Consider the following 41,276-nt stretch of genomic DNA (forward strand, 5'->3'; position numbering starts at 1 on the left):
GGGGGGGGGGGTTGACAGCCGCTGTGAGGCACGTCATGCTCGTGACCATGAACCTGTCAGACAGCCGGACAGCAGGACAGCCCATTGCCCGCGTCAGTGCCGCCGAGGCCGTCTTCAAGGAGCTCCTCGCGGAGATCCAGGAGGGCCGCCTCGCGGTGGGGGACAAGCTTCCGTCCGAGGCCACCCTGGCGCAGCGGTACGGCGTGAGCCGGTCCGTCGTGCGGGAGGCGCTGCGCTCCTGCGCGGCCCTGGGGCTGACCGTCAGCCGCACCGGCAAGGGGACCTTCGTCGTCTCCCGGCGGGTGGCGAAGGACCTCACCCTGGGCGAGTACTCGGCCCGGGACCTGCACGAGGCCCGGCCGCACATCGAGATCCCCGCGGCCGGTCTCGCCGCCCGCCGCCGCTCGGACGAGGACGTGCGGTTCCTGCGCGACGTCGTGGCGGAGATGGCGGCCGAGGACGATCCGCAGGCCTGGGTCGAGCTGGACATCAGCTTCCACGCCGCCATCGCCCGGATCAGCCGCAACCGGGTGTTCGAGAAGGTCATCGCCGACATCCGCCAGGCCCTCTCCCACCAGTCCGAGACCCTCAACGTGGTGGCGGACCGCCAGCCGCGCTCGGACGAGGAGCACCTGCGCATCTTCCGCGCGATCGAGAAGGGCTCGGCCGACGAGGCCGAGGCCGCCATGCAGGACCACCTCGCGGCCGTCCGCGACGCCCTCGGCGCCATCACGGGCGGGTAGCCCGCCGCTCCCGCACCCTCCCGCGCCGCGCACCCGCGGCGCCGTTCCCGCACGCCGTCCACCGCCGGCGCCGCCCGCCTCTCCACCCGCCCACCCACAGCAAGGATCAGCATGACCACCGTCGCCCCCGACGTCCCCCTGCCCGTCGCCCGTCCCCGGCACGCACCCGTCGCCGAACTGGTGCGGGACGGCCTCGTCGAGAGCGTCCACCACGGCTCGGCCGTCGCCACGGACGCGTCCGGCCGGGTCCTCCTGTCGGTGGGCGACCCGCTGGCGTCCTTCTACCCCCGCTCCGCGCTCAAGCCGCTGCAGGCCGTGGCCATGCTGCGGGCCGGCCTCGACCTGCCCCCGGAGCTGCTCGCCCTGGCGGCGGCCAGCCACTCGGGCGGCCCCGCGCACCGGAGGGGCGCCCGCCGGATCCTGGAGCTGCACGGCGCGGACGAGGGAGCCCTGGAGAACGTCCCCGACCTGCCGTACGGCGCCGCGGAGCGGGACGCGGCCCTGCGCGCCGGCGAGGAGCCCTCGCGCCTGGCCCAGAACTGCTCGGGCAAGCACGCCGCCATGGTCGCCACCTGCCGGATCAACGGCTGGCCCGTCGCCGGCTACACCGACCCCGGGCACCCGCTGCAGCTGCTGGTCGCCGAGACCGTCGCCGAGCTCACGGGCGAGCGGGCGCACGGCAGGAGCACGGACGGGTGCGGCACGCCCCTGTTCGCCGTCTCCCTGCGCGGGATGGCCGTCGCCTTCGGGAGGCTGGTCTCGGCCGCCCCGCACACCCCCGAGGGCCGGGTGGCGGAGGCCATGACCGGTCATCCCGAGCAGGTGGCCGGCGCGGACCGCGACGTGACGGCGCTGATGCGGGCCGTCCCCGGCCTGCTGGCCAAGGACGGCTTCGAGGGGCTCCAGCTGGTGGGCCTGCCGGACGGCCGGGCCGTGGCCGTGAAGATCGCCGACGGGTCCGACCGGGCCAGGATGCCCGTGACCGTCCACCTCCTGGAGCGCCTGGGCGTCGACCCGCAGGCGCTCGCGGGCCTGGCCGCCGTGCCCGTGCTCGGCGGGGGCCGCCCCGTCGGGTCCCTGCACGCGGTCGACACCGCCCCCTGCCGCTGACCACCCCGACCGTTCCCGACCGTTCCCGATCACTCACGACCGAACACCCGATGCCACGGAGGACACCATGACCACCCCTGAGTTCCGCGTCGAGCACGACCTGCTCGGCGACCGCCACGTCCCCGCCGAGGCCTACTGGGGCGTGCAGACCCTGCGGGCCGTGGAGAACTTCCCGATCACCGGCCAGCCGCTCGGCGGGCACTCGCACCTGGTCCGGGGGCTCGCGGCGGTCAAGCTCGCCGCCGCCCGCGCGAACCACGACCTCGGTCTGCTCGACGGCCCGCGCGCCGAGGCCATCGTCGCCGCCTGCCAGGAGCTCCTGGACGGCCGGCTGCACGACCAGTTCCGCGTCGACGTCATCCAGGGCGGGGCCGGCACCTCCTCCAACATGAACGCCAACGAGGTGATCGCCAACCGGGCCCTCGAGCTGCTCGGCCACGCCCGGGGCGAGTACTCCCGGCTGCACCCCAACGACCACGTCAACCTCAGCCAGTCGACCAACGACGTGTACCCCACGGCGGTGAAGATCGCGACGGTCCTCGGCGTCCAGGAGCTGCTCGAGGCCCTCGGGGTCCTGGAGCAGGCCTTCGCCGAGAAGGCCGCCGAGTTCCGCGTCGTCGTGAAGATGGGCCGCACCCAGCTGCAGGACGCCGTGCCGATGACCCTGGGCCAGGAGTTCGGCACCTACGCCGTCATGATCCGGGAGGACCGCCAGCGCCTCGCGGAGGCGAGCCTCCTGATCCACGAGATCAACCTCGGGGCGACCGCCATCGGCACCGGCCTGAACGCCCCCGAGGGCTACGCCGAGGCGGCCTGCCGCCACCTGGCCGCCGTGACGGGCCTGCCCCTCGTCACGGCGGTGGACCTCGTCGAGGCCACGCAGGACGTGGGGGCGTTCGTGCACCTCTCGGGCGTGCTGAAGCGGGTCGCGGTGAAGCTGTCCAAGATCTGCAACGACCTGCGCCTGCTCTCCTCCGGGCCCCGCGCCGGTCTGGGCGAGATCAACCTCCCCGCCGTCCAGTCCGGGTCGTCCATCATGCCCGGGAAGATCAACCCGGTCATCCCGGAGATGGTCAGCCAGGTGGCCTACGAGGTGATCGGCAACGACGTGACGATCACCATGGCCGCCGAGGGCGGGCAGCTTCAGCTCAACGCGTTCGAGCCGATCATCGTGCACAGCCTGCACAAGAGCGTCTCCCACCTGCGCGCGGCCTGCGACACCCTCACGGAGCGGTGCGTGCGGGGCATCACCGCCAACGAGGAACGGCTGCGCCTCGGCGTGGAGCACTCCATCGGGCTGGTCACCGCGCTGAACCCGCACCTGGGCTACGCGACCGCGACGGCCATCGCGCAGGAGGCGCTGGCCACCGGCCGCGGGGTCGCCGACCTGGTGCGCGACCGCGGCCTGCTGACCACCGAGGAGCTGGCCCGCATCCTGCGCCCGGAACGCCTCGCCAACCTCACGAAGTGACCCGTCCACGAGCTCTTCCCTCCTCCGCACCCACTTAGGACACCCATGACCGTCAACCATCCGGACCGGCGCCACGCCACGCCCGCCCAGCCGCCGACCGCCGCCCTCGACCTCCTCCACGCGGAGGACCAGGGCTACCACAAGAGCCTGACGCCCCGGCAGATCCAGATGATCGCCATCGGCGGCGCCATCGGCACCGGGCTCTTCATGGGCGCCGGCGGGCGGCTGGCCGCCGCCGGCCCCGCCCTCGTCATCACCTACGCCGTCTGCGGCTTCTTCGCCTTCCTCATCCTGCGGGCGCTGGGGGAGCTCGTGGTGCGGCGCCCGTCGTCGGGCTCCTTCGTCTCCTACGCCCGCGAGTTCTACGGTGAGAAGGCGGCGTTCTTCACCGGCTGGCTGTACTGGCTGAACTGGGCCATGACCGCGATCGTGGACATCACCGCGGTGGCCCTCTACATGAGGTTCTTCGCCCGGTACTGGGCGCCGATCGGCGACGTCCCGCAGTGGCTGTTCGCCCTGGCGGCGCTGCTGCTGGTCCTCGGCCTGAACCTCGTCTCGGTCAAGGTCTTCGGCGAGCTCGAGTTCTGGTTCGCGCTCGTCAAGGTCACCGCGCTCGTCGTCTTCCTGCTGGTGGGCATCTACCTGGTCCTCTTCGGCGCACCGGCCGCGGGCCACGAGGTCGGTCTCACCCTGATCGCCCAGAACGGCGGGCTCCTGCCGAACGGCCTGCTGCCGGCGGTCGTGGTGGTCCAGGGCGTCGTGTTCGCCTACGCCTCCATCGAGCTGATCGGCACGGCGGCCGGCGAGACGGAGCACCCCGAGAAGGTCATGCCCCGGGCGGTGAACACGGTCATCCTGCGGATCGCCGTCTTCTACGTCGGATCCCTGACCCTGCTGTCCCTGCTGCTGCCCTACACCGCCTACAAGGCGGGGGAGAGCCCCTTCGTGACGTTCTTCGGCTCCATCGGCGTGGCCGGCATGGACACCGTGATGAACCTCGTGGTGCTCACCGCGGCGCTGTCCTCGCTCAACGCCGGGCTCTACTCGACGGGGCGGATCCTGCGCTCCATGGCCCTCGCCGGATCCGCTCCGCGCTTCGCGGGCCGGATGAACCGCGCCGGCGTGCCCTACGGCGGCATCGTCCTGACCGCGGCCGTCGCCGTGCTGGGCGTGGTGCTCAACGCCCTGGTGCCCGCCCAGGCCTTCGAGATCGTGCTGAACATCGCCTCCGTCGGCATCATCAGCGCCTGGGCCATGATCATCCTCTGCCAGCTCAGGCTCGTCTCCTGGGCGCGGCAGGGGCGGGCCGAGCGCCCGGCCTTCCGCCTCCCGGGCGCCCCCTTCACCGGGTACCTCACGCTGGCGTTCCTCGTGGCCGTGGTCGTGCTGATGGCCTTCGACTCCCCGGTGGGCACGTGGACGGTGGCCTCGCTGCTGCTCCTGGTCCCCCTGCTCGTCCTGGGCTGGTACCGGTGCCGGGACCGGGTGCACGAGATCGCGGCGCTGCGCGCCGTCCCGGGCGGAGCGGCCCCGCAGGCCTCGCCCGCGCGGGCCGAGCTGGTCGAGGAGACCGCGCGGTAGCCCGCCGCGGCGGACCGTGACGAGGCCGGTGCCCGGAGGACGGGCGCCGGCCTCGGCGCGCGGCGGTCCGGGACCCGGCCCGCCGCGGGCTCAGGACCGGCCGGCGTAGTAGCGGCCCAGGAACTCGTCCCGGTACTCGAAGTACGTCCCGTCGGCCATCGCCTCCCGGGCGCCGTCGACCATCCGCACGACGAACCGCTCGTTGTGGATCGACGCGAGCGTCGCGGACAGCCGCTCCTTCGCCTTGAACAGGTGGTGCAGGTACGCCCGGGTGTAGTGCGTGCACGTGTAGCAGTCGCAGCCGTCGTGGACGGGGGAGAAGTCGGTGCGGAAGCGGGCGTTGTTGACGTTGAACCGCCCGTCGGGCGTGTAGACCGCGGACGTGCGGGCCACCCTGGTCGGCGAGACGCAGTCGAAGGTGTCCGCGCCGTTCTCGAGGGCCGTGAAGATGTCGTCCGGCTCGGAGATCCCCAGCAGGTGGCGGGGCCGGTCCTCCGGCAGTTCCTCGTTGCACCAGCGCACGATCGCGCCCAGGTTCTCCTTCTCCAGCGCCCCGCCGATCCCGTAGCCGTCGAAGTCCATGGCCCCGAGGTCCCGGCAGGCCGTGCGGCGCAGGTCCTCGTACTGGGCGCCCTGGATCACGCCGAACAGCGCCTGGTAGGGCCGGTGCGCGCGCTCCTCGGTGAGCCGGGCGTGCTCGGCGACGCAGCGCTGCGCCCAGCGCCGGGTCCGCTCGAGCGACGCCTCCTGGTAGCCGCGGGAGTTGTGCAGGGTGGTCAGCTCGTCGAAGGCGAACATGACGTCCGCGCCCAGCTGGTGCTGCACCCGCATCGAGATCTCGGGGGTGAAGCGGTGGACGTCCCCGTTGATGTGGGACTTGAACGTGACCCCGTCGTCGTCGACGTGGGCCATGCGCTCCCGGCCGGCCGCGACGTCGTCGTCGCCCGCCGCGGAGGCCTCGACCGTGGACATGTCGATGACCTTCTTGAAGCCCGAGCCCAGGGACATCACCTGGAACCCGCCCGAGTCCGTGAAGGTGGGCCCGTCCCAGTTCATGAACGCGCCGAGCCCGCCGGCGGCGTCGAGGACGTCCGCGCCGGGCTGGAGGTAGAGGTGGTAGGCGTTGGCGAGCAGGGCCTGGGCGCCGAGCTCGCGCATCGACTCGGGCAGCACCGCCTTCACGGTCGCCTTCGTGCCCACGGGGACGAAGGCGGGGGTGCGGATCGTCCCGTGGGGGGTGGTGACGGTGCCGGTCCGCCCCAGGAACCGCCCGCCGTTGGCCTCGACGCGCGCGCCGGGGATCCGGGCCGTCTCCTCGAGCCGGTGCTCGACCTCGAAGCCGAAGGCGGCACGGGCGGCGGGGAACGGGGAGGCCTCGGCGGGTGCGGTCATCCGACCATTGTGCGTCACCTCCCGGCCCGCGCCGGGCGGGCGGGCAGGCCCCTGTGAGTGATCTCATGGCCCCTGCCCGGAAGACGGGCTGGTACCGGGGCGTTGCGAGGTCGTGGGACCGCACCCCGGGTGCGGCGCCCCCAGCGCCCTCCGGCGCCCGACGACGGGCGGACGCCCGCGCCGCCCGCCGCGGCCGCCCACGACAGAGAGGTGGTCCCCGACCGCGTGAGCACGCTCCGGAACTTCTTCGCCCTGCACCCCGCGCAGCGGGACCACCTCCCCGCCGCCCGCATCGCGCTGTCGGTGGCCGTCCCGCTGGTCGCCGTCATGGCCGCCGGCCGCGCCGACCTGGCCATCTACGTGGCGTTCGGGGCGTTCACCTCCATCTACGCCCGGCTCGAGCCCACCCGGGCCCGGGCCCGGCACCAGTCGCAGGCAGGCGTGCTGCTGACCCTGTGCGTGGCGCTGGGCGCGCTGCTCAGCGGCGCCCCGGAGGCCGTGGTGCTGGCGGTCACGGCGGTCCTGGCCGGGCTCGGCGCGATGGCCGCGGCGTACTGGACGCTCAGGCCGGCCGGGTCGGTCTTCTTCATCTTCGCGGTGGGCGCCATCGGCTCCCTCGAGGACGCCGCGCCGGTGTGGCAGGCCGCGGCGCTCGCCGCCGCCTCCGCGGGGTTCTCCGTGGCGCTGGGGCTCGCGTCCCGGTGGGCGGGGGAGGGCGTCACCGGGCCGGTGGCCCCCGTGCCGGAGCACCACGGGCTGAGCACCGGGCAGCTGTGGGCGCACGGCGGCCGGTTCCTCGCGGCGACGTCCGTGGCGGGTGCGCTCGGCATGGCCAGCGGCCTCTCGCACAGCTACTGGGCCATGGGCGCGGCGGCGGCGCCGATCGCGGCCCCCGACCTCGAGGCGCGGATGCAGCGCGGTGCCCACCGCATGGTGGGCACCCTGGGCGGCGTGGGGGTCACCGCGGCGGTGCTGTCCGTGCCCCTGCAGCAGTGGCACATGGTGGCGCTGGTGATCCTCTTCCAGTTCCTCGCGGAGATGTTCGTGGGCCGCAACTACTCCCTGGCCCTGCTGTTCATCACCCCGCTGGCCCTGCTGATGACCCAGCTGGCGGCCCCGAGCGCTCCCGGCGAGCTGCTGCAGGCCCGGGCGGTGGAGACGGTGACCGGCGCCGTGTGCGGGCTGGCGGTCGTCCACCTCACCCGGAGCGCGGCGGAGCGGGGGCTCAGCGGCCCCAGCCGGCGTGGGCGACGGCCTGGCGCACCAGATCCCCGCGGCCCCCGGCGAACTCCGCCTGCACCTCGGGGCTGAGCGCCTCCTCCGGGCTCATCCAGGACAGCTGCAGGGCGTCCTGGCGGGGGTTGCACTCGCCGCGCACCGGCACGATGTAGCTGAGCGCCACGGCGTGCTGGCGGTCGTCGGTCAGGCCGGTCTCGGAGGGCGACGGGAAGAACTCGGCCACCGCGAAGGGCGTCGTGGACACCGGCAGCTGCGGGAAGGCCATGGTGCCCAGGTCCTTCTCGAGGTGGCGCAGCAGCGCCGCCCGGATGGTCTCGCGGTACATCACGCGGCCGGAGACGAACGTGTACATCATCTCGCCCTGGGGGGTGGCCTGCACGAGCAGGCCGAGCTCCGAGAGGTAGCCCAGCGGGTCGAGCCGCACCGGGATGGCCTGCACGTAGACCATGGGCAGGTGGCGCCGGGCCTCGCTCAGGTCCTCCTCGCTGAGCCAGCCGGGGTTCGGATCGGGGGTGCGCAGGAAACTCATAGTGCTGTTCTATCCCACGGGCCCCGCTCCGGCCACGGTTCCGGGCGCCTGCGGCGGCCGGTTCAGCGCACAGCGGAGAACCCGGTCAGGACGTGCCCAGGCGGGCCGCGGCCTCCAGCACGGTCCACGCCTGCACCTGGGTGGAGAGCTCCACCTGCACCCCGGGCCGCTGCGCCTCGTTGGCGTGCCGGGCGGGCTCCGGGGAGAAGATCGCGACCGTCTCGCCCGCGACCGTCGACGCGGTGGTCCCCGGCACGCCGAAGTCCACCGCCGGGTCGAACTCGCGCCGGCCCGCCCACAGGGCGTCGGCGGTCGCCTCCACGAGCTCCGCGGCCGTGCGCCGCGCGGGCGCGGGCAGGAGCGGGTGCCGCGCCGCCTCGGCGAGGTAGCGGGCCAGGATCCCGGTGAACAGCCCGCCGTCCCCGCCGCCGTGGGCGGCCAGGACGGGACGCCCGTCGAGCTCGCGGGTGAACGCCTCCGCGGCGCCCCCGACCACCTCGGCCGCCGCGCGCGCCAGGCGCTCGCTCTCCTCCGGCCCGGTGGAGGGGTCCTCGGCCAGCTCGAGCAGCGCCGCGAGCACCGGCCCCGAGCTGTAGCTGAAGACGGCCTCCTCGAGCCGGGTCACCTCGGAGCCGGAGCCCGCCGCCACCAGGCGCACCCCGTCCCGGTAGACCCGCCGCCCGGGCTCCCACAGCACGTCCTCCATCCACCGCAGCACCGCCGCGGCCCGGTCGGGCCGGTTCGTGCGCACGAAGGCGAGCGCCGCCGGGGCGGAGGACGCCGCGTTCTTGAAGTCGTGGGCGGTGTTCCAGAAGACCCCGCCGCCCATGTCCCCGGTGTGGCCCTGCTCGAGCCGGGCGAGCAGCGCGCTGCCCGCGTCGAGGCACGCCACGTCCGCCCGGCCCGTCAGCTCCCGGTCCAGGGCGCTGAGCCGCCCCACGGCGAGCAGCAGCCAGGCCATGTCGTCGTAGAAGGGGTTGGCGGCCACGCGGCCGGCGCTGCGCAGGGTGATGCCGCGCAGCAGCCGGTGCCCGTCCAGGCGCGCCGCCCGCGCCCGGTCGAGGTCCCCGGCGGCCAGGTGCCGACGGCCGGCGTCGACGACCGCGTCGAGCAGGTGCGCCTGCCACCAGTAGTGCCACGGGGCCCGGCGCGACCGGGGGCGCGGGTGCGCCGGGGCGCCGAGCAGGGCGCCGGGCACGCCCAGGGGCCGGTGCACGAACAGCTCGCGGACCGAGTGGGCGGCCTTGTCGGCGCGCGCGGGGGCGGGGGCGGTGGGCATGGCGGCTCCTGTGCTCGTGGGGCGCTGCGCGGGTGGACGGGAGGTGCCCTACGAGCCTAAGGGCTGGCCGAGGTGCAGCCGCCGGTGCACGGCCTCGGCCGGGCCCGGCAGGGAGCGGCGCTCCAGCAGGACCGCGCCGAGCAGCGTGACGAGCCACACGGCCGTCCCGATCAGCAGCGCGCCCGTCGGGGTGAGGGCGCGGCCGAGGCCCAGGGCGAACGGCGGGAGCAGCACCGTGCAGAGCACCGACTGCGCGAGGTAGCCGCTCATCGACCGCCGGCCCAGCGCCTGCAGCGCCAACAGTACCGGGTGCTCGCGGGCGCCCACCGGGCCGGCGCCGCGCCCCGCGCGCTCGCAGGCCAGGGCGATGACGAAGGCGTAGCCGATGCCCTGGGCGGCGCCCGCCACGGCGTCCGCGCCCGTGAGCGCGGCGTGCACCGGTGGCGGCGGGTCGATCATGCCCGTGGTGAGCAGGCCCGTCCCGGTGCCGGTGAGCAGGCCCAGGCCGATCCCGCCCGCGGCGGCGAGCAGGAGCGACCGCCGCCGCGGGGCGGGGTCCTCCAGGACGCGGTACCGGCTGAGCGCGAGCCCGGCCAGCATCATGGGCAGCAGGCCGAGGAGCTGGAACGGGGCGAAGAGGACCACCACGAGCCCCTCGAGCAGTCCGCTCGCGAACCGCTGCTCGACGGTCTCGGCATGCAGGCTGGGGAAGGCCGCGGAGGCGTCGGCGACCGCCCCGTCCGCGGCGCCGTAGAGGAAGACCAGGACGGCGCCGACGGCGGCGACGCCGACGAGGAGGCGGGTGGAGTCGGCCACGAGCAGCGCCAGGACGAGCCCGCCCACGGCGTAGGCCGTGATGATGTCCCCGGGGAACAGCAGGCAGGCATGCAGGGCGCCGATGGGCACCAGCCACCCGTAGCGGCGCAGCAGCAGCCCGCGGACCACGGGCGGGGGCGCGCCGCGGGCGGTCTCCCGGAGGGCGATCTGGCCCACCCCGTAGCCCACGAGGAACGAGAACAGCGGGAAGCCGCGGCCGTCCACCAGCGCGGACATGGCCGTGTTGACGACGTCGTCCGCGGTCCAGCCCGTGCTCGTCGCACCCTCTCCCAGGGGGCGCTCCCGGGGCCCGCCCACGGGCCCGGGGAGCCAGATCCACACGGTGATGTTGGCGACCGCGATCACCCACAGCATGAGTCCCCGGGCCACGTCGGGGCCCAGGGCCCGGGTGCGGGTGGGGGCGGGCCGCCACGGCGGCGGGACGCTCACGCGGCCGTTCCGTCGAGCAGGCGGCGCCGGCTCTCGAGCACGAGGGGCTCGCCGGTGAGGGGGTGGACCAGGGACACCCGCCGGGCCAGCAGCTGCAGCGGCCGGCCCGGGTCCCAGGCCGCGGCCGGGAGGACCTCGGGATAGAGCGGGTCGTGCCGGATCGGGGCGCCGAGCGAGGCCAGGTGCACCCGGAGCTGGTGCGTCCGGCCCGTCTCCGGGCGCAGCGCGTAGCGCGCCCACGTCCCGTCGGCGCGCGTGAAGGGCGCCCCGGCGCGCTCGACGAGCGTCCGCGCGTTCACGGGCCCGGGCACCTCCCGGGCCTGCAGGGACGTGCGGTCCTTGACGATCCGGGACGCCACCGTCCGCGGGAGCGCGAGACCGGGGCGGTGCCGGGCCACGGCCTCGTACTCCTTGGCCACGGCCCGCTCCTGGAACAGCGTCTGGAACCTCCCGCGGGTGGCGGGGTCGCGGGAGAGCAGCAGCACCCCGGCCGTGCCGCGGTCGAGCCGGTGCAGCGGCGAGAGCCGGTCCTCCCCGCGCGCCCGGCGCAGCTTCACGAGCGCGGTCTGCGCCACGAAGCCGCCGCGCGGGGTGGTGGGCAGCCCGTGCGGCTTGTCCACGGCCAGCAGCCACTCGTCCTCGAACAGCACGGGCAGGTCGCCGGGCAGGGCGGGCTCGTCCGGCAGCGCCCGGTGGTACCAGACGGAGCCGCCGGGCACGAGGGGGGCGTCGTGGGGGAGGGGCCGTCCGGCGTCGTCGACGATCCCGCCGGACGCGAAGAGCCCCTCGAGCTCCGCCGCCGAGGCGGGGAAGCGGGCCAGGAGCCAGTCGCGGACGGTGCCCGCGCCGTCCTCCGGCAGACGCACCCGCACCGGGTCCACGCCGTCCCGGAGGGGCAGGGGGGAGGCCGCGGGCCGTCGTCGTCGCATGGGTGTGATCGTGCTCCGCGCCCGCCCCGTTGTCCACCCGGGCGCCGCGGGGCCCGCCGCGTTCCGTTCTCCCGGACCGCCTGCGAGAATGAGGGTCACCCGCCCGCCCCCGCCCACCGGAACGAGGCCCATGGCACCCGAAGAAGTCGTCCTCCTCGACGAGGCGCACCGCCCCGTCGGCACCGCGCTGAAGGCCGAGGTGCACACCACGGACACGCCCCTGCACCTCGCGTTCTCGTGCTACGTCCTCGACGACGACGGGCGCCTGCTGCTGACCCGCCGCGCCCTCGCCAAGAAGACCTGGCCCGGGGTGTGGACGAACAGCTTCTGCGGCCACCCGGGGCCGGGCGAGCCCTTCGCGGAGACCATCGCGCGACGGGCGAGCGAGGAGCTGGGCTTCGCGGTCACCGGCGTCGTCGAGGTGCTGCCGGAGTTCCGCTACCGGGCCGTGGACGCCTCCGGGATCGTGGAGAACGAGTTCTGCCCCGTCTACGTGGCCCGGGCCACCGGGCAGCCCGCGCCCCTGGCCTCCGAGGTCGCCGAGACGGCGTGGATCACCCCGGAGCAGCTGTTCACGGCCGCCGAGGCCGCGCCGTTCCTGCTGAGCCCCTGGCTGCTCGAGCAGATCGCCGACGCCCGGCTGCGCCGCGCCCTGCTCGAGCCGGTCCCCGCGCGGGGCTGACGCGGCCCCTCCGCTCAGCCCGCGGTCGCGGACGGCACCCAGCTGCGCGAGGAGGCCACCTCCTCCAGGACCTCGCGCACGGCCAGGATGGCCGGCCGGTGCGCGCTCGCCTCGCGCACGGACGTGAAGACGGTCCGGTGCGGCGCACCGGGCAGGTCGAGCAGCCGGCACGGGGCGCTGCCGGCGGTCCAGATCAGATCCGGCATGAAGCCCACGGCGTTGCCCGAGGCGATCAGGCGGGTCTGGGCCTGCAGGTCGGCCGTCTCGAAGCGGACGTCCGGCTCGAAGCCCGCCAGCCGGCACGCCTGCTCCGCCCAGTGCCGGGACGCCGCGCCCCGGGGCTCCATGACCCAGGGGAGGTCCCGCGCCATCTCCAGGGTGAAGCTCGGCCACCGGTCCGAGCTCGGGGGCACCGCCAGCCGGATCGCGTCGGCCGTCAGCCTCCGGCGGTCCAGCTCGGGGTGGTGGGCCGCCGCGTGGCCGGGGTACTGCTCCGCGACCACGAGGTCGAAGTCCCGCGTCCAGGTCTCCCGCAGGGCGCCCTCGGGCTCGCGCTGGTACATCTCGATGCGCACCTCGGGGTGGCGCCGGGCCATGGCCGTCAGCGCCTCCGGCATCAGGGCCAGCGCCGCGGACTGGAAGACGGCGACCCGCACGGTGCCCGCCACCGTCGTCAAGGACGCGGCGAGGTCTGACTCGGCCCGCTCCAGGGTCCTCAGCAGCTCCGCGGTGTGCTCCACCAGGATCTCCGCCTGGGGGGTGAGCTGCACCCTGCGGCCGGAGCGGCGCAGCAGCTCCACCCCGGCCTCCTTCTCCAGCTGGGCGAGTTGCTGGGAGACGGCCGAGGGGCTGAAGCTCAGCGCCTCGGCCACCTCCGCCAGCGTTCCCCGGAGCTTCAGCTCGCGCAGCAGGCGCAGCCGTCTGACATCCAGCACGGGGCCCCTCCATTCATCAGTTCTACTGATGATTGATCCTTGGAAAACATCACTTTATCTAACACAAGGGGCGGCGCATAGTGAGGGAGTACCAGGGCATCCCACACCACCTTCTTGGAGAACCGCTCATGACCACCATTTCCGCTTCGCAGGCCGCGCCCACCCCCGCCGAGCCCGAGGCCGGCGGCACCGCCCCGCACTCGCCCCTCCCCGGGTCCCTCTCCCAGGCTCTCTCCGAGGCCCTCCCCGAGCAGGTCGTCGCGACGGTGCGCCGCTGGCTCACCGAGGCCGGGCAGTTCCCCAAGGACGCCTCGGGGGAGCAGCTGGCCGGCGTGCTGAAGGACCCCAGCGGACTGGACTTCACCGTCGGCTTCGTCGACGGCGTCGTCCGCCCCGAGGACCTCCGGGTCGCCGCCCGCAACCTCGCCCGGCTCGCGCCCGGGGTCCCGGCCTTCCTGCCCTGGTACCTGCGCTCCGCCGTGCGCGCCGGCGGGGCCCTGGCGCCCGTCGCCCCGCAGGTCGTCATCCCCGCCGCCCGCAGGGCGCTGCGCCGGATGGTCGGCCACCTGATCGTCGACGCCACCCCGGACCGGCTCGGGAAGTCGATCGCGAAGATCCGCACGGACGGCGTCCGGCTCAACGTCAATCTCCTGGGCGAGGCCGTGCTCGGGGACCGGGAGGCGGCCCGCCGCCTGGAGGGGACCCACGACCTGCTCGCCCGGCCCGACGTGGACTACGTCTCCATCAAGGTCTCCTCCACGGTGGCCCCGCACTCCGCCTGGGCCTTCGACGAGGCCGTGGCCGAGGTCGTCGAGACGCTCACCCCGCTCTACGACCGGGCCGCCTCCTTCGACACCCCCAAGTTCATCAACCTGGACATGGAGGAGTACAAGGACCTGGACATGACCCTGGAGGTCTTCACCCGGATCCTGGACCAGCCCCGCTTCAAGCACCTGCAGGCCGGGATCGTGCTGCAGGCCTACCTCCCGGACGCCATGTCCGCGATGATCCGCCTCCAGGAGTGGGCCGGCGCCCGCCGGGCCGGCGGGGGCGCGGCGGTCAAGGTGCGCGTGGTCAAGGGCGCCAACCTGCCCATGGAGCAGGTCGAGGCCTCCCTGCACGACTGGCCGCTGGCGACCTGGGGGACCAAGCAGGACTCGGACACCAACTACAAGCGCGTGATCGACTACGCCCTGACCCCGGAGCGCATCGACGCGGTGCGGATCGGGGTGGCCGGGCACAACCTCTTCGACATCGCCTTCGCCTGGCTGCTGGCCCAGGAGCGGGGCGTCGCCCACGGCATCGACTTCGAGATGCTGCTGGGCATGGCCACCGGCCAGGCCGAGGCCGTCAAGCGCGACGTCGGGTCCCTGCTGCTCTACACCCCCGTGGTGCACCCGGCCGAGTTCGACGTGGCCATCGCCTACCTGATCCGCCGCCTGGAGGAGGGGGCGTCCCAGGAGAACTTCATGTCCGCGGTCTTCGAGCTCGCGGCCGACGAGGAGCTCTTCGAGCGCGAGAAGCAGCGCTTCCTCGCCTCCCTGGCCGCCCTCGACGGCACCGTCCCGGCTCCCCACCGCGTCCAGGACCGGAACCTGCCCGAGCCGCCGGCCCCGCGCGAGGGCTTCTCCAGCACCCCGGACACCGACCCGGCGGTGGCCGCCAACCGCGCCTGGGGCCGGGCCGTCCTCGAGCAGGTGCCCGCCTCCCGGGCCGGGGTGGAGACGGTCGCCGCCGCCGCGGTGCGGACCGAGGAGCAGCTCGACCGCGTCATCGACGCCGCCCTGGAGCAGGGCCGCGGCTGGGCCGCCCTGAGCGGCGCCCAGCGCGCCGAGGTCCTCCACCGCGCCGGCGACGCGCTGGCCGCCCGCCGCGCGGAGCTGCTGGAGGTCGCCGCCGCCGAGGCGGGCAAGACCCTCGACCAGGCCGACCCGGAGATCAGCGAGGCCGTCGACTTCGCCCACTACTACGCCGAGCGCGCCCGCGAGCTCGACGACGTGGACGGCGCCGTCTTCGTGCCCTCCCGGCTCACCGTGGTGACCCCGCCGTGGAACTTCCCCGTCGCCATCCCCGCCGGCTCCGCGCTGGCGGCCCTGGCGGCGGGCTCCCCGGTGGTGTTCAAGCCCGCCGGCCCGACCAGGCGCTGCGGCGCCGTGGTGGCCGAGGCCCTCTGGGAGGCCCTCGACGCCTCCGGGATCTCCCGCGACGTCCTCGCCCTCGTGGACCTCGAGGAGCGGGCCCTGGGCCGGCAGCTGATCAGCCACCCCGCCGTGGACCGGCTGATCCTCACCGGCGCCTACGAGACGGCGGAGCTGTTCCGCTCCTTCCGCCCCGACCTGCCCCTGCTGGCGGAGACCTCGGGGAAGAACGCCCTGATCGTCACCCCGAGCGCGGACTTCGACCTCGCCGCCAAGGACGTCGCCTACTCGGCCTTCGGCCACGCCGGCCAGAAGTGCTCGGCCGCGTCCCTGGTGATCCTCGTCGGCTCCGTGGCCGAGTCCCGGCGCTTCCGCAACCAGCTCGTGGACGCCGTCACCTCCCTCACGGTCGATTACCCCACCAACCCCGCCGCGCAGATGGGCCCCCTCACCGAGCCCGCCGAGGGCAAGCTGCTCAAGGCCCTGACCACGCTCGACGACGGCGAGTCCTGGCTGGTCGAGCCGGAGCAGCTCGACGGGAGCGGGCGGCTGTGGAGCCCGGGCGTGCGCACCGGCGTGAAGCGGGGCTCGGAGTTCCACCACGTCGAGTACTTCGGCCCGGTCCTCGGCGTGATGACCGCCGAGACGATCGAGGAGGCCGTGGCCATCCAGAACGAGGTCGAGTACGGCCTCACGGCGGGGCTGCACTCCCTCGACCCGCAGGAGATCGGCTACTGGCTGGACACCGTCCAGGCCGGCAACCTCTACGTCAACCGCCACATCACCGGGGCCATCGTCCAGCGCCAGCCCTTCGGCGGCTGGAAGAAGTCGGCGGTCGGTCCCGGCACCAAGGCCGGCGGCCCGAACTACCTGATGGGCCTGGGCGAGTGGGAGCCGGCCGCGCTGCGCGGTGCGGGACGGCCCGTGGCCCACGCGGCCGTCACCGAGCTGCTGGAGGCCGCCCGCTCCGGGACGGCCGGCCTCACCGCGGACGAGGCGCAGGCCCTCGAGCAGGCGCTGCGCAGCGACGAAGCCGCCTGGGCCGCGGAGTTCGGGGTCGCCCAGGACGTCTGCGCCCTCTACGCCGAGCGCAACGTCTTCCGCTACCTGCCCCTGCCCGTGACCGTGCGCCTGTCCGAGGGCGAGCGCCCCGCCGACCTGCTGCGCGTCGTCGCGGCCGGTCTGCGGGCCGGCTCCGACCTGACCGTCTCCTCGGCGGTCGAGCTGCCCGCCGCGGTGGGCGCCGTCCTCGCCGCGCGCGGCGTGCCGGTCCGGACCGAGGACGACGCCGCCTGGCTGGCCGGCGCCGCTGCGCTGCGCTGCGACCGCGTCCGCCTGATCGGCGGGGACCGCGCGGCCTTCATCGCCGCCACGGGCGCCCGCCCGGACCTGGCCGTCTACGCCCACCCCGTCACCGGGGCCGGCCGGGTCGAGCTGCTGCCCTTCCTGCACGAGCAGGCCGTCAGCATCACCGCCCACCGGTTCGGGACCCCGAACCACCTCACGGACGGGCTGATCTGACGCTCCTCTCCCAGGGCTCACCGGCAGCTCTCCCGCGGCGGCCCCGGACCGTGGCCCCCCTCCGGTGGGCCGCGCCCGGGGCCGCCGGGCTGTGGGGGCCGGATGCCGGATCGGATCGGCGGGTCCGCGGACGCCGGGCCCGTGTCCTGATACCAGGGGGTAACACGGCCGGTATAGGCTCGCTCCCACCGAGGCCCGGGCGGGCGGTGACCCGCCCACGCCGGCCTCGCCCGGGCCCCCCGGCACGCCGGGCTCTCCCGGTCGCCCTGCGGCCGGGCGCCGGGGCCCACGACGTGAAGGAGGCAGCATGGACGGCGTCCGAGTGACGGTCAACGGCCGGGTCCGCGACCTGGCCGCGGCCGGTCCCCACACGCGGCTGCTCGACTGGCTCCGGAGCGAGGGCCTGACCGGCGCGAAGGAGGGCTGCGCCGAGGGGGAGTGCGGCGCCTGCGCGGTCCTGGTGGTCCGTCCCGACGGCGCCGACCGCAGCCGCTGGACCTCCGTCAACGCGTGCCTGCCCCCCGCCGCGGCCTTCGACGGCCAGGAGGTCGTCACCGCCGAGGGCCTCGGCACCGCGCCGGGGGCCTGCGCCGTGGAGGCGCTGCACCCCGTCCAGCGCGAGCTGGCGCAGCGCGGCGGCTCCCAGTGCGGATACTGCACCCCCGGGTTCGTCTGCTCCATGGCCGCCGAGTACTACCGCCCCGGCCGGGCCGCCCCCGCCGCCGCTCCCTCCGCCGCTCCCTCCGCCGCCCCCGACGATCCGGCCGGCCCCATGGATCCCGCTCTCCCCGCCGATCCTGCCGGCCCCGCCGGCGAGCCGCGGACCGGGACCGCCGTGACCGGCGAGGAGCACGCCGCCGGCCACGAGCACGGTCCCAACGGCTTCGACCTGCACGCCCTCAGCGGCAACCTCTGCCGGTGCACCGGCTACCGGCCCATCCGCGACGCCGCCTGGGCCCTGGGCGCCCCCGGGGACGCCGACCCCCTGCTCCGCCGCCAGGACCGGCCCGCGCCGCCCGCCGGGGCCACCCGGACCGGGACGGACGGCGCCCGGTTCGTGCGCCCGGGGTCCCTCGAGGAGGTGTTCGAGCTGCTCGCGCAGCACCCGGAGGCGCAGCTCGTCGCCGGGGCCACCGACGCCGGCGTGGAGGTGAACATCCGGCACTCCCGGCCGCCGCTGGTCCTCGCCGTCGACCGGCTCGGGCCGCTGCGCACCCTCGAGCTCCGCGACGACCGGATCGAGCTCGGGGCCGCGCTGAGCCTGTCGGAGCTCGAGCGCGGGCTCGCCGGACGCGTGCCCCTCCTGGACCAGCTCTTCCCCCAGTTCGCCTCCCGGCTGATCCGCAACGCGGCCACCCTCGGCGGCAACCTCGGCACCGGCTCGCCGATCGGGGACTCCGCCCCGGCGCTGCTGGCCCTGGACGCGTCCGTGGTGCTGGCCTCCGCGGAGGGCGAGCGCGAGGTCCCGCTCGCCGAGTACTACACGGGCTACCGGCAGAGCGTCCGCCGGCCGGGGGAGCTCCTCCGGGCCGTGCGGATCCCGCTGCCGCTGGCCGAGCTCGCGGGGTTCCACAAGATCGCCAAGCGGCGCTTCGACGACATCTCCAGCGTGGCCGCGGGCATCGCCGTGCGGCTCGACGGGGGAGCGGTCGCCGCCGCGCGGATCGGCCTCGGCGGAGTGGCCGCCACGCCGATCCGCGCCCGGGCCGCGGAGGACGCGCTGACCGGCCGGCCCTGGACCCGCGAGACGGTCGCCGCCGCCGCGGCCGTGCTGGCGGGCGAGGGCACCCCGATCGACGACCTGCGGGCCAGCGCCCGCTACCGCTCGGCCGTGCTCGAGCAGGTCCTGCTGAAGTTCTGGGCGCAGCCCCGCTCCGCCCCCGTCCCGGAGGCGATCCGATGAGGTCCCTGGCAGAGCGGCCCGTCGACCCCGTCGTGGGCGTGCCGGTCCCGCACGAGAGCGCCGCCCTGCACGTCACGGGCACCGCGCTGTACACCGACGACCTCGTGGCGCGCGCCCGGGACGTCCTCCACGCCTGGCCCGTCCAGGCCCCCCACGCGCACGCCCGCGTGCTGGCGCTGTGCACCGGAGCAGCACTGGACGTGCCCGGGGTGGTCCGCGTCCTGACCGCGGCGGACGTGCCGGGCGTCAACGACAGCGGCACCAAGCACGACGAGCCGCTGTTCCCCGAGGAGGTCATGTTCCACGGCCAGGCCGTGTGCTGGGTCCTGGGGGAGACCCAGGAGGCCGCGCGCCTGGGCGCGGAGGCGGTCGAGGCCGGCTACGAGCCGCTCCCGTCCGTGCTGACCCTCACGGAGGCGATCCAGGCGGGCAGCTTCCAGGGGATGCGGCCCACCGTCAGCCGCGGTGACGCCGACGCAGGCCTCGCCGCCTCGGCCCACCGGTTCAGCGGTGAGCTGGAGCTCGGCGGGCAGGAGCACTTCTACCTCGAGACGCACGCCTCCCTCGCCCACGTCGACGAGGCCGGCCAGGTCTTCGTCCAGTCCAGCACCCAGCACCCCACGGAGACCCAGGAGATCGTCGCGCACGTCCTGGGCCTGCGCAGCCACGAGGTCACCGTCCAGTGCCTGCGCATGGGCGGGGCGTTCGGCGGCAAGGAGATGCAGCCCCACGGCTTCGCCGCGGTGGCGGCCCTCGGCGCCGTGCTCACCGGCCGGCCCGTCCGGCTGCGCCTGAACCGCACCCAGGACATCACCCTCACCGGCAAGCGCCACCCCTTCCACGCGCGCTGGGAGGCCGGCTTCGACGACGACGGGCGGCTGCGGGCGCTCCGGGCCACGCTGACCAGCGACGGCGGGTGGAGCCTCGACCTCTCCGAGCCGGTGCTGGCCCGGGCGCTGTGCCACGTCGACAACGCCTACTGGCTGCCGGACGTGCAGGTCCACGGGCGGATCGCGCGGACGAACAAGACGTCCCAGACCGCGTTCCGCGGCTTCGGCGGGCCCCAGGGGATGCTGGTGATCGAGGAGGTCCTCGGCCGGTGCGCGCCGCTGCTCGGGCTGGACCCGGCCGAGCTGCGGCGGCGCAACTTCTACGCGCCGGGCCAGAGCACCCCCTACGGCCAGCCGGTCCGGCACGCCGAGCGGCTGCACGCGGTCTGGCACCAGCTGCTGGAGCGCGCCGACGTCGAGCGCCGCCGCGGGCGGATCGCCGCGTTCAACGCCGCGCACCCGGACGTGCGCCGCGCGCTCGCGGTGACCCCGGTGAAGTTCGGCATCTCCTTCAACTTCACGGCGTTCAACCAGGCCGGCGCCCTCGTGCACGTCTACAAGGACGGCTCCGTGCTCATCAACCACGGCGGCACGGAGATGGGCCAGGGCCTGCACACCAAGATGCGGCAGGTGGCGGCCACGGCGCTGGGGGTGCCCCTGGCGTCCGTCCGGCTGGCCCCCACCCGCACGGACAAGGTGCCCAACACCTCCGCGACGGCCGCCAGCTCCGGCTCCGACCTCAACGGCGGGGCGGTCAAGAACGCCTGCGAGCAGATCCGCGACCGGCTGGCCGAGGTCGCGGCCCGGCAGCTCAACATCCACCCGGACGACGTCCGCTTCGTGGCCGGCCGGGTCACGGGGATCGGCTTCCACGACCGGGACATCGCCTTCGAGGACCTGGTGCGGGACGCCTACTTCCAGCGGGTCTCCCTCTGGGCCGCCGGGTACTACCGCACCGAGGGCCTGCACTGGGACAGCTCCCGGATGCAGGGCGAGCCCTTCAAGTACTTCTCCTACGGCGCGGCGGTGTCCGAGGTGGAGGTCGACGGGTTCACCGGCGCCTACCGGCTGCTGCGCACCGACATCGTCCACGACGTGGGCGACAGCCTCTCCCCGCTGATCGACGTGGGGCAGATCGAGGGCGGGTTCGTGCAGGGCGCGGGGTGGCTGACCCTCGAGGAGCTGCGCTGGGACGTCTCCGACGGGCCGCAGCGGGGCCGGCTCGCCACGCAGGCGGCCAGCACCTACAAGCTGCCCAGCTTCTCGGAGATGCCCGAGGAGTTCAACGTCCACCTGTTCGAGCAGGCCACCGAGAGCGGCGTGGTCTACGGCTCCAAGGCCGTGGGCGAGCCGCCGCTCATGCTCGCCCTCAGCGTCCGGGAGGCGCTGCGGGAGGCTGTGGCCGCGTTCGGTCCCGGCGGCCGGAGCGTCGAGCTCGCCAGCCCGGCCACCCCGGAGGCCGTGTTCTGGGCGGTCCGGGAGGCGCGCCGCGCCGAGCCGGCGGAGCAGGAGCCCGCCGGGGCCCGGGCCGCGCCGGGGCCGGCGCGGCCCGGCAGCTGACGTGGACTGGCTGGACGCGCTGCAGCACCTGCGCTCGACCGGCGCCCCCGGGGTGCTCGCCACGGTGACCGAGGTCCGCGGGCACGCCCCCCGGGAGGCCGGGGCGAAGATGGTGGTCGGCGCGGACGGGACCTGGGACAGCATCGGCGGCGGCAACCTCGAGGCGACGGTCGTGGCGCGCGCCCGCGCCCTGCTCGCGGCCGGTGCCGCCGAGCCCGAGTCCATGACCTTCTCGCTCAGCGAGCACGCCGCCGTCGAGCACGGGCGGCAGTGCTGCGGGGGCGTCGTCGGGGTCCTCCTCGAACCCCTGCGGCCGCGCCCCGTGGTCGCGGTGTTCGGCGTGGGCCACGTGGGCCACGAGCTGGCCCGGATCCTCTCGCGGCTGCCCCTGGAGCTGCACCTGGTGGACAGCCGGGCGGGCCGGCTCGACCCGCCGGTCCTCGCCGATGTCACCGGTGGGCCGGCGCGGGTCCACCTGCACCACAGTCCCGTCCCGGAGGCCGTGCTCGGCGGGCTCCCGCCCGGGGCGCGCGTGCTGATCATGAGCCACGACCACGCCGAGGACTTCGTGCTGTGCGACGCCGCGCTGCGCCGGGAGGACCTCGGCGGCGTGGGGCTGATCGGCTCCCGGGCCAAGTGGGCCCGCTTCCGGCAGCGGCTCCTGGCCGAGGGGCACGCGGAAGCCGTCGTCGACCGGATCCGGTGCCCCATCGGGCTCCCGGACCTGCCCGGCAAGGCCCCCGCCGTGATCGCCGTCGGCGTCGCCGCGGAGCTCCTGCGGGACCTCGCGGTGCCGGAGCGCACCCGGCAGGGGCCCCAGGACCTGTCGGCCGGTGTCTGCTGAGGCCGTGCCGGGCTCTGCCGGCCCTGGCCACCCGCCGCCCGGGACCGGGCAGGTCCTCGGGCGGCGGGTGGCCAGGCGGTGGCGGGTCAGGCGTCGATGACGACGACGGTGACCAGCGGAGCCCTCCGGTAGGAGCGCTCGAGGTGGCGGGTCACGGTGTCGGCGATGATCGCCTCGAGCTTGTCGAGGTCGGCGACCTTGGCCGTGGCCGGCTTCGCCAGGGCGTCCTTCACCTTGGTGGCGACCCCGTCGAAGATGTGCTCGTCGTGGACGAAGCCCTTCGCGATGAACTCCAGCGGTTCCGCCAGGGCGTTGGTGTCGGCGTCGACGATCGCTACGACCGTGACCACACCGCCCTCCTGCAGCATCCGCCGCTCGACGAGGGTCTCCTCGGTGACCTTGCCGACGGTGTGGCCGTCGACGTAGACCAGCCCCGCCTCGACCTGGCCCGAGATCCGCGCCCGGCCGTCGACGAGGTCGATGGTGGTGCCGTCGCGGGCGATGAGGATGTTCTCAGGGTCCACTCCGGTGCGGGCGGCCAGCTCTGCGTTGGCGTGCAGGTGCTTGGACTCCCCGTGCACGGGCATCACGTGGGTGGGCCGCACGATGTTGTAGCAGTAGACCAGCTCCCCGGCGGAGGCGTGGCCCGAGACGTGGACCTTGGCGTTGCCCTTGTGCACGACCTTGACCCCGAGATCGGTGAGCTTGTTGATGATCCCGTAGATCGCGTTCTCGTTGCCCGGGATCAGCGAGCTGGCCAGGAGGACGGTGTCGCCCTCGTTCAGCTGGATCTGGTGGGTCTGGGTGGCCATCCGCGAGAGCGCGGCCAGGGGCTCGCCCTGGGAACCGGTGCACACCAGTGCCACCTTGGCGTCGGGCATGGACCGGAGCTTCTTGAAGTCCACGACCAGCCCGCGGGGGATCTTCAGGTAGCCCAGGTCGCGGGCGATGCCCATGTTCTTCACCATGGAGCGTCCCACGAAGGCGACCTTGCGCCCGTGGGCGTGGGCGGCGTCGAGGACCTGCTGGATGCGGTGGACGTGGCTGGCGAAGCTGGAGACGATGATCCGCTTCGGCGCGGTGGCGAAGACCTGGTCGATCGCCGGGGTCAGCTCGCGCTCGGAGGTGGTGAACCCGGGGACCTCGGCGTTGGTGGAGTCCGTCAGGAACAGGTCCACCCCTTCCTCGCCCAGGCGCGCGAAGTGGCGCAGATCGGTGATGCGCTCGTCCAGCGGGAACTGGTCCATCTTGAAGTCCCCGGTGTGCAGGACGAGCCCGGCGTCGGTGCGGATGGCCACGGCCAGCCCGTCGGGGATCGAGTGGTTGACCGCGACGAACTCGCACTCGAAGGGTCCGGCCCGGTGGCGGTCCCCGGCCTCGACGTGGACCGTCCTGGGGGTGATCCGGTGCTCGGTGAGCTTGGCCGTGATGAACGCCAGGGTCAGCTCGGAGCCGATCACCGGGATGTCCGGGCGTTCCTTGAGCAGGTACGGGACGCCGCCGATGTGGTCCTCGTGCCCGTGGGTGAGCACGATCCCGACGATGTCGGCCAGCCGGTCCCGGAGGGAGGTGAAGTCGGGCAGGATCACGTCGATGCCCGGCTGGTGCTCCTCGGGGAAGAGCACCCCGCAGTCGACGATCAGCAGTTTTCCGGCGTGCTCGAAGACGGTCATGTTCCGCCCGATCTCCCCCAGGCCTCCCAGCGCGGTGATGCGCAGACCCGACCTGGGCAGGGGCGGCGGGGAGGTGAGTGGGCGTGCAGCAGTGGGCAATGGGTCTCGCTTCCGTCGTCGGTCAAGGGTGGCCGGCCCACCTTCTCGGCGCCGACCGCGGGGCGGGGTGTCCGCCGGGGATCTGATCAAACTCTAACGTCCCCCGAAGGACGGGGGACGGGGGTGCGGGGCATGGAAGGGGGCGGAAACAGGAATCGCCACCCGGGAGACCGGGTGGCGATTCTCTGGACGACGTCGCAGCTCAGCGGCCTGACGTCGGGGATCTCAGGTGAGGATCAGCGCGATCTCACGCAAGAACGGTGATGTTCGCGGCCTGGGGGCCCTTGGGGCCGTCCTGGGTCTCGAACTCCACGCGCTGGTTCTCCTCGAGGGAGCGGAAGCCGCCCGAGTTGATGGCGGAGAAGTGCGCGAACACGTCCTTGGAGCCGTCCTCGGGGGTGATGAAGCCGAAGCCCTTGTCGGCGTTGAACCACTTCACGGTGCCAGTAGTCATGGGTGACCTGCCTTTTCTGGAGAAACGGAGCGTCCCCGGCGATCGGGGTGCTCGGGCGTTGCGATGCCTGCCATAAACGTCTTCTCAGAAAAAGTGCTGCACCCGGGAATCGGGCGAACTGCTCCAAATGCAAAAACGAAACTTCAACAACTGGTACTGACTGTACACGCAACCACGGGATGTCGCAGTGGTGCCGCTCACAGTGCGGTCCTGCCCGCCGGCGGGGAGCGGGCCGGCGGCACGTCGTGCGCAGCGCGGTCACCGTTCCGGCCGCGTCAGAGGGGCGCCTCCTGGAGTGGGAGAATTGTCGGCATGAGTCCAGCCGTCGCGTACCAGGGTGAACCGGGGTCGAACTCCCACATCGCCTGCACAGAGGTCTTCCCGGACTGGAGCGCTGTTCCCTGCGCGAGCTTCGAGGACGCTTTCGCCCAGGTGGTCTCCGGGCGGGCCGAGCGCGCCATGATCCCCATCGACAACTCCATCGCAGGACGGGTGGCGGACATCCACGCGCTGCTGCCCGACACCGAGCTGAAGATCGTCGGTGAGCACTTCCTCCGCATCCGCTTCGACCTGCTGGGCATCCCCGGCACGGCCCTGAGCCAGGTGCGGGAGGTGCACAGCCACATCCACGCCCTGGGCCAGTGCCGTCGACTCATCCGGGACCACGGGCTGGTCCCGGTCATCGCCGGTGACACCGCCGGATCGGCGCGGGAGGTCGCCGAGTGGAACGACCCGACCAAGGCGTCCCTCGCACCGCCCGCGGCCGCGGAGCTCTACGGGCTGGAGGTGCTGGCCACCGAGGTGGAGGACGACCCCACGAACACCACACGGTTCGTGATCCTGGCCGACGAGGACACGTTCCCGGCCCGTGACCAGCTGCCGGAGCAGGTCGTGACCAGTTTCGTGTTCCAGGTGCGGAACGTCCCCGCGGCGCTGTACAAGGCCCTGGGCGGGTTCGCCACCAACGGGGTCAACATGACCAGGCTGGAGAGCTACATGGTCGGCGGGCAGTTCGCCGCGACGAAGTTCATGGTCGATGTGGAGGGTCATCCCGAGGACACGGCGCTGCGCCACGCCTTCGACGAGCTCGCGTTCTTCACCGAGGACGTCAGGATGCTGGGCGTCTACGCCGCCCACCCCTTCAGGGCGCACGTCCCCGCCGGGCACGGCCGGCGCTGATCGCGCCCCCTGCTGAGGGGCTTCCCGAGGCGGCACGGACAGGTTCCGCGGTCCGGGCCCACGGCGCCGGTCGCCCGTGGTGAGCACGGCAGTCCGACGGGCCTCCCGCTTCGACTCGGGCATGCGCACGGCGCGGAGTGTTCCACAACGGAACATTCTGTGATGGTCGTCACACCCTACGGTGGCGAAGGTCAGCGGCCGTTCCGTCAGTAGGACGGCCGAGTCAGCGTGCGGACGGTGCCATGCATCCCGGCTCCGCTCCCCGTAGGAAAGGTCGCCATGAAGGTTCTCGACACCGCTCCACAACGAGTGAGCACGGTGGTCACCCAGCGTGTGAGCACCGCCGTCCAGCGGTACCTGCCCGAACCGTTCGTCATCGCCATCGGCCTGACCGTCGCCGTCTTCGCCATGGCCATGCTGATCGAGGGCACCGGCCCGATCGAGACCGTCCGTCTGTGGGGCGACGGCCTCTGGGCGCTGCTGTCCTTCTCCATGCAGGTGACGGTGCTCCTGCTCACCGGTTACATGCTGGCGAACACCCCGATCGTGCAGCGACTGCTGGACGGCATGGCCGGCAGGGTCACCGACCCGCGCGTGGCGGTGGCGCTGGCGTCCCTCATCGGTCTCCTCGGGGCGTGGTTCAACGCCGGGCTGGGCATGGTGCTCGGCACGATCATCGCCCAGCGCCTGGCCTGCCACGTGAGGGGAATGCACTATCCGCTGGCCGTCGCCGGCGGCTACGCGGGCTTCTGCATCTATGGCATCGGCGTCTCGGGCACCGTCCCGCTGTCCATCGCCACACCGGGGCATCCCCTGGAACCGCTCATGGGCGTCGCCCCGCTCTCGGCGACCGTCTTCCACCCGGTCATGCTGGGCACGTCGCTCCTGGTGGCCGTCGCGCTGCCTCTCTTCGTGGCGCTGCTCCATCCCCGTACGCTCGACGGCGTGATCGAGGCCGATCCGGCGACCCTGCCCGCCCCGGCGGGGGCCGTCACGGACGCCGGTCCGCGCCCCGAGTCGCTCTCGGACAGGCTGAGCCACAGCCGGGTGCCGGGCTGGGTCATGGGCATGATCGGCCTGACCTACTCGGTCGTGTACGTGATGGACGGCGGTGCCATCAACTTCGACAGCATCAATGCCCTCTTCCTCTTCCTCTGCATGCTTCTGTACGGTCGCCCGTTCGCCTTCCTGAAGTCCCTGCGGGAGAGCACCCCCATGATCAGTGCCGTCCTGGTGCAGTACCCCATGTATGCCGGCATCATGGGCGTCCTGGCCGGGTCCGGCCTCATGGCGACTCTCGCCGGTGTCTTCGTGGCCACCTCGAGCGCTGAGACCCTGCCCTTCTTCAGCTTCGTCTCCGGCGGCTTCATCAACATCCTCGCCCCCTCGACCGGTGCCCAGTGGGCCATCCAGGGCCCGGTCATGGTGGAGGCGGCCCAGCGGATGGGCGCGGACATCGCGGCCACGAGCATGGGTGTTGCGATGGGCGACCAGTGGACCAACGCGATCCAGCCGCTCTGGATCCTCCCTGCCCTCGCGATCTCCGGGATCAAACTGCGGGACGCCATGATCTACCTGCTGTACATCACGGTGTTCCTGGGGGTCATCTACGGCGCCGCCATGCTGCTGTGGGGGTTCACGGCCTGATCGGCCGGCAGGAGATGGTGGCGGCCGGCGGGCGGCAGCTTCCGGGACTTCCCCGAGCTCCATCGACAGGCCCCGTAAGAAAACGCGGCCTGTTCCCACGCCTGAGCCGTGCGGATAGGGTGAGCGCGGGCGGTGTCGATGATGGACTGCCCCGCCCGGTTCGGCGGTCAGGTGCCGGTATCGGAGCCTGATCCTGGTCATCCAATTCTCGGGAGGAACCATGACTGATCCGCAGCAGGATCCGAGCCAGCAGGAGGGCCCGGCGGACGGTGGCGCGGCCGGGGTCCCGGGCGTCCACGACGGCGGCGCCGACGGCGGTGCTGACGGGGGAGCCGAAGGTCCCGCGGACGGCGGTGCGGCCGGGGTCTCGGGTGTCCACGACGGCGGTGCTGACGGGGGAGCCGAGGGTCCCGCGGACGGCGGTGCGGCCGGCACCCCGGGCGTCCACGACGGCGGCGCCGACGGCGGTGCTGACGGGGGAGCCGAAGAACGAGGCAGCTGAGTGTGAGCACCACCCGCACCGACTCCCAGGACCCCGGCGCCCCGGAAGGCGCCGGGGTCCTGGAGACACGCCTGATCGACATCGGTCGCGAGGAGTTCGCCCGTGACGTCTGGGGGCGCACGGCGCTGCTCACGCGCGGTACCGGTGACTTCTCCGATCTGTTCTCCGCCGAGGCCGTCGACGAACTGATCTCACGCCGTGGGCTGCGCACACCCTTCCTCCGCGTCGCCAAGGACGGCTCCACGTTTCCCGACTCGTCGTTCACCTCCCCGGCCGGGGTCGGCGCCACCATCTCCGACCAGCTCGACGACACCGCGCTGTGGCGCCGGTTCGCCGACGGCGCCACCCTCGTCCTGCAGGCTCTGCACCGCACGTGGGCGCCGGTCTCGGACTTCAGCACCAGGCTGAGCACCGAGCTCGGGCATCCGGTGCAGGCCAATGCCTACATCACCCCGCCCCAGAACCGCGGGTTCGACGACCACTACGACGTCCACGACGTCTTCGTGCTGCAGATAGCAGGGACCAAGCGCTGGATCATCCACGAGCCCGTCCATCCGGACCCGCTGCGTGATCAGCCCTGGACCGATCGCAGCTCCGCCGTCGCCGAGGCCGCGAAGGGCAAGGCCTGTCTCGACACCGTGCTCGAACCCGGCGATGCCCTATACCTGCCGCGTGGCTGGTTGCACGCCGCCCAGGCGCAGGGCGAGGTCTCCATCCACCTCACGCTCGGGGTCCACAGCTGGACCCGCTACGCCCTGGCCGAGCAGCTCGCCCAGGCCGCGCTCGCACTGCTGGGCGACGATCCCGAGATGCGCAGGACGCTGCCCCTGGGCGTCGACGGGCCGAGCGGGGAGATCGACACCGTCCGTGAGCGCCTGGCCGCCGCCGTCGCCGAGGCTGATTCCACCTCCCTGTTCCACCGCACCCGGCGAGCACAGGGGCGCCCGGCGCCGCTGGGACCGCTGGCCCAGATCGCGGCCGTCGAGGGCCTGGGCCCCGGGTCCGGGGTGCGGCTCCGCGGGGCACTGGAAGCACGGCTGGAGGACTCGCGCCTGACCACGCGCGTGGGCTGGCTCGACTTCCCGGAGACCGATCTGCCCTCCGTCACGCGCCTGCTCGACGGTGCGGTTTACACCGCGGACGACCTCGGCGTCGAACTCGTCGGACGACTGCTGCGCGCAGGGGTCCTCGTTCCCGTGGAACAGTGACGTCTCCGCAGTGACTGCCAGGGAGCGCTTCTTCTGCGCCGAGGACGCCCGGATGCGCGGCGACCCCATGGCAGGTACAGCGCCGCGCGGCTTCGCGTGGGTGCTCATCGAGTACCGGGGCGGGTGGCCGGTCAACGGGTTCGACGGCCTCGATCTCGAGGCCGAGACCAAAGCACTCGTGTTCTCCGCCGCGCAGGCGGTGCGGGCGCGAGTGCTCCTGGTCAGGCGGCACGGCCGCCGCAGTCGTGAGGGCCCCGGTCGTTGGGCCGTCCTGCGCCACGAGGACTCAGGCGCCTGCCGTCAGCACTGGGGGACGTGGAGCCGCGACGAGGATCTGGCGGGGATTGCCGCAGCCCTCAGCGTCCCCGGGGAGCTCGGCCATCCGCCCGTCATCCTGGTCTGCACCCACGGTCAGCACGACCCCTGCTGCGCCGTGCGCGGACGGCCCGTGGGACGTGCACTGAGCGAGCGCTGGCCGGAGCTGGTCTGGGAGTGCGCGCACGTGGGCGGTGACAGGTTCGCCGCCAACGTCGTCGTCGCCCCCGACGGCGTCTACTACGGAAGACTCGACGCCGAGTCCTCCGTCGCCACGATCGAGGAGCACCTCGCCGGCCGCGTCCACGCAGAGCATCTGCGCGGATACACGGATCTCACCCCGCCGCAGCAGGCCGCTGTCTCGGCCGCGCTCAGGCGTTTCGGCCCGGCCGGCCGGACCGACTACACGGTCGCCGAGACCTCCCGCCACGGCGACCACTGGCGGATCCGCCTCACCGGCCGCCCGCCCCACCCGCGCCGCGTCGACGTCGAGCTGCAGGCCCACCGCACCCCGCCGAGCCGGCTGACCTGCCACGGACCGGCGATGAGCTCGACCACCGTCTACGAGCTCACCTCGATCCGCATGGTCTGAGGGACACGGGGTCGCCGCGGCGGAGGGGTTCCGGTGCGCAGGGCGACTCACTAGGGTGAGGACACGTCCGGGTGGAGGCGGTGCTCGCACCCGTTGTGAGGACCGAGGGCACCAGGCCGTTGCGATCGACGACGGCGCCGGGCCGCGCACCGCTGTCGCAGGACCTCGCCGGGGCCGGTGCCGCTCGGGGCCCCGCCCCGCGCTCCGCCCCGCCGGTCCGGAACACCCCGACGTCAGGAGAACCCGATGGCCCCCGCAACCTTCAACGAAGCCTTCCACGAGACCTTCGACCAGATGCTCACCCGCCAGGTGGGCAACGAGTTCGCCGCCTCCCACCAGTACATCGCGGTGGCGGTGTGGTTCGACAGCCAGGACCTTCCGCAGCTGGCCAAGCACTTCTACCGGCAGGCGCTGGAGGAGCGCAACCACGCCATGATGATCGTCCGGTACATCCTGGACCGGGACCTCCCCCTCACGATCCCCGCCGTCGGGGAGGTGCGCAACGACTTCGCCGACGTGCACGAGCCCCTGGCCCTGGCGCTGTCCCAGGAGCAGGAGGTCACCGAGCAGATCAAGGCGCTGTTCGCGGCCGCGCGGGCGGAGAACGACGCCCTGGGCGAGCAGTTCATGCTCTGGTTCCTCAAGGAGCAGGTGGAGGAGGTCGCCTCGATGACCACGCTGGTGAACATCGCGCGCCGGGCGGACAACCTCTTCGACCTCGAGAACTTCGTGGCCCGTGAGCACGTCGGCGACGGCGGGCACGGCAGGGGCCATGGCTCCGGCGCCCCGGAGGCCGCAGGCGGGGCCGTCTGACCCGTCCCCGGCGCCGCCCGGGGCGCTCCGCGCCCCGGGCGGGGTCTCAGGCGGCGGGCTCCAGGCGGACGTCCTCGAAGGTGACGGTCACCGGCTCCAACAGGGTCAGCTCCTCGGCGCTCTCCCCGTGGCGGGGGAACTCGGGGGCCTGCAGGGTGGCCCGCAGGGTGTAGTCGCCTTCGGCGGGGATGCTGAAGTTGTGGGCGTAGTGGAAGAACTCCGCCTGGAAGAACATCAGCTCCTTCTCGTCCACGACCTCTCCGGTGTCGTCGAGGACCTCCAGGCGGATCGGCACGTCGGGCACGATGCGGCCGGTGGCCGCTTCGATCGGGATGATCTCCAGGTGGTGCGTCTCCCCCTCGGCCGGTTCGCGCCGGGTCGGGTCCCCGCCGGTGGTCTCGAACCAGGGCTCGGCCGGCTCGACGATGTAGGCGACCTCCCAGTCCCCCGAGGAGGTGCGCCCGCCCTCGGCCTCGACCTCCTCGGTCAGGGTGGCGTACTGGGCGGCCACCCCCTCGGGAACCTCACCGGCCGAGGTGGCGTCGGTGGCTTCAGGGGTGGCGGCTGTGGTCTCGGACGTGGTCTCGGACGTGGGGGCCTGGTCGGCGCCGCAGCCGGCCAGGAGCAGTGAGGTGAGGATCGCGGTGAGGGCGACCGGTCGGTACTGGGACATGATCATCGTTTCCTTTGCGGGCGGAGGTGCAGAACAGGACGTGCTGTAGAGCCGATGGAGAAGTGCTGCCGGCTCGAGGCCCCGTCGCATGCCGGGTCTTCGAGCGTCGGTCACCACTCGTATCCAGGGGCGGTGGGTGTGCTCTGGTGGAAGTCCCGGTAGGCATCGGCTTCGGCCCGGGGTGCCGGGCACAGGGCGGTGGCCCAGCCGAAGGGCACCGGGCAGGCGGCCGGCCACAGGCTGGGGTGGCCGTGGGTGTCGATCACCACACGCACCTCGGCGTACGGGTCGTCGAAAGGATCCATGGTGCTCCTCGATAGGACAGCGGGCTGGTCTTCGGGACAGGGCAGCTCGGTCAGGCGGCCTCGGGCAGCCACGGGGTGCCGGCGGACACGGGGCACGGTGTCTGGGTTTCTGCACCGGCCAGGGCGGCACGCAGTGTGGCGAATCCGGCTGTCGTCCGGGCGTGGGCGCCCTCGACGGTGGAGCCGAGGGTCAGGTGGGCGGCGGCGTAGAGCCGCGCCCGTGCCTGGGTGATCAGCGCGCAGCGTACGACGGGGACCCACTGGCCGTGCCCGGCCGCGGCCGTCCAGCCGACCAGCCCGGCGTAGGGTCCGCGCCGGCACGGCTCGAGTTCCCGGATCAGGGACAGGGCCGCGTCCGTGGGAGTCCCGCCGGCCGCGGGACCCCGGTGGAGGGCCAGGGCGGTGTGCAGGGCGCTGGTGTCCCGGCGCAGACGGCCGGTGAGGCGGGTGGCCAGGTGCCAGGTGGCGTCGGTGGCGACCACGGACGGCCGGGCGGGCACGGCCAGGCACCCGGTGCGGCCCTGCAGGGCCCGCTGGGCGTGGTCGAGGGCGTGGCGGTGGAAGCCACGGGCGGCCGGGTCGTGCAACAGGGCCTGCTGGGCGGCGGCGTCCCCGGCGACGCTCGGCCTGCGCGGGACGGCCACGGCCTCCCGGTGCCCGGGATCCTGGGGGAGCGGGCCGGCCACGAGTTCGGGGGCCGAGGCCACCGGGCCCGCCGGGCGGGGCCGCGGAACCCGTACCGGCCGCTCGGTGATGAACAGGTCGGCCGGCTCGTCGGGGTCGAAGGGGATCATCCCGCACACCATCGGCCGATCGCGCCGCCCGCGGCGCGTTCGCTGCCCGGCTGCCTCGCGGGTGATCTTCCCGAGCCGGGCCAGGATTTCGTCGGCGGTGCCGTCCGTGACAGGAACAGCGGGCAGCGACATGTCTCGATGGGCCAGCAGGACCGCACCCCGGGCCGCGAAGGCGAAACCGTACTCGCTCGGGTGCGCGGCAGCCACCGAGTGGTGGCCGATGGGATCGGTCATCGTCGAGGATCCTTCCTGTCCGGTGCGGCTGAACGACAGCGAGAGCGCGCCGGGTGGCGAGAGCCGGCGCACCCTCGCTGTCGCTCAGCTGCGAGCCGAACGGACAGCGTCAGGGCAACGGGGTCAGGGCAGCTGTGGGTCCACGCCGTACTGCTCGGCCAGCTGGGTGATCACCTCATGGGCCCCCTGGATGCTCACGGAGGCCACGAACGTCTCGTCGTCCACCGGCAGGACCTCTCCTTCGAAGCGGTCCCACAGCGGGTTGGAGGTGAAGCGCTGCTCCTGCTCCCGGGAGGCGTCCCCTTCGGCACCGTCGGGGGCCCAGGTGCTGACCATGACCAGACCTGCGTCGGCGTCGAGGATCTGTTCCTGGGACAGGGGCACGAAGATGCTCTCGGTGGTGTCGGGTGCACCCTCGGGGCGGGGGATGCCCATGTCGGCCATGATCTCCCCGATGAAGGAGTCCGAGGAGTACAGCCGGGCGGTGTCCTCCCCTGCGAAGCGCAGCAGCGAGTAGGTGGCGTCGGGTTCCACGGCCAGGATCGCCTCGCCCACCGCCTTGGCGCGGGACTCGTAGTCGGCGACCTCCTGCTCGGCCTGCTCCTTCTTGCCGAGGGCCTCCCCGAGGAGGACGACGTTCTCCTTCCAGGTCGGCCCGGTGGACTCGGAGAAGATCGTCGGGGCGATCTTGGCCAGCTGCGGGTAGAGGGCCTCCTGGCGGACCTTGGCCGAGACGATCACATCCGGGTCCAGCTGGGCGATCTGCTCCAGGTTCGGCTCGGCGATCGTGCCCACGTCGACCGCTTCGGCCGACTCCTCCGAGACGTCCCCGAGGTAGTCGGCGAACGGGTCCTCCGGGTCCTGGCGGTATTCGGCGTAGCCGACCAGTTCGGCGTCGAGCAGCAGGGCCGCGTCGACGTAGCTGGGATCCAGGGCCACCACGCGCTGGGGCTGGGACTCGAGGGTCGTCTCGCCCATCGCATGGGTCATCGTCAGCGGGTACCCGGCGGACTCACCGGAGGCGGCCGACGCGGAAGCGGGGGCGGAGGTGGACTCGGCGCCGGATCCGGCGGTGCCGCCGCAGGCGGTGAGGGCGAGAAGGGACAGGCCGAGGGCGGCCGCTGAGAGCGTCGTGGTGCGCGTCATGGGCGAGGAGCTTTCGGTCGGGCTGAGCGTGAGAGAGGTGGTGAGGTGAGGCTTACCTCACGTCACTGTGGCAGACTGTAGCAGTCGAATCCGCATTAGCTAAGACATCCGTGACTTAATCCCGGCCGACCCGATGGAGGTGGCATGGCCCACTCCCTGGCAATCCCGCCTGCCCGGAGCTCGACCCGACACCATGAACGAGCACGATGGCTGCTCCTGAGCCTCGTGGTCTCCCTGGGAGCGGTGGCCCTGAGCGTGTGCGTGGGCGGGCGGCCCTCCACCCTGGCCGAGGCGTGGCATGCGCTTGCCACACCCACCGGCACGGTGATGGACGTGACCATCCGGGAACTGCGGTGGCCGCGCACCGTCACCGCGGTGGTCGCCGGCGTCTGCCTGGGAGTGGCCGGGGTGCTGGTCCAGGGCCACACCCGCAACCCGATCGCCGATCCGGGTCTGCTGGGGATCAACCAGGGAGCAGGCCTGGCGATCGTGGCCGCCACCGCCCTGGCCGGGGCCGTGGCACCGCTGACCCAGGCACTGCTGGCCTTCGCCGGGGCGCTGGTGGCGGTGGTGGTGGTCTTTCTCATCGGCTCCGCCTCTCGGCACGGGGCCACCCCGATCACCCTGGTCCTGGCGGGGGCCGCCGTCAGCGCCCTGTGCACAGGACTGGTCTCGGGCATCGTGCTGCTCGACGACCAGGCCCTGGACACCCTGCGCTTCTGGCAGGTGGGCTCGGTGGCCGTCCGCAACGGCTCCCTAGAGATCCTCGGGCCCTTCCTGGCCGTGGGGCTGATGCTGGCGGTGCTCAACGTCGGGGCTCTGAACGCCTTGTCCCTGGGGGAGGACACCGCCCGCTCGCTCGGCGTGTCCGTGGTGGGCGCCCGGGCCACGGGGATCGCGGCGATCACCCTGCTGGCCGGGGCCGCGGTGACCCTGGCGGGGCCCATCGCCTTCGCCGGTCTGCTCGTGCCCCACATCGCCCGGGCCATGGTCGGCGCCGACTACCGGTGGCTGATCCCCGCCGTCGCCCTGACCGGGGCGGCCCTGCTGCTGCTGGCCGACACCGCCGGACGCGTCGTCGCCCGCCCCGGGGAGCTGTCGGTCGGGGTGGTCCTGGCCGCGGCCGGAGCTCCCTTCTTCGTCCACCTGGCTCGCCGGAAAAAGCTGGTCACCGTATGAATCCGCTGTCCGCCACCCCGGTGGCCGAGACCGGCAGGGACGCCGTCCGAGCCGCCCCGTCTCCGGCAGTCCGCCCGTTCCGGTCGGTGCGGGCCCTGCGCGCGGGACCCGTCTCGATCCGGGTCCACCCACGGACCGTGGCGGTCGGGGGCCTGCTGATCGTGGGAGTGACCGCGGCCGCGGCCGCGCACCTGGCCTTCGGCGGCACCCCCATCCCGTACATCCAGGTGCTGACGGCCCTGACCGGGGGCGCCACGGAGGCCTCCGTGCACCTGGCGGTCACCGAGTTCCGTGCCCCGCGCATGGTGGCCGCGATCCTGGTCGGTGCCTGCCTCGCCGCAGCCGGGGCCATCACCCAGACCGTGGCCCGCAACCCCCTGGCCAGCCCCGACATCCTCGGGGTGACCTCCGGGGCCTCGGCCGGGGCAGTGGCTGTGCTGGTCCTCGCCGAGGGCGGAGCCGCCGGTCTCAGCGGGCCGGCCGCGACCGTGGGGATGCCGACGGCGGCCTTCACCGCGGGAATGGCGGCCGGGGTGGCCGCCTACCTGCTGGCCTACCGCAACGGCATCGACAGCTACCGGCTGATCCTGGTCGGGCTGGGCATCTCCGGGCTCACCGCCGCGCTCACCACGTGGATGCTCACCCTGGGGGACGTCACCAGTGCCGCCCAGGCGCTGACCTGGATGATGGGCTCGCTCAACGGCAAGGACTGGGCCCTGGTGACGCCCATGGCCGCCGTCGCCGGCGTGCTCCTGGGTGCGGCCGTGCTGTGCGGGCGGTGGCTGCTGCCGGCGGCTCTGGACGAGGACACCGCCATCGGGCTGGGGCTGCGCCTGGGCCTGGTCCGGGTCGTGGCGCTGACCCTGGCGGTGCTGCTGGCCGCGGTCGCCACCGTCGTGGGCGGGCCGCTGGTGTTCGTGGCTCTGGCCTCCCCGCAGATCGCCCGCCTGCTGACCCGGGCCCCCGTGCCCCCGGTGACGGTCTCGGCCCTGACGGGCGCGGTGTTCGTGCTGGTGGCCGACACCGCTGCGGCGAACCTGCTGGCCGTGCCACTGCCGGTGGGAGTGGCCACCGCGGTGCTGGGGGCCCCGTACCTGATCCACCTCGTGATGCGGTCCCAGCGGAGGCCCCTGTGAGCTCACCACCCCTCGTCGCCGGCAACCGGCTCCAGGCCCGGGGGCTGTCCCTGGGCTACGACGGCCGCACCGTCGTGGAGAACCTGTCCCTGGACGTCCCGGACGGTCGCATCACCTCGATCATCGGTCCCAACGGGTGCGGCAAGTCCACGCTGCTGCGCGGCCTGGGGCGTCTCCTGCGGCCGATGGCCGGGACTGTCACCCTCGACGGGGTTCCACTGGCCCGGCTCTCCACCCGGCGGACCGCCCAGCTCCTCAGCGTCCTGCCCCAGGCCCACACCGCCCCCGAAGGTCTCACCGTGGCCGACCTCGTCTCCCGCGGCCGGCACCCGAGGCAGCGCTGGTACCAGCAGTTCTCCGGCGCCGACGAGCACGCCGTCCACCGCGCCCTGGAGGCCACCGGCATCGCGGAGTTCGCCGACACCCCGGTCGACGAGCTCTCCGGCGGTCAGGCCCAGCGGGTGTGGATCTCCATGACCCTCGTCCAGGATACCGACATCCTGCTCCTGGACGAACCCACCACTTACCTGGACCTGGCCCATCAGGTGGAGATCCTCGAACTCGTCCACCGCCTCAACCGCGACCTGGGCCGCACCGTGGTCATGGTCCTGCACGACATCTCCTTGGCCGCCCGGTTCTCCGACCACATAGTGGCCATGCGCGAGGGGCGCATCCTCGCCCAGGGGCCTCCCGGGGAGGTCGTCACAGAGCGTCTCCTCGAGAAGGCGTTCGGCCTGCGGGCGCGGATCGTGCCCGAACCGGTCACCGGCCGTCCCCACGTGATCCCTCTGGCCCGAGCCGCCGCGCCGCGCTGACCCACCGGTGACGACGACGTCGTGGAGTACAGCCCGTGCCCGAGCCCCAGCTCTTCCGGCAGGCCTGCCGGGCCGGCGCATGCGGAAAGGTGAACACATGAACCCGGACCCGCCGAGGCCGCTGCCGGGCCGGTGCTGGTCCTGGACCGGCCCGGCAGCGGTACGGGGCCGGGCCGGTCGTGGGGGACGCACCGGTATCGGATTAGGACACGGAAAAATGCGCTATGCATTGCCGCAGGTCAGGAGCATCCTGGAACGACGAAGGGGTCGGCGCCGACCGTCCGGCCTCGAGGAGCTTCCAGGAGGATCCGTCATGGCCACCACCGAGTTCGTTCCCGTCTCCGACTGCTCCGTGGGGCAGTGCTCGTTCAACCACGACCACGAGTGCAGCGCCCACGCCATCACCGTCGCCGGCTCCTCGGGTCACGCCCACTGCGGGACGTTCATCTCGCTGGGCGCCGACGGCGGGCTGCCGACGGTCCACGCCGAGGTGGGGGCGTGCCAGCGCGGGGAGTGCGTGCACAACTCGCACCTGATGTGCACCGCCCACGACGTGAAGATCGGGGCCGGGGCGGACGAGGCCGACTGCCTCACCTACCAGGCGGCCTGACGGCACGGCCGACCTCGAGAAGAGGCGGCCCTGGTCCTTGCCCACGTGGGCATCGCCGCGCGATCCCTGCCGTGGGTTCCCTCGTTTGCCGCCCTGCCTGTGCCAAGCGGCAGCTGTGCGGTCACTGCCCCTGCCGTGCCGGTGTCGCCACTGCGGTGTCCGACGGTACGGCCTGCCCGGTTCCCGTTCCGGGCGAGGTCCTGCCGACAGTGTCCGGGGTGCTTCGTGCTGCGAGCCTGGCGTAGGGGCCGCCGGCGGCGCGCAGCTGCTGCGGTGTGCCGCGCTCGCTGATGCGGCCGTTCTCGAGCACCGCGACCTGGTCGGCGTTCTCGACGGTGGAGAGCCGGTGGGCGATGGTCAGGGTGGTCCGGCCGGCGGCCAGCCGGTCGAGGGCTTCCTGGACCTGCGCCTCGGTGGTGTTGTCCAGCGCACTGGTGGCTTCGTCGAGGACCAGCACGGGCGGGTTGCGCAGGATGGTGCGGGCGATGGCCAGACGCTGCTGCTCCCCGCCGGAGAAGCGGTGGCCGCGGGCGCCGACCAGCGTCTCCAGCCCGTCCGGCAGCCCGGCGACGGTGTCGGCGATGCGCGCGGCGGCCAGCGCGTGCCACAGCTGGGCGTCGGAGGCGTCAGGGTCCGCCAGCAGCAGGTTCTCGCGCACCGAGGCGTGGACGAGGTAGGTCTCCTGGGAGACGACGCCGACGATCCGCGCGAGATCGGCCGGATCGATCTCCCGCACGTCGACGCCGTCGATGGTCACCCGTCCGGCTGTGGCGTCGTTGAGCCGCGGGAGCAGGGAGCCGAGGGTGCTCTTCCCGGAGCCGGTGGGTCCGACCACGGCGGTGCTGGTCCCCGCCGGAAGGACCAGGTCGATGCCGCGCAGCACGTCGGGTCCGGCGTCGTAGGCGAAGCGCACGCCCTCGAAGCGGACCTCCCCGGCCACGGCGGCCGGGTCGAGCCGGACGGGCGAGGCGGCCGGCGTGATCTGCGGTTCGAGGTCGAGGTACTCGAAGATCCGGCTGAAGAAGGCCAGCGCGGACACCCACTGCACGCCGATGTTCAGCAGCCCCATGACGGGACGGAAGATCGCGCTCTGCAGGGCGGTGAAGGCCACCAGGGTGCCGATGGTCATCCCGCCGGTGGTGGCCGGGAAGCCGGCGGCGAGATAGATGACCGCGGGGATCGCGGCGAAGACGATCTGCATGGTGGCCATCCGCCAGCGGCCGGCCAGCTGGCTGCGCAGCTCCAGGCCCACGAGCCTGTCGGAGTGGGCGGTGAAACGGGCGGCGTCGCGTGCGGTGGTTCCCAGGGTCTTGGCCAGCCTCACCCCGGAGACGGAGAGCCCTTCCTCGACCTGCGTGTGGAGCAGGGCGAGTTCCCGCTGGCGCTGGTCGGTGACCTCGCGCCGGATCAGAGCCACCCGCCGGGAGAGCCAGATGGCCGGGGGCAGCACCAGCAGGGAGATCAGGCTCATCGCCGGGGACAGCGCCACCATGGCCACTGCCGTGGCCACCGCGGTGGTGAGGTTGGAGGCGACGCCGGTGGCGGTGCTGGTGACCACCGACTGCATGCCGGCGATGTCGTGCGTGAGCCGCGACTGCACCTCCCCACCCCGGGTCCGGGTGAAGAACCCCAGCGACTGGGCCTGCAGATGGGTGAAGAGCCTCACGCGCAGCGCGTGCATGACCTGCTGGCCCATGGCGGTGGCCATCCAGGTCTGGACCACGCCGATCACGGCCGTCAGCGCGGCGACCCCGACCATCACCGCGGTCAGCAGCAGGAGCAGGCCGGTGTCCCTGCGCGGCAGTGCGTCGTCGATGACACCGCGGACCAGGAACGGCTGGGCGAGGTTGATCACCGAGGACGCGGTGATGAGCAGGACGACCACCGCGATCGTGCCCCGGTGCGGAGCGAACAGCGCCGCGATCCGGCGCAGGCTCACAGGATGGCGGACCAGCTGCTTCCGATCGGCGGGGTCCAGGCGTCCGGGGCGGCCGCCACCACCCCCGCCGCTGAACGGGACCGCGCCGGGCGCGCCGCTTCCCCAGCCGTCACCCGGCCCGCCTCCGCCGTGGTGCCCCGGGGTGCGGACGCGTCCGGTGTCGTGGGTCGTGGTCATGGGTCCTCCTCGCACGGTATTGAGGAGGGTACCTCTCTATGAGGTAACGGGCAAGATGGTTAGGATGTGGCCATGCTGCACGACGACCAGGACCCTGCCCGCCTCGGGGACCTGCTGCACGCCGTCTTCCGCCGGCTCCGCCGTGGATGGGCCGAGCAGCTGGCACCCTTCGGGCTGACCCCGCACCAGTTCCGGGCCCTCAACGCCCTCGCCGGACACCTCGGGGCGCAGGGACACCGGCACGAGGCGACCACGGCCTGCCGCCACGGCGGTGTGGCCGGCAGCCTGCGCGTGAAGGATCTCGCCGAGGTCCTGCGCATCGCGCCTCGGTCGGCCACCGAGGTGGTGGACCTGCTGCAGGAAAAGGGGCTCGTGGAACGAGTGCCGGACCCCTCGGACCGGCGCGCCACGCTGGTGTCTCTGACCCGCCGGGGGGCCGCACTGCGGGAGAAGGTCCGGGAGGACCGGCGCCGGGAGGCCGAGGAGTACTTCTCGCGGCTGGGGCCGGAGGACCGCGTCGAGCTGGAGCGCCTCCTCCGGGTGCTCCTGGCGGACGGTCAGGAGCGGTAGAACTTCCTCAGGTGGGCATCCTGCCCGGCCGCTCCTGAGGTTTCCTTCGTCCTCGGGCGATCCCTGTGGCCGGGGGCCGGGCGGTCGACTGGCGCGGGATGAGGGTGGGGGTGACCACCCGGCGCGGCTCGCCGAGGGCGCCGGTGCGCTGCTGGGTGAGCAGCTCCACGGCGTTGGCGGCGATCTGGTCGAAGGGCACCCGCACGGTGGTCAGGGCCACGGGCAGGCGGGCCGAGACGGGGATGTCGTTGTAGCCGACCACCGAGAGGTCCTCCGGCACCGACAGCCCGGCCGCCTGGGCGGCGGCCAGCACCCCGATGGCGGTGTTGTCGTTGACGGCGAAGATCGCGGTGGGCCGGTCCGGGTCGGCCAGGATCGCGCGGGCGACGGTCTCCCCGGAGTCCATGCCGAAGGTCGACTCGTGGACGAGGTGGTCGACCTCGTGGATGCCGGCCTCGGTCATGGCGCGGCGGTAGCCGGCCTGCCGGGCCACGGCGGTGGAGGCGTAGGAGGGTCCGGCGACCAGGGCGATGTTCCGGTGGCCCAGGTCCAGCAGGTGACGGGTGGCCAGGTAGCCGCCGAGCTCGTCGTCGCCGGTGGCCGAGGGGCTGATGTGGTCGGTGCGCAGGGCCAGTACGTGCGGTACCCCCTGTGCCCGCAGCTGGGCGGCGACGGGATCCTCCAGGCGGGCGGTGGTGAGGATCAGCCCGTCCACGCGCTGGCGCAGCAGGGTCTCCACGGTGGCCTTCTCGGCCTCGGGGCGGTCCTCGGTGGTGGCCACCATGGCGAAGCCGGCCTGGCGGGCGCACGCCCGGGCGACCTCTTCGAAGAAGACGGCCATCACGGTGTCCGACAGCCGCGGCACCAGGACCCCGACGGTGCCGGTGTGCTGGCGGCGCAGCCCGGAGGCGTAGGCATCGGGCCGGTACCCGAGCTCGGCAGCGGCTGCGCGCACTCGCTCGGCGGAAGGTGACGTCGAGGGCGGATGACGGTCGTCGAGCACCCTCGAGACCGTGGAGGTGCTCACCCCCGCCAGTCGGGCGACGTCGCGGATGGTCACGGTGCGCGGACCCGCCTGCTCAGTCATGCCCGTCCTGATCCATGGCTCGGACGATACCAAAGCCCCTGGCGGGACGGTGCCCGGTGGGGCCGCGGCCGAGGGCTCTCGAGGAGCTGGGTCACAAAAAGTTCCGGCGGAGGTGTTGACAGGTGTCATGGGTCACATCATAGTTGAAAACGTTCCCGCAAACGTTCCCAACCCAGG

At 73.4% G+C, this 41,276-nt stretch carries 35 protein-coding genes; 21 read left to right on the forward strand and 14 right to left on the reverse strand.

What is annotated here, in order from left to right:
* Positions 1 to 47 precede the first annotated feature (47 nt).
* The 4 genes from IEW07_RS04895 to IEW07_RS04910 all read left to right on the forward strand — a co-directional run bounded on the left by IEW07_RS04895 (position 48) and on the right by IEW07_RS04910 (position 4,905).
* Positions 48 to 743, forward strand: coding sequence for a FadR/GntR family transcriptional regulator (locus IEW07_RS04895; protein ID WP_188534817.1), 696 nt, complete (start codon positions 48 to 50; stop codon positions 741 to 743).
* A gap of 111 nt (positions 744 to 854) precedes the next feature.
* A complete protein-coding gene (locus IEW07_RS04900) occupies positions 855 to 1,853 on the forward strand; it encodes an asparaginase (RefSeq protein ID WP_188534819.1) in 999 nt (332 codons plus the stop codon).
* Between the two features lie 67 nt (positions 1,854 to 1,920).
* The gene (gene aspA, locus IEW07_RS04905; RefSeq protein WP_188534821.1) at positions 1,921 to 3,324 is read left to right on the forward strand and encodes an aspartate ammonia-lyase; all 1,404 of its coding nucleotides are present in this window, start codon (positions 1,921 to 1,923) and stop codon (positions 3,322 to 3,324) included.
* Between the two features lie 45 nt (positions 3,325 to 3,369).
* Positions 3,370 to 4,905 carry an amino acid permease gene (locus tag IEW07_RS04910; protein WP_188534823.1) on the forward strand — a complete coding sequence of 512 codons (1,536 nt, stop codon included), beginning with the start codon at positions 3,370 to 3,372 and terminating at the stop codon, positions 4,903 to 4,905.
* Positions 4,906 to 4,995: 90 nt separating this feature from the next.
* On the opposite strand, the gene tgt is transcribed toward IEW07_RS04910, so the two are convergent.
* Entirely contained in the window at positions 4,996 to 6,297 is a 1,302-nt protein-coding gene (gene tgt, locus IEW07_RS04915) for a tRNA guanosine(34) transglycosylase Tgt (protein ID WP_188534825.1), read from the reverse strand.
* A 225-nt stretch (positions 6,298 to 6,522) separates the two neighbouring features.
* Between tgt and IEW07_RS04920 the strand changes: the two genes are divergently transcribed.
* A complete protein-coding gene (locus IEW07_RS04920) occupies positions 6,523 to 7,608 on the forward strand; it encodes an FUSC family protein (protein ID WP_188534827.1) in 1,086 nt (361 codons plus the stop codon).
* On the opposite strand, the gene IEW07_RS04925 is transcribed toward IEW07_RS04920, so the two are convergent.
* From IEW07_RS04925 to IEW07_RS04940, 4 genes are all read right to left on the reverse strand, one after another.
* Positions 7,523 to 8,065 (reverse strand): NUDIX hydrolase family protein, encoded by a 543-nt coding sequence (locus IEW07_RS04925; RefSeq protein ID WP_188534829.1) that lies wholly within the window; start codon positions 8,063 to 8,065, stop codon positions 7,523 to 7,525. The genes IEW07_RS04920 and IEW07_RS04925 overlap by 86 nt on opposite strands.
* An 85-nt stretch (positions 8,066 to 8,150) precedes the next feature.
* Positions 8,151 to 9,344 (reverse strand): glycoside hydrolase family 76 protein, encoded by a 1,194-nt coding sequence (locus IEW07_RS04930; RefSeq protein WP_188534831.1) that lies wholly within the window; start codon positions 9,342 to 9,344, stop codon positions 8,151 to 8,153.
* Positions 9,345 to 9,392: 48 nt separating this feature from the next.
* Entirely contained in the window at positions 9,393 to 10,610 is a 1,218-nt protein-coding gene (locus IEW07_RS04935; protein ID WP_188534833.1) for a DUF418 domain-containing protein, read from the reverse strand.
* Positions 10,607 to 11,539 carry a pseudouridine synthase gene (locus IEW07_RS04940; RefSeq protein WP_188534835.1) on the reverse strand — a complete coding sequence of 311 codons (933 nt, stop codon included), beginning with the start codon at positions 11,537 to 11,539 and terminating at the stop codon, positions 10,607 to 10,609. Before IEW07_RS04940 ends, IEW07_RS04935 begins: the two co-directional genes overlap by 4 nt.
* 130 nt (positions 11,540 to 11,669) lie before the next feature.
* Between IEW07_RS04940 and idi the strand changes: the two genes are divergently transcribed.
* On the forward strand, positions 11,670 to 12,221 hold the full coding sequence (gene idi / locus IEW07_RS04945) for an isopentenyl-diphosphate Delta-isomerase (protein ID WP_188534837.1): 552 nt from the start codon (positions 11,670 to 11,672) through the stop codon (positions 12,219 to 12,221).
* 14 nt (positions 12,222 to 12,235) lie between these two features.
* Here the strand turns inward: idi and IEW07_RS04950 are convergent, their stop codons facing one another.
* On the reverse strand, positions 12,236 to 13,156 hold the full coding sequence (locus IEW07_RS04950) for a LysR family transcriptional regulator (RefSeq protein ID WP_188534839.1): 921 nt from the start codon (positions 13,154 to 13,156) through the stop codon (positions 12,236 to 12,238).
* Positions 13,157 to 13,284: 128 nt separating this feature from the next.
* Here IEW07_RS04950 and IEW07_RS04955 point away from each other — a divergent pair, with 128 nt between their 5' ends.
* The 4 genes from IEW07_RS04955 to xdhC all read left to right on the forward strand — a co-directional run bounded on the left by IEW07_RS04955 (position 13,285) and on the right by xdhC (position 21,952).
* The gene (locus tag IEW07_RS04955) at positions 13,285 to 16,815 is read left to right on the forward strand and encodes a proline dehydrogenase family protein (protein WP_188534841.1); all 3,531 of its coding nucleotides are present in this window, start codon (positions 13,285 to 13,287) and stop codon (positions 16,813 to 16,815) included.
* Positions 16,816 to 17,122: 307 nt separating this feature from the next.
* Positions 17,123 to 18,718 carry a xanthine dehydrogenase small subunit gene (locus tag IEW07_RS04960; protein ID WP_188534843.1) on the forward strand — a complete coding sequence of 532 codons (1,596 nt, stop codon included), beginning with the start codon at positions 17,123 to 17,125 and terminating at the stop codon, positions 18,716 to 18,718.
* Positions 18,715 to 21,108 (forward strand): xanthine dehydrogenase molybdopterin binding subunit, encoded by a 2,394-nt coding sequence (gene xdhB, locus IEW07_RS04965; protein ID WP_188534845.1) that lies wholly within the window; start codon positions 18,715 to 18,717, stop codon positions 21,106 to 21,108. The genes IEW07_RS04960 and xdhB overlap by 4 nt, the downstream gene beginning before the upstream one ends.
* Position 21,109: 1 nt before the next feature.
* Complete coding sequence (gene xdhC / locus IEW07_RS04970; RefSeq protein WP_188534847.1) at positions 21,110 to 21,952, forward strand: xanthine dehydrogenase accessory protein XdhC; 843 nt, start codon at positions 21,110 to 21,112, stop codon at positions 21,950 to 21,952.
* 86 nt (positions 21,953 to 22,038) lie between these two features.
* Here the strand turns inward: xdhC and IEW07_RS04975 are convergent, their stop codons facing one another.
* Entirely contained in the window at positions 22,039 to 23,625 is a 1,587-nt protein-coding gene (locus IEW07_RS04975) for a ribonuclease J (protein ID WP_229741578.1), read from the reverse strand.
* A gap of 346 nt (positions 23,626 to 23,971) precedes the next feature.
* On the reverse strand, positions 23,972 to 24,178 hold the full coding sequence (cspE, locus tag IEW07_RS04980; protein ID WP_035923571.1) for a transcription antiterminator/RNA stability regulator CspE: 207 nt from the start codon (positions 24,176 to 24,178) through the stop codon (positions 23,972 to 23,974).
* A gap of 312 nt (positions 24,179 to 24,490) precedes the next feature.
* Between cspE and IEW07_RS04985 the strand changes: the two genes are divergently transcribed.
* From IEW07_RS04985 to IEW07_RS05010, 6 genes are all read left to right on the forward strand, one after another.
* Positions 24,491 to 25,357 carry a prephenate dehydratase gene (locus IEW07_RS04985; protein WP_188534850.1) on the forward strand — a complete coding sequence of 289 codons (867 nt, stop codon included), beginning with the start codon at positions 24,491 to 24,493 and terminating at the stop codon, positions 25,355 to 25,357.
* Between the two features lie 279 nt (positions 25,358 to 25,636).
* Positions 25,637 to 27,004, forward strand: coding sequence for a short-chain fatty acid transporter (locus IEW07_RS04990; protein ID WP_188534852.1), 1,368 nt, complete (start codon positions 25,637 to 25,639; stop codon positions 27,002 to 27,004).
* Positions 27,005 to 27,224: 220 nt separating this feature from the next.
* The gene (locus IEW07_RS04995; protein ID WP_188534854.1) at positions 27,225 to 27,506 is read left to right on the forward strand and encodes a BatC protein; all 282 of its coding nucleotides are present in this window, start codon (positions 27,225 to 27,227) and stop codon (positions 27,504 to 27,506) included.
* A 2-nt stretch (positions 27,507 to 27,508) separates the two neighbouring features.
* Positions 27,509 to 28,714 (forward strand): cupin domain-containing protein, encoded by a 1,206-nt coding sequence (locus IEW07_RS05000; protein WP_188534856.1) that lies wholly within the window; start codon positions 27,509 to 27,511, stop codon positions 28,712 to 28,714.
* Between the two features lie 67 nt (positions 28,715 to 28,781).
* Positions 28,782 to 29,621, forward strand: coding sequence for a ferredoxin family protein (locus IEW07_RS05005; RefSeq protein ID WP_229741584.1), 840 nt, complete (start codon positions 28,782 to 28,784; stop codon positions 29,619 to 29,621).
* A 246-nt stretch (positions 29,622 to 29,867) separates the two neighbouring features.
* Complete coding sequence (locus IEW07_RS05010; RefSeq protein WP_229741579.1) at positions 29,868 to 30,434, forward strand: ferritin; 567 nt, start codon at positions 29,868 to 29,870, stop codon at positions 30,432 to 30,434.
* A gap of 46 nt (positions 30,435 to 30,480) precedes the next feature.
* Here IEW07_RS05010 and IEW07_RS05015 read toward each other — a convergent pair whose 3' ends face one another.
* The 4 genes from IEW07_RS05015 to IEW07_RS05030 form a co-directional block, all read right to left on the reverse strand.
* Entirely contained in the window at positions 30,481 to 31,107 is a 627-nt protein-coding gene (locus tag IEW07_RS05015) for an iron transporter (RefSeq protein ID WP_188534860.1), read from the reverse strand.
* 110 nt (positions 31,108 to 31,217) lie between these two features.
* Complete coding sequence (locus IEW07_RS05020) at positions 31,218 to 31,412, reverse strand: MbtH family NRPS accessory protein (protein WP_188534862.1); 195 nt, start codon at positions 31,410 to 31,412, stop codon at positions 31,218 to 31,220.
* Between the two features lie 50 nt (positions 31,413 to 31,462).
* Positions 31,463 to 32,440: a chorismate-binding protein gene (locus IEW07_RS05025; protein ID WP_188534864.1), complete on the reverse strand. Its 978-nt coding sequence runs from the start codon at positions 32,438 to 32,440 to the stop codon at positions 31,463 to 31,465.
* 123 nt (positions 32,441 to 32,563) lie between these two features.
* The gene (locus IEW07_RS05030) at positions 32,564 to 33,586 is read right to left on the reverse strand and encodes an ABC transporter substrate-binding protein (RefSeq protein WP_188534866.1); all 1,023 of its coding nucleotides are present in this window, start codon (positions 33,584 to 33,586) and stop codon (positions 32,564 to 32,566) included.
* A gap of 144 nt (positions 33,587 to 33,730) precedes the next feature.
* On the opposite strand from IEW07_RS05030, the gene IEW07_RS05035 reads away from it, so the two are divergent.
* The 4 genes from IEW07_RS05035 (at position 33,731) to IEW07_RS05050 (ending at position 37,326) form a co-directional block, all read left to right on the forward strand.
* On the forward strand, positions 33,731 to 34,765 hold the full coding sequence (locus tag IEW07_RS05035) for a FecCD family ABC transporter permease (protein WP_188534868.1): 1,035 nt from the start codon (positions 33,731 to 33,733) through the stop codon (positions 34,763 to 34,765).
* Positions 34,762 to 35,901 (forward strand): FecCD family ABC transporter permease, encoded by a 1,140-nt coding sequence (locus IEW07_RS05040; RefSeq protein ID WP_188534870.1) that lies wholly within the window; start codon positions 34,762 to 34,764, stop codon positions 35,899 to 35,901. Before IEW07_RS05035 ends, IEW07_RS05040 begins: the two co-directional genes overlap by 4 nt.
* On the forward strand, positions 35,898 to 36,716 hold the full coding sequence (locus IEW07_RS05045; RefSeq protein WP_188534872.1) for an ABC transporter ATP-binding protein: 819 nt from the start codon (positions 35,898 to 35,900) through the stop codon (positions 36,714 to 36,716). Before IEW07_RS05040 ends, IEW07_RS05045 begins: the two co-directional genes overlap by 4 nt.
* Positions 36,717 to 37,029: 313 nt before the next feature.
* The gene (locus IEW07_RS05050; protein ID WP_188534873.1) at positions 37,030 to 37,326 is read left to right on the forward strand and encodes a DUF1540 domain-containing protein; all 297 of its coding nucleotides are present in this window, start codon (positions 37,030 to 37,032) and stop codon (positions 37,324 to 37,326) included.
* Positions 37,327 to 37,447: 121 nt separating this feature from the next.
* Here the strand turns inward: IEW07_RS05050 and IEW07_RS05055 are convergent, their stop codons facing one another.
* Positions 37,448 to 39,442, reverse strand: coding sequence for an ABC transporter ATP-binding protein (locus tag IEW07_RS05055; RefSeq protein WP_188534875.1), 1,995 nt, complete (start codon positions 39,440 to 39,442; stop codon positions 37,448 to 37,450).
* 72 nt (positions 39,443 to 39,514) lie between these two features.
* Here IEW07_RS05055 and IEW07_RS05060 point away from each other — a divergent pair, with 72 nt between their 5' ends.
* Positions 39,515 to 40,012: a MarR family winged helix-turn-helix transcriptional regulator gene (locus tag IEW07_RS05060; RefSeq protein ID WP_188534877.1), complete on the forward strand. Its 498-nt coding sequence runs from the start codon at positions 39,515 to 39,517 to the stop codon at positions 40,010 to 40,012.
* A gap of 7 nt (positions 40,013 to 40,019) precedes the next feature.
* Here the strand turns inward: IEW07_RS05060 and IEW07_RS05065 are convergent, their stop codons facing one another.
* A complete protein-coding gene (locus tag IEW07_RS05065; RefSeq protein WP_188534879.1) occupies positions 40,020 to 41,099 on the reverse strand; it encodes a LacI family DNA-binding transcriptional regulator in 1,080 nt (359 codons plus the stop codon).
* Positions 41,100 to 41,276: the final 177 nt, after the last annotated feature.

Origin of the sequence: Kocuria dechangensis (assembly GCF_014636775.1) — a bacterium.
Lineage (GTDB): Bacteria > Actinomycetota > Actinomycetes > Actinomycetales > Micrococcaceae > Kocuria > Kocuria dechangensis.

Excerpts from the sequence above, each read along its gene's own strand:
- IEW07_RS04895 (WP_188534817.1), top strand. The coding sequence starts at position 48 with ATGAACCTGTCAGACAGCCGGACAGCAGGACAGCCCATTGCCCGCGTC.
- IEW07_RS04900 (WP_188534819.1), top strand. The coding sequence starts at position 855 with ATGACCACCGTCGCCCCCGACGTCCCCCTGCCCGTCGCCCGTCCCCGG.
- aspA (WP_188534821.1), top strand. The coding sequence starts at position 1,921 with ATGACCACCCCTGAGTTCCGCGTCGAGCACGACCTGCTCGGCGACCGC.
- IEW07_RS04910 (WP_188534823.1), top strand. The coding sequence starts at position 3,370 with ATGACCGTCAACCATCCGGACCGGCGCCACGCCACGCCCGCCCAGCCG.
- tgt (WP_188534825.1), bottom strand. The coding sequence starts at position 6,297 with ATGACCGCACCCGCCGAGGCCTCCCCGTTCCCCGCCGCCCGTGCCGCC.
- IEW07_RS04925 (WP_188534829.1), bottom strand. The coding sequence starts at position 8,065 with ATGAGTTTCCTGCGCACCCCCGATCCGAACCCCGGCTGGCTCAGCGAG.
- IEW07_RS04930 (WP_188534831.1), bottom strand. The coding sequence starts at position 9,344 with ATGCCCACCGCCCCCGCCCCCGCGCGCGCCGACAAGGCCGCCCACTCG.
- IEW07_RS04940 (WP_188534835.1), bottom strand. The coding sequence starts at position 11,539 with ATGCGACGACGACGGCCCGCGGCCTCCCCCCTGCCCCTCCGGGACGGC.
- idi (WP_188534837.1), top strand. The coding sequence starts at position 11,670 with ATGGCACCCGAAGAAGTCGTCCTCCTCGACGAGGCGCACCGCCCCGTC.
- IEW07_RS04955 (WP_188534841.1), top strand. The coding sequence starts at position 13,285 with ATGACCACCATTTCCGCTTCGCAGGCCGCGCCCACCCCCGCCGAGCCC.
- IEW07_RS04960 (WP_188534843.1), top strand. The coding sequence starts at position 17,123 with ATGGACGGCGTCCGAGTGACGGTCAACGGCCGGGTCCGCGACCTGGCC.
- xdhB (WP_188534845.1), top strand. The coding sequence starts at position 18,715 with ATGAGGTCCCTGGCAGAGCGGCCCGTCGACCCCGTCGTGGGCGTGCCG.
- IEW07_RS04975 (WP_229741578.1), bottom strand. The coding sequence starts at position 23,625 with ATGACCGTCTTCGAGCACGCCGGAAAACTGCTGATCGTCGACTGCGGG.
- cspE (WP_035923571.1), bottom strand. The coding sequence starts at position 24,178 with ATGACTACTGGCACCGTGAAGTGGTTCAACGCCGACAAGGGCTTCGGC.
- IEW07_RS04985 (WP_188534850.1), top strand. The coding sequence starts at position 24,491 with ATGAGTCCAGCCGTCGCGTACCAGGGTGAACCGGGGTCGAACTCCCAC.
- IEW07_RS04990 (WP_188534852.1), top strand. The coding sequence starts at position 25,637 with ATGAAGGTTCTCGACACCGCTCCACAACGAGTGAGCACGGTGGTCACC.
- IEW07_RS04995 (WP_188534854.1), top strand. The coding sequence starts at position 27,225 with ATGACTGATCCGCAGCAGGATCCGAGCCAGCAGGAGGGCCCGGCGGAC.
- IEW07_RS05005 (WP_229741584.1), top strand. The coding sequence starts at position 28,782 with ATGGCAGGTACAGCGCCGCGCGGCTTCGCGTGGGTGCTCATCGAGTAC.
- IEW07_RS05010 (WP_229741579.1), top strand. The coding sequence starts at position 29,868 with ATGGCCCCCGCAACCTTCAACGAAGCCTTCCACGAGACCTTCGACCAG.
- IEW07_RS05015 (WP_188534860.1), bottom strand. The coding sequence starts at position 31,107 with ATGTCCCAGTACCGACCGGTCGCCCTCACCGCGATCCTCACCTCACTG.
- IEW07_RS05020 (WP_188534862.1), bottom strand. The coding sequence starts at position 31,412 with ATGGATCCTTTCGACGACCCGTACGCCGAGGTGCGTGTGGTGATCGAC.
- IEW07_RS05025 (WP_188534864.1), bottom strand. The coding sequence starts at position 32,440 with ATGACCGATCCCATCGGCCACCACTCGGTGGCTGCCGCGCACCCGAGC.
- IEW07_RS05030 (WP_188534866.1), bottom strand. The coding sequence starts at position 33,586 with ATGACGCGCACCACGACGCTCTCAGCGGCCGCCCTCGGCCTGTCCCTT.
- IEW07_RS05035 (WP_188534868.1), top strand. The coding sequence starts at position 33,731 with ATGGCCCACTCCCTGGCAATCCCGCCTGCCCGGAGCTCGACCCGACAC.
- IEW07_RS05040 (WP_188534870.1), top strand. The coding sequence starts at position 34,762 with ATGAATCCGCTGTCCGCCACCCCGGTGGCCGAGACCGGCAGGGACGCC.
- IEW07_RS05050 (WP_188534873.1), top strand. The coding sequence starts at position 37,030 with ATGGCCACCACCGAGTTCGTTCCCGTCTCCGACTGCTCCGTGGGGCAG.
- IEW07_RS05055 (WP_188534875.1), bottom strand. The coding sequence starts at position 39,442 with ATGACCACGACCCACGACACCGGACGCGTCCGCACCCCGGGGCACCAC.
- IEW07_RS05060 (WP_188534877.1), top strand. The coding sequence starts at position 39,515 with ATGCTGCACGACGACCAGGACCCTGCCCGCCTCGGGGACCTGCTGCAC.
- IEW07_RS05065 (WP_188534879.1), bottom strand. The coding sequence starts at position 41,099 with ATGACTGAGCAGGCGGGTCCGCGCACCGTGACCATCCGCGACGTCGCC.